Annotated in this window: 63 protein-coding genes, 1 tRNA gene and 1 pseudogene (1 of these 65 running past the window's edge); 48 read left to right on the top strand and 17 right to left on the bottom strand. The window is 39.4% G+C overall.

What is annotated here, in order from left to right:
- From ACYP5M_RS18765 to clpB, 5 genes are all read left to right on the top strand, one after another.
- Window positions 1-828, top strand: the 3' portion of a protein-coding gene (locus tag ACYP5M_RS18765; protein ID WP_459735391.1) for a fumarylacetoacetate hydrolase family protein. The gene continues 120 nt to the left of window position 1, outside the view; the window shows 828 of its 948 coding nt (coding positions 121-948); its start codon lies beyond the left edge, outside the window; its stop codon occupies window positions 826-828.
- 1 nt (window position 829) lies between these two features.
- A complete protein-coding gene (locus tag ACYP5M_RS18760; protein WP_101224123.1) occupies window positions 830-1321 on the top strand; it encodes a DinB family protein in 492 nt (163 codons plus the stop codon).
- Between the two features lie 30 nt (window positions 1322-1351).
- On the top strand, window positions 1352-2464 hold the full coding sequence (locus ACYP5M_RS18755; RefSeq protein WP_452444724.1) for a cupin domain-containing protein: 1113 nt from the start codon (window positions 1352-1354) through the stop codon (window positions 2462-2464).
- Window positions 2465-2590: 126 nt separating this feature from the next.
- Window positions 2591-3790 carry an FAD-dependent monooxygenase gene (locus ACYP5M_RS18750; protein WP_101224121.1) on the top strand — a complete coding sequence of 400 codons (1200 nt, stop codon included), beginning with the start codon at window positions 2591-2593 and terminating at the stop codon, window positions 3788-3790.
- Window positions 3791-4121: 331 nt separating this feature from the next.
- On the top strand, window positions 4122-6710 hold the full coding sequence (gene clpB / locus ACYP5M_RS18745) for an ATP-dependent chaperone ClpB (protein WP_452444723.1): 2589 nt from the start codon (window positions 4122-4124) through the stop codon (window positions 6708-6710).
- Between the two features lie 82 nt (window positions 6711-6792).
- On the opposite strand, the gene ACYP5M_RS18740 is transcribed toward clpB, so the two are convergent.
- Window positions 6793-6984, bottom strand: coding sequence for a YjzD family protein (locus ACYP5M_RS18740; protein ID WP_048686917.1), 192 nt, complete (start codon window positions 6982-6984; stop codon window positions 6793-6795).
- A 295-nt stretch (window positions 6985-7279) separates the two neighbouring features.
- Here ACYP5M_RS18740 and ACYP5M_RS18735 point away from each other — a divergent pair, with 295 nt between their 5' ends.
- The 3 genes from ACYP5M_RS18735 to ACYP5M_RS18725 all read left to right on the top strand — a co-directional run bounded on the left by ACYP5M_RS18735 (window position 7280) and on the right by ACYP5M_RS18725 (window position 9338).
- Complete coding sequence (locus tag ACYP5M_RS18735) at window positions 7280-8002, top strand: hydrolase (RefSeq protein WP_434168872.1); 723 nt, start codon at window positions 7280-7282, stop codon at window positions 8000-8002.
- 102 nt (window positions 8003-8104) lie between these two features.
- Entirely contained in the window at window positions 8105-8938 is an 834-nt protein-coding gene (locus tag ACYP5M_RS18730; protein WP_452444722.1) for a Rossmann-fold NAD(P)-binding domain-containing protein, read from the top strand.
- A 217-nt stretch (window positions 8939-9155) separates the two neighbouring features.
- The gene (locus tag ACYP5M_RS18725; RefSeq protein ID WP_034314525.1) at window positions 9156-9338 is read left to right on the top strand and encodes a ComZ family protein; all 183 of its coding nucleotides are present in this window, start codon (window positions 9156-9158) and stop codon (window positions 9336-9338) included.
- A gap of 43 nt (window positions 9339-9381) precedes the next feature.
- Here the strand turns inward: ACYP5M_RS18725 and ACYP5M_RS18720 are convergent, their stop codons facing one another.
- The gene (locus ACYP5M_RS18720; RefSeq protein WP_101224117.1) at window positions 9382-9606 is read right to left on the bottom strand and encodes a hypothetical protein; all 225 of its coding nucleotides are present in this window, start codon (window positions 9604-9606) and stop codon (window positions 9382-9384) included.
- A 202-nt stretch (window positions 9607-9808) separates the two neighbouring features.
- Between ACYP5M_RS18720 and ACYP5M_RS18715 the strand changes: the two genes are divergently transcribed.
- From ACYP5M_RS18715 to ACYP5M_RS18700, 4 genes are all read left to right on the top strand, one after another.
- On the top strand, window positions 9809-10744 hold the full coding sequence (locus ACYP5M_RS18715) for a beta-ketoacyl-ACP synthase III (protein ID WP_101224116.1): 936 nt from the start codon (window positions 9809-9811) through the stop codon (window positions 10742-10744).
- Window positions 10745-10795: 51 nt separating this feature from the next.
- On the top strand, window positions 10796-12034 hold the full coding sequence (gene fabF, locus ACYP5M_RS18710) for a beta-ketoacyl-ACP synthase II (protein ID WP_101224115.1): 1239 nt from the start codon (window positions 10796-10798) through the stop codon (window positions 12032-12034).
- A gap of 137 nt (window positions 12035-12171) precedes the next feature.
- A complete protein-coding gene (locus tag ACYP5M_RS18705; RefSeq protein ID WP_260356932.1) occupies window positions 12172-12942 on the top strand; it encodes a DUF2268 domain-containing putative Zn-dependent protease in 771 nt (256 codons plus the stop codon).
- 108 nt (window positions 12943-13050) lie between these two features.
- Entirely contained in the window at window positions 13051-13806 is a 756-nt protein-coding gene (locus tag ACYP5M_RS18700) for a YjbA family protein (protein WP_034314514.1), read from the top strand.
- Between the two features lie 33 nt (window positions 13807-13839).
- Here ACYP5M_RS18700 and trpS read toward each other — a convergent pair whose 3' ends face one another.
- Window positions 13840-14826 (bottom strand): tryptophan--tRNA ligase, encoded by a 987-nt coding sequence (gene trpS, locus ACYP5M_RS18695; RefSeq protein WP_101224113.1) that lies wholly within the window; start codon window positions 14824-14826, stop codon window positions 13840-13842.
- A 565-nt stretch (window positions 14827-15391) separates the two neighbouring features.
- Between trpS and ACYP5M_RS18690 the strand changes: the two genes are divergently transcribed.
- The gene (locus ACYP5M_RS18690) at window positions 15392-16537 is read left to right on the top strand and encodes a putative glycoside hydrolase (protein ID WP_230177444.1); all 1146 of its coding nucleotides are present in this window, start codon (window positions 15392-15394) and stop codon (window positions 16535-16537) included.
- 50 nt (window positions 16538-16587) lie between these two features.
- Here the strand turns inward: ACYP5M_RS18690 and ACYP5M_RS18685 are convergent, their stop codons facing one another.
- Entirely contained in the window at window positions 16588-16776 is a 189-nt protein-coding gene (locus ACYP5M_RS18685) for a hypothetical protein (protein ID WP_101224111.1), read from the bottom strand.
- 96 nt (window positions 16777-16872) lie between these two features.
- On the opposite strand from ACYP5M_RS18685, the gene ACYP5M_RS18680 reads away from it, so the two are divergent.
- The 6 genes from ACYP5M_RS18680 (at window position 16873) to pepF (ending at window position 25101) form a co-directional block, all read left to right on the top strand.
- On the top strand, window positions 16873-17454 hold the full coding sequence (locus ACYP5M_RS18680; protein ID WP_434168875.1) for a GNAT family N-acetyltransferase: 582 nt from the start codon (window positions 16873-16875) through the stop codon (window positions 17452-17454).
- 1151 nt (window positions 17455-18605) lie between these two features.
- Complete coding sequence (gene spxA / locus ACYP5M_RS18675; protein ID WP_034314502.1) at window positions 18606-19001, top strand: transcriptional regulator SpxA; 396 nt, start codon at window positions 18606-18608, stop codon at window positions 18999-19001.
- A 494-nt stretch (window positions 19002-19495) separates the two neighbouring features.
- Window positions 19496-20164 (top strand): adaptor protein MecA, encoded by a 669-nt coding sequence (gene mecA, locus ACYP5M_RS18670; protein WP_034314498.1) that lies wholly within the window; start codon window positions 19496-19498, stop codon window positions 20162-20164.
- Window positions 20165-20277: 113 nt separating this feature from the next.
- Window positions 20278-21786: a cardiolipin synthase gene (gene cls / locus ACYP5M_RS18665; protein ID WP_459735390.1), complete on the top strand. Its 1509-nt coding sequence runs from the start codon at window positions 20278-20280 to the stop codon at window positions 21784-21786.
- Window positions 21787-21884: 98 nt separating this feature from the next.
- Window positions 21885-23096, top strand: coding sequence for a competence protein CoiA (locus ACYP5M_RS18660; protein ID WP_459735389.1), 1212 nt, complete (start codon window positions 21885-21887; stop codon window positions 23094-23096).
- A 187-nt stretch (window positions 23097-23283) separates the two neighbouring features.
- Window positions 23284-25101: an oligoendopeptidase F gene (gene pepF, locus ACYP5M_RS18655; protein ID WP_101224107.1), complete on the top strand. Its 1818-nt coding sequence runs from the start codon at window positions 23284-23286 to the stop codon at window positions 25099-25101.
- Between the two features lie 928 nt (window positions 25102-26029).
- Here pepF and ACYP5M_RS18650 read toward each other — a convergent pair.
- The 4 genes from ACYP5M_RS18650 to ACYP5M_RS18635 all read right to left on the bottom strand — a co-directional run bounded on the left by ACYP5M_RS18650 (window position 26030) and on the right by ACYP5M_RS18635 (window position 28824).
- Window positions 26030-26923, bottom strand: a complete 894-nt coding sequence (locus ACYP5M_RS18650; RefSeq protein WP_434168879.1) for a ClpXP adapter SpxH family protein — start codon at window positions 26921-26923, stop codon at window positions 26030-26032.
- Window positions 26920-27324, bottom strand: a complete 405-nt coding sequence (locus ACYP5M_RS18645; RefSeq protein WP_048686552.1) for a globin domain-containing protein — start codon at window positions 27322-27324, stop codon at window positions 26920-26922. The genes ACYP5M_RS18650 and ACYP5M_RS18645 overlap by 4 nt, the downstream gene beginning before the upstream one ends.
- Before the next feature lie 234 nt (window positions 27325-27558).
- Window positions 27559-28215: a lytic transglycosylase domain-containing protein gene (locus ACYP5M_RS18640; protein ID WP_311735920.1), complete on the bottom strand. Its 657-nt coding sequence runs from the start codon at window positions 28213-28215 to the stop codon at window positions 27559-27561.
- Between the two features lie 30 nt (window positions 28216-28245).
- Window positions 28246-28824, bottom strand: coding sequence for a CYTH domain-containing protein (locus tag ACYP5M_RS18635; RefSeq protein ID WP_101224105.1), 579 nt, complete (start codon window positions 28822-28824; stop codon window positions 28246-28248).
- A 318-nt stretch (window positions 28825-29142) separates the two neighbouring features.
- On the opposite strand from ACYP5M_RS18635, the gene ACYP5M_RS18630 reads away from it, so the two are divergent.
- The 3 genes from ACYP5M_RS18630 to ACYP5M_RS18620 are packed head-to-tail and all read left to right on the top strand — an operon-like array spanning window position 29143 to window position 31518.
- Window positions 29143-29763, top strand: coding sequence for a GTP pyrophosphokinase (locus ACYP5M_RS18630; RefSeq protein ID WP_034314484.1), 621 nt, complete (start codon window positions 29143-29145; stop codon window positions 29761-29763).
- Between the two features lie 49 nt (window positions 29764-29812).
- The gene (locus ACYP5M_RS18625; RefSeq protein ID WP_053534153.1) at window positions 29813-30607 is read left to right on the top strand and encodes an NAD kinase; all 795 of its coding nucleotides are present in this window, start codon (window positions 29813-29815) and stop codon (window positions 30605-30607) included.
- Window positions 30608-30624: 17 nt separating this feature from the next.
- Window positions 30625-31518: an RluA family pseudouridine synthase gene (locus ACYP5M_RS18620; RefSeq protein ID WP_452444720.1), complete on the top strand. Its 894-nt coding sequence runs from the start codon at window positions 30625-30627 to the stop codon at window positions 31516-31518.
- 95 nt (window positions 31519-31613) lie between these two features.
- Here the strand turns inward: ACYP5M_RS18620 and prpE are convergent, their stop codons facing one another.
- Entirely contained in the window at window positions 31614-32357 is a 744-nt protein-coding gene (gene prpE, locus ACYP5M_RS18615) for a bis(5'-nucleosyl)-tetraphosphatase PrpE (protein ID WP_137017228.1), read from the bottom strand.
- 122 nt (window positions 32358-32479) lie between these two features.
- Between prpE and mgtE the strand changes: the two genes are divergently transcribed.
- The 11 genes from mgtE to spoVIF all read left to right on the top strand — a co-directional run bounded on the left by mgtE (window position 32480) and on the right by spoVIF (window position 39644).
- Complete coding sequence (mgtE, locus tag ACYP5M_RS18610; protein ID WP_230177446.1) at window positions 32480-33850, top strand: magnesium transporter; 1371 nt, start codon at window positions 32480-32482, stop codon at window positions 33848-33850.
- Window positions 33851-33983: 133 nt separating this feature from the next.
- Entirely contained in the window at window positions 33984-34757 is a 774-nt protein-coding gene (gene fabI, locus ACYP5M_RS18605; protein WP_101224102.1) for an enoyl-ACP reductase FabI, read from the top strand.
- Between the two features lie 306 nt (window positions 34758-35063).
- Window positions 35064-35378, top strand: coding sequence for a hypothetical protein (locus tag ACYP5M_RS18600; protein WP_434168886.1), 315 nt, complete (start codon window positions 35064-35066; stop codon window positions 35376-35378).
- An 11-nt stretch (window positions 35379-35389) separates the two neighbouring features.
- Window positions 35390-35962 (top strand): hypothetical protein, encoded by a 573-nt coding sequence (locus ACYP5M_RS18595; protein WP_459735388.1) that lies wholly within the window; start codon window positions 35390-35392, stop codon window positions 35960-35962.
- Between the two features lie 14 nt (window positions 35963-35976).
- A complete protein-coding gene (locus tag ACYP5M_RS18590; RefSeq protein WP_459735387.1) occupies window positions 35977-36342 on the top strand; it encodes a DUF1360 domain-containing protein in 366 nt (121 codons plus the stop codon).
- A 290-nt stretch (window positions 36343-36632) separates the two neighbouring features.
- Complete coding sequence (locus ACYP5M_RS18585) at window positions 36633-37130, top strand: YhcN/YlaJ family sporulation lipoprotein (RefSeq protein WP_434168890.1); 498 nt, start codon at window positions 36633-36635, stop codon at window positions 37128-37130.
- Window positions 37131-37147: 17 nt separating this feature from the next.
- On the top strand, window positions 37148-37618 hold the full coding sequence (gene spoVAC / locus ACYP5M_RS18580; RefSeq protein WP_230177400.1) for a stage V sporulation protein AC: 471 nt from the start codon (window positions 37148-37150) through the stop codon (window positions 37616-37618).
- 3 nt (window positions 37619-37621) lie between these two features.
- Window positions 37622-38647, top strand: a complete 1026-nt coding sequence (gene spoVAD, locus ACYP5M_RS18575) for a stage V sporulation protein AD (protein WP_230177402.1) — start codon at window positions 37622-37624, stop codon at window positions 38645-38647.
- Window positions 38648-38663: 16 nt separating this feature from the next.
- Window positions 38664-39020 carry a stage V sporulation protein AE gene (gene spoVAE / locus ACYP5M_RS18570; RefSeq protein WP_063577046.1) on the top strand — a complete coding sequence of 119 codons (357 nt, stop codon included), beginning with the start codon at window positions 38664-38666 and terminating at the stop codon, window positions 39018-39020.
- Between the two features lie 102 nt (window positions 39021-39122).
- The gene (locus ACYP5M_RS18565) at window positions 39123-39275 is read left to right on the top strand and encodes a YjcZ family sporulation protein (RefSeq protein ID WP_072272578.1); all 153 of its coding nucleotides are present in this window, start codon (window positions 39123-39125) and stop codon (window positions 39273-39275) included.
- Window positions 39276-39389: 114 nt separating this feature from the next.
- A complete protein-coding gene (gene spoVIF / locus ACYP5M_RS18560) occupies window positions 39390-39644 on the top strand; it encodes a sporulation-specific transcription regulator SpoVIF (RefSeq protein ID WP_034314458.1) in 255 nt (84 codons plus the stop codon).
- 127 nt (window positions 39645-39771) lie between these two features.
- Here the strand turns inward: spoVIF and ACYP5M_RS18555 are convergent, their stop codons facing one another.
- Window positions 39772-42045 (bottom strand): ATP-dependent helicase, encoded by a 2274-nt coding sequence (locus tag ACYP5M_RS18555; RefSeq protein ID WP_459735386.1) that lies wholly within the window; start codon window positions 42043-42045, stop codon window positions 39772-39774.
- Between the two features lie 152 nt (window positions 42046-42197).
- On the opposite strand from ACYP5M_RS18555, the gene ACYP5M_RS18550 reads away from it, so the two are divergent.
- A complete protein-coding gene (locus ACYP5M_RS18550) occupies window positions 42198-42494 on the top strand; it encodes a hypothetical protein (RefSeq protein WP_101224095.1) in 297 nt (98 codons plus the stop codon).
- Between the two features lie 55 nt (window positions 42495-42549).
- Here ACYP5M_RS18550 and ACYP5M_RS18545 read toward each other — a convergent pair whose 3' ends face one another.
- The 5 genes from ACYP5M_RS18545 to ACYP5M_RS18525 all read right to left on the bottom strand — a co-directional run bounded on the left by ACYP5M_RS18545 (window position 42550) and on the right by ACYP5M_RS18525 (window position 45446).
- A complete protein-coding gene (locus tag ACYP5M_RS18545) occupies window positions 42550-43038 on the bottom strand; it encodes a spore coat protein (protein ID WP_101224094.1) in 489 nt (162 codons plus the stop codon).
- A gap of 233 nt (window positions 43039-43271) precedes the next feature.
- Window positions 43272-43535 (bottom strand): hypothetical protein, encoded by a 264-nt coding sequence (locus tag ACYP5M_RS18540; RefSeq protein ID WP_101224093.1) that lies wholly within the window; start codon window positions 43533-43535, stop codon window positions 43272-43274.
- 159 nt (window positions 43536-43694) lie between these two features.
- Complete coding sequence (locus ACYP5M_RS18535) at window positions 43695-44123, bottom strand: GNAT family N-acetyltransferase (RefSeq protein ID WP_101224092.1); 429 nt, start codon at window positions 44121-44123, stop codon at window positions 43695-43697.
- Window positions 44124-44127: 4 nt separating this feature from the next.
- Entirely contained in the window at window positions 44128-44643 is a 516-nt protein-coding gene (locus tag ACYP5M_RS18530) for a YjcG family protein (protein WP_101224091.1), read from the bottom strand.
- Window positions 44644-44723: 80 nt separating this feature from the next.
- A complete protein-coding gene (locus ACYP5M_RS18525; protein WP_101224090.1) occupies window positions 44724-45446 on the bottom strand; it encodes an alpha/beta hydrolase in 723 nt (240 codons plus the stop codon).
- A 191-nt stretch (window positions 45447-45637) separates the two neighbouring features.
- On the opposite strand from ACYP5M_RS18525, the gene ACYP5M_RS18520 reads away from it, so the two are divergent.
- A complete protein-coding gene (locus ACYP5M_RS18520; protein WP_101224089.1) occupies window positions 45638-46195 on the top strand; it encodes a phosphatidylglycerophosphatase A family protein in 558 nt (185 codons plus the stop codon).
- A 17-nt stretch (window positions 46196-46212) separates the two neighbouring features.
- Here ACYP5M_RS18520 and ACYP5M_RS18515 read toward each other — a convergent pair whose 3' ends face one another.
- Window positions 46213-46434 (bottom strand): hypothetical protein, encoded by a 222-nt coding sequence (locus tag ACYP5M_RS18515; protein WP_101224088.1) that lies wholly within the window; start codon window positions 46432-46434, stop codon window positions 46213-46215.
- A 211-nt stretch (window positions 46435-46645) separates the two neighbouring features.
- Here ACYP5M_RS18515 and ACYP5M_RS18510 point away from each other — a divergent pair.
- From ACYP5M_RS18510 to ACYP5M_RS18470, 9 genes are all read left to right on the top strand, one after another.
- Window positions 46646-46717: transfer RNA gene (locus tag ACYP5M_RS18510), tRNA-Val, on the top strand.
- A 213-nt stretch (window positions 46718-46930) separates the two neighbouring features.
- On the top strand, window positions 46931-47158 hold the full coding sequence (locus ACYP5M_RS18505; protein WP_459735385.1) for a hypothetical protein: 228 nt from the start codon (window positions 46931-46933) through the stop codon (window positions 47156-47158).
- A gap of 243 nt (window positions 47159-47401) precedes the next feature.
- Window positions 47402-47818, top strand: a complete 417-nt coding sequence (locus ACYP5M_RS18500; protein WP_054397148.1) for a hypothetical protein — start codon at window positions 47402-47404, stop codon at window positions 47816-47818.
- A 287-nt stretch (window positions 47819-48105) separates the two neighbouring features.
- Complete coding sequence (locus tag ACYP5M_RS18495; protein ID WP_459735383.1) at window positions 48106-48408, top strand: WXG100 family type VII secretion target; 303 nt, start codon at window positions 48106-48108, stop codon at window positions 48406-48408.
- 35 nt (window positions 48409-48443) lie between these two features.
- Entirely contained in the window at window positions 48444-48611 is a 168-nt protein-coding gene (locus tag ACYP5M_RS18490) for a hypothetical protein (protein ID WP_157831085.1), read from the top strand.
- Between the two features lie 260 nt (window positions 48612-48871).
- Window positions 48872-50119 (top strand): glycine zipper domain-containing protein, encoded by a 1248-nt coding sequence (locus tag ACYP5M_RS18485; protein WP_434168904.1) that lies wholly within the window; start codon window positions 48872-48874, stop codon window positions 50117-50119.
- 9 nt (window positions 50120-50128) lie between these two features.
- On the top strand, window positions 50129-50926 hold the full coding sequence (locus ACYP5M_RS18480; RefSeq protein WP_434168906.1) for a hypothetical protein: 798 nt from the start codon (window positions 50129-50131) through the stop codon (window positions 50924-50926).
- Between the two features lie 13 nt (window positions 50927-50939).
- A complete protein-coding gene (locus ACYP5M_RS18475) occupies window positions 50940-51497 on the top strand; it encodes a DUF5381 family protein (RefSeq protein ID WP_434168908.1) in 558 nt (185 codons plus the stop codon).
- Window positions 51498-52162: 665 nt separating this feature from the next.
- Window positions 52163-52990 (top strand): hypothetical protein, encoded by an 828-nt coding sequence (locus ACYP5M_RS18470; protein ID WP_434168910.1) that lies wholly within the window; start codon window positions 52163-52165, stop codon window positions 52988-52990.
- 473 nt (window positions 52991-53463) lie between these two features.
- On the opposite strand, the gene ACYP5M_RS18465 is transcribed toward ACYP5M_RS18470, so the two are convergent.
- Window positions 53464-54600, bottom strand: coding sequence for a site-2 protease family protein (locus tag ACYP5M_RS18465; protein ID WP_459735380.1), 1137 nt, complete (start codon window positions 54598-54600; stop codon window positions 53464-53466).
- Window positions 54601-54755: 155 nt separating this feature from the next.
- Between ACYP5M_RS18465 and ACYP5M_RS18460 the strand changes: the two are divergent.
- The 4 genes and pseudogenes from ACYP5M_RS18460 to ACYP5M_RS18445 all read left to right on the top strand — a co-directional run.
- Window positions 54756-54981, top strand: a pseudogene (locus ACYP5M_RS18460) (flavodoxin-dependent (E)-4-hydroxy-3-methylbut-2-enyl-diphosphate synthase); the annotation flags it as partial.
- Between the two features lie 972 nt (window positions 54982-55953).
- Window positions 55954-56283 (top strand): PadR family transcriptional regulator, encoded by a 330-nt coding sequence (locus ACYP5M_RS18455; protein WP_202315495.1) that lies wholly within the window; start codon window positions 55954-55956, stop codon window positions 56281-56283.
- Entirely contained in the window at window positions 56280-56696 is a 417-nt protein-coding gene (locus tag ACYP5M_RS18450) for a permease prefix domain 1-containing protein (protein ID WP_230177413.1), read from the top strand. The genes ACYP5M_RS18455 and ACYP5M_RS18450 overlap by 4 nt, the downstream gene beginning before the upstream one ends.
- A gap of 1 nt (window position 56697) precedes the next feature.
- Complete coding sequence (locus ACYP5M_RS18445) at window positions 56698-57330, top strand: hypothetical protein (RefSeq protein ID WP_230177415.1); 633 nt, start codon at window positions 56698-56700, stop codon at window positions 57328-57330.
- Window positions 57331-57671: the final 341 nt, after the last annotated feature.

The raw sequence follows: 57671 nt of genomic DNA, 5'->3' as shown, positions 1-57671 counted from the left end.
CGCAGTGAACAAATTGCTGACGCGTATGTCCCTGCAACAATGGAGGAGTTTTTACAGGGAGGGAATGAAAGCCTTTCCATAGCGCGAAAGGCTGCGGACTACGCTATTAACAATCGTGATTCCTTCAGACATAAATTGGTACATGAAATTGAAAATATAAAGCTTGAGGCCCCTGTCCAAAAGCCAAGCAAAATTATTTGTGTCGGACATAACTACCGTGAGCACATTGCCGAAATGGGGCGTGAACTGCCGCCATTCCCTGTGGTATTCGCAAAGTTCGCCAATACAGTAATCGGTCCCCAGGATGATATACCGTTTTTCCCAATCTCTGAACAACTGGATTATGAAGCGGAATTCGCTTTTGTAGTCGGACAAAGGGCACGTAATGTTTCTAAAGAAGATGCTCTTGATTATGTAGCTGGTTATACAATTGCGAATGATGTCACTTACCGTGATATCCAGCGGCGCACACTTGAGTGGCTACAAGGGAAAACGGTTGAAGGAAGCGCTCCGATGGGGCCTTGGTTAGTCACTTCCGATGAACTTTCCGATCCATCTGGCTTAAATGTCCGATTAACGGTAAATGGTGAAGAACGCCAAAAAACGAATACATCCAACTTCGTATTCGATGTGAAGTATCTAGTTGAATTCTTATCGAACTTAATGACTCTTGAACCAGGTGACATCGTCCTCACAGGAACACCGGGTGGGGTAGGAGTAGCACGTGATCCACAAGTGTTCTTAAAAGAAGGTGATGTTGTCAAAATCGAAATAGACAAAATAGGTTATCTTGAAAACCGTGTGCGACGTGTCGGGGAGGGAAAATAAAATGGCTTATCAGGAAATCGGGACATCAATCCAATCGGTTCAACAATCAATCGACCACATTCTTGAGACAGCGGCAAACCTACCGGAAGAAACGATTCGATTTAAACCAGCAGAGGATGAATGGTCAATCATGCAGATACTTTCCCATTTAGCTGAAGCCATTCCTTATTGGTTAGGTGAAGTGGAAACTGTAATAGCGATGCCAGGAGCCGAATGGGGGCGTGGATTGCAAGATCCAGCCCGTTTGGCAGCAGTCACCGATACAGACAAACTTGCTGTCGAAGATGTCATGAAGCAAGTGGAGGAGCTTAAATATAAAGTGGAGAGCAGTCTCGGGAATTTAGATGAAGAAACACTATCCAAAGAATCGCCACACCGGAATTTCGCTAAATTCGGAAACAAACCAGTTTCTTATATTGTCGATCACTTCATCGATGAGCATGTTTCAGGACACTATGATCAAATAAAGCGAAATCTTTCTAAAATCCAGTGAGGCAAGATAAAAAAGAAAGTAGGGATTAATATGGCTGAAAAATCGGAATACATGAATAGTACAATCGTAAAAGATTTTACAAAGGATATTCAGCAGTATAACCTTGGGCCGCTGTGGGAAGCCATTCCCGCTCTGATGGACCATGAACCTAAACCTCATGCGCATGCTTATTTATGGAAAGAAGAGCTTTTGACAAAAAAATTGATGGAAGCAGCTGAAATATTCACACCTGACCGAGGTGGGGAGCGCAGGGCCATTTATTTTCAGAATCCTGGACTCACTTATCGTCAGCCTTGGGGATGGGCTTCGACAACACAAACGCTATATGCAGCGGTCCAGCTATTGCTGCCAGGTGAAGTGGCCCCTTCCCACCGTCACTCCCAAAGTGCACTTCGTTTCATCACGAATGGTGAAGGTGCCTACTCCATCGTGCAGGGAGAAAGGATCTTCATGGAAGAAGGAGATTTCTTGATCACGCCTAAAAACCTATGGCATGGTCATGGACATGTTGGCGATAAACCGATGATTTGGATGGATGCCCTTGATATCCCAACCATCTACTCCATAGGCGGCACTTTCTTTGAACCATATCCTGATCGGATTGAAACGCCTAAACGGCCCGATAATTTTTCAGAGCTCCGTTATCAAGGCGGAATGGTTCGTCCAGTATCCGACCGTTATTCACAAGTGGCACCGCTTGCCAACTACAAGTGGAAAGGGACCAAAGCAGCGATAGAAGGATTAATGAATTTCGAACCGGACCCATATGATGGTTTCGCCGTTGAATATATCAATCCATCAAATGGCCAAACGGCCAATCCGACGATGGGGGCATGGATGCAGAAGCTTCCGAAAGGTTTCCATACGAAAGCACATCGCCATACCCATTCCACAATATATCAAGTGCACCAAGGATCAGGCTATACGGTCATTAATGGAGTGCGCTTTGACTGGTCCAAGGGAGATTATTTCGTCGTTCCAAATTGGGCATGGCATGAGCACGTTGCAGAAGCGGATTCTTACTTATTCTCGGTAAACGACCTACCAATAATGGAGAGATTCGATTTGGAGCAGCAACAGGCATTAGACGCAAACGATGGTTACCAAAAGGTTGAAAGTGAATTCAAGCCTGTTTTGGTTTGAAAATAATCTGTTTGGAATCTTCAGCTTAGGTCCTGATGAATATATGGAATGCCAGTCGAATGAAAACGCTTACTGTGTGTGGTCCGCAACATTGGCTAATAGCAACTAATATAGGGGGAATTTATGATGTACACAGAAAATAAACCATTCATCGTTATCGGTGGGGGAATTGGCGGATTGGCAACTGCTTTAGGAATCGCAGAAACAAAACAGTATGTAAAAGTCCTTGAACAAGCTCCCGAGTTTGGCGAAATCGGTGCAGGCATTCAGCTCGCAGCAAATGCCACCAACGTCTTGCAGCGTTTAGGCGTCATGGATAAAATCAATGAAATTGCAGTATTTCCAAAAAGGTTGGTGCTGATGGATGCATTTTCCGGAAAAGAACTTTCCGCTTTGGATTTAGGTGATGTTTATAAAGAAAGATATGGAGCTCCATATGTTGTTTTGCATCGGTCCGATTTGCATAAAGTACTGGCTGAAGCATGTGAAAAGAACCCGTATATCGAACTGGTTACGAATCAAACCATTATTGAGACAGTAGAAAATGAAGGTGAAGTGACGGTTACTTCTGCCAACGGGTCCCAACATTCAGGAACTGCTGTCATTGGAGCCGATGGATTATGGTCCAAGGCACGGAAACTTTTTGTGGAAGATCAGCCGGTCTGCTCACAATATGTTGCATACAGGGGAGCGATCCCGATGGAAGAGGTTACGAGCCATGGAGATTTAGATGATGTTTATATGTGGATTGGCCCAGACCTTCATCTTGTTCAATATCCGGTTAGAAGGGGAGAACTGTACAACCAAGTAGTGGTCTTCAAAAGTTCTCAATATACGGAAGAAAACGAAAAAACAGATCAATGGGGAACCCCGGAAGAAATGGACCGTGTGTTTGCCGGAACTTGTGAGCTTGTTCAGAATGCGATTTCATTCATTCAAAGGCAACGCCGTTGGCCAATGTATGACCGTTTACCAATTGATAATTGGACAAAAGGAAGAATTACGCTTATGGGAGATGCGGCACATCCGATGCTTCAATACTTGGCACAAGGAGCTTGCCAGGCTTTAGAAGATGCAGCTTATTTGTCGGATATGCTTCATAAGCATGGGAATGACATTGAACAGGCATTTTTGGAATATCAAGAGGAACGCATACCGCGCACGGCTAATGTTCAATCGAGCGCAAGAATGTGGGGGGAAATCATCCACAACACGACCGATGCAGGCATTCTGCTCCGAGATACGATCCTTGCAGGTCGGACGGATAAGGATTTCCAATTCATCGATGAATTTCATGGTTATAATAAAACGGCCGTGAAAGCATAATCCGTTTTGTTTCATCCATGCATCTAAAAGTTAAAACAAAGATGATTGGAGCGGGTGTACGAGACCCCGCAGGCGTAAAGGCGCCGAGGGGGCTCCCGGACCGCCCGCGGAAAGCGAGTGCCTGGATAGGAAATCAACCAAATTGTACAAACGGAAAAAGCCTTTCTTCTATATGAAGAAAGGCTTTTTCCGTTTATCTTCCATACTCCTGCATTTTTAGTAACTTTTCTTTACATGGGGAAAATTAGAAGTATAATGAAAATATAAAGGTCAAATTTGGTCAAACCGAGTGGGAATTCGTTCATGATATAGATGAATGGGAGGTTTTAAGATGGATATTAATAAAATGACGGAGAGAACCCAACAGGCGTTCATCGGCGGCCAGGAGCTAGCCAAAGATAGAGGGAATCCCGAGCTGACGGAGCTTCATTTATTAAAAACATTAATGGAACAGGATGAAAGTTTATTAATCAGGATTTTATCGGAATCTGGTAAACCGATGAATCTATTTGATATAGAGCTAAATAAGGAACTGGATCGATTACCGGAAGTGAGCGGGAGTGTTTCCCAGGTTTACATGTCATCCTCCCTGCAGCAAATGTTGACGGCTGCCGAAAAGGAAATGCAGATGTGGGAGGATGAATACTTATCTGTCGAACATATACTCCTTGCGTCGCTGCAGGACAATAAAACGAATGTGAACAGGCTTTTTTCATCATATGGAATTGATTATGATAAAGCAAAACAGGTAATAAACGATATAAGGGGGAATCAGCGAGTGACTAGTCAAAATCCTGAAAGCACTTATGAAGTACTGAAAAAATACGGGAGAGATCTCGTTGCTGAGGTTAAATCGGGGAATGTCGACCCCGTAATCGGCCGTGATACGGAAATCCGTAACGTCATCAGGATCCTTTCACGTAAAACGAAAAATAATCCTGTATTAATAGGAGAACCCGGAGTAGGTAAAACAGCCATCGTCGAGGGGCTGGCACAAAGGATCGTCAGGAAGGATGTGCCTGAGGGATTAAAGGACAAGACCGTTTTTTCACTGGATATGAGTGCGCTTGTCGCTGGCGCCAAATTCCGCGGTGAATTTGAGGAACGCCTAAAAGCGGTCTTGAATGAGATCAAGAAGAGTGACGGTAAAATTCTATTATTCATTGATGAATTGCACACAATTGTCGGTGCAGGAAGAACGGATGGCGCCCTTGATGCCGGAAATATGTTAAAGCCGATGCTTGCACGCGGTGAGCTGCATTGTATCGGTGCAACGACCCTTGATGAATATCGGCAATATATTGAAAAGGATCCGGCTCTGGAACGCCGTTTCCAACAGGTTCTGGTTCCCGAACCGGATGTTGAAGATACGATTTCAATTTTGCGGGGATTAAAGGAACGGTTTGAAATTCACCATGGCGTCAGGATACACGATCGGGCGATCGTTGCGGCCTCTGTCCTTTCGAACCGATATATAACGGAGCGATTTTTACCGGATAAAGCAATAGATCTTGTGGATGAAGCATGTGCGATGATCCGAATGGAAATCGACTCAATGCCATCCGAGTTGGATGAAATCACGAGAAAAGTCATGCAACTTGAAATTGAAGAGGCCGCCTTGAAGAATGAGGAGGACCCTCAAAGCAGGGCGAGACTGGAAGTGCTTCAAAAAGAACTATCAGAACTTCAGGATCAAGCGAATAGCATGAAATCGAAGTGGCAAATGGAGAAATCAGTGCTTCAAAAGGTGCAGGATCAACGTGAAGAGCTTGAGAAATTGCGTCATGAACTGGAACAAGCAGAGAATGACTATGACCTTAACCGGGCAGCTGAACTTCGGCATGGAAGGATTCCGCAGCTTCAAAAAGAATTGGACGCAATGGAAGACGAATTGGAAAAGGAAAAACAGGAATCACGATTGCTTCGCCAGGAAGTGACGGAGGAGGAAATTGCCTCGATTGTTGCAAGGTGGACGGGGATTCCGATTAGCAAGCTGGTGGAAAGTGAAAGGGAGAAGCTGCTTCGCCTATCTGATATCCTTCATGAACGCGTAATAGGTCAAGGAGAAGCGGTGGAACTCGTATCCGATGCTGTTTTAAGAGCAAGGGCTGGAATTAAAGATCCAAACAGACCAATCGGCTCATTCATTTTTCTTGGGCCAACGGGTGTAGGTAAAACCGAATTGGTAAAAGCTTTGGCAGAAACGTTATTCGATAGTGAGGAACATATGATTCGAATCGATATGTCGGAATATATGGAGAAACATTCCGTGTCCCGCCTTGTTGGTGCACCTCCTGGATATGTTGGATTTGAGGAAGGCGGCCAACTTACGGAGGCTGTTAGGAGAAACCCATATTCAGTCATATTATTGGATGAGATTGAAAAGGCGCATCCGGAAGTCTTCAATATTTTGCTGCAAATGCTGGATGATGGAAGGATAACAGACTCCCAAGGAAGAACAATCAACTGTAAAAATACGGTTATCATCATGACTTCCAATATCGGATCCCATTTCTTATTGCAGTCCAACCGGGTGGATGGCGGCATTGAAGAAGAAATAAAAGATCAGGTCTTTAAAGAGTTAAGAGGGCATTTCCGTCCGGAATTTTTGAATCGCGTTGATGACATTGTTTTATTCAAACCTCTGACGAAACAAGAAATCGTGGAAATCGTAGATAAAATGGTTCATCAATTACAAGTAAGGTTAACTGAACAAAATATAGACCTGAATGTTACTGAAGCGGCTAAGGAATTCATTGCGGAACAAGGATATGATCCGGTATATGGGGCAAGACCGCTGAAGCGATTCATCCAAAAGCATCTGGAAACGAAAATCGCCCGTAAAATCATTGCCGGGACTGTTGAGATTAAAGAAGGAATAACGATTGATTATGATCATGATGAATTGGTTCTCATATAAAAACGTTGAAATGTAGTTTACCCGTAAGCGAAGTACGGTATAACAAAAAGGACATCCTATAAAGGATGTCCTCTTTTGCTTCTTAATGTTGATGAGAGTCTTTAGCTGGCCCAGCAGGCATGATAGCAGGGATGATGCAAATCAGGATAGCAGCAGCTAATCCTAAAATCGTTCCCTGCGCAGCATCGTATGAAACTCCGATCATGGAAGAAACAACATATACAGTCATATGCACTAATAAGAATGTCCAAAAAATTGTCCAAGCATAACGCATCGAATTTCACCTCATTCCACTACATTCATTTTTATCTTACCATAATTAATATACAGTTAAAACGTGTTTTTAATAATAACCTTTAAATAATTCAATACATTAAATCATAAGAGAACTTTTTCAGGCAGACTAGTTGGTTTCAAACTTCAAAGGGGAAATCATAAGGAAAAAATAAAAGCAAAACCTCCGTGCTTGGTTAATTTAAGATAAGAAGTTAGGCGTTTCCACTGACCCTTTCTATTTTTCGTCATAAATTAATATAGTAGTAGTAATATTCCTTAAAGGAGTTTGAACGATGGAACAACGAACTTTTCAAATTGATGACCAATGGAATATCATCTATTATCCAGAGCGGCCCAGTGGTTTTTCCGTAATGGTAATTGGAGACCGTAGTCATTTTGTCGAAAAAGACAGCAGCTTTTGGCTGCAGCATCCTGGCAGGCTGCAGATATTGGAATATTTAAAGGAATACGGATACACCCTATTTTCATCCAATTTTTATGGAGCCAACTGGGGCAGTCCTAAAGCACTCGAGCTTTCCCTTAACCTATATATTCTGTTCATGAAAAAAGAAATAGTCAATCAAAGGGTTCATATATTGGCAGAGGGGACAGGCGCACTCCTTGCCTTAAAGTTAATGAATCAACTTGGTAATAAAATACGGTCCGTCGTTTTGATAGATCCGGTTTTTTCCTTGAAAGCACAACTGGAGAAAGAAAAGGAAAATAAGTTCTTCTATAAAAAGTGGCTGTCCGAGGTCGCTGCTGCATATGAGCTCGATCCGGCAGAATGTGAACAGCATATACTGGATACTGAAGATTCAATGATCGCAGAGAATATCCCCATGAAAGTGATTCAGGTTTTTGGAAGCTTACGGAAAGAGCAAGCCTCCCTTTATCGGCAAATCCAGCTGGCTAGAAAAGCAGACTTGCAGCTGACGTATATATTGCCCGAAAAACGTTATAAAATCCCCTATCAAATACAGAAGTTTTTCAATGAGAATGAAGAGACTTTATGAGAAGAGATATATTTTTACAATGGTTTGCATACGATACAGCATCTAAAAAAACTAGACGTGCCGGGTAAAGTGGGCTTGATGGCATACGAGGAGGCTGTATTTATGCAAACAAACATTGTCATTGGCACTTATCGATTCGTGGGATTCTATGTGACTCAATTCTTTTTGAACCAAGGTGAAGAAGTAATCGGAATCGATTGGGATGATTCCGAAGCAAGTCAATATATTAAGGAAGAAAAGGAACTTGAAATAGGCAGGAATTCAAATTATTTATACTTTCCGATAAATAAACTTAAATTATTGGATATTTCACAGCAGGACACGGTGTTCATATCTTGTTACGATATTAAAAGCGGAAAAATGGACCAAATCGATTTTGTAATAGGAGAAATCGTTTCCTTCATCGAGAAATGCAAAAAAAATGGCAAGAATGAAACGCCAAATTTCGTTCTTTTCATGCCCATTGAAAAAGAGGTCGGTATATTTCAGTCGATATTAAGCTCGATTCGTGAAATGGATTCTGCAAAAATCATATTTTTACCGACGATTTATGGACCTTGGCAATCGGAAGGCATGAGTTTTGAAGCTGGAATCAATCAGCTTGGACAGTCTGATATCAAAGCGGCAATTGCTGCCGAATATAACGGAGATGCTCTCTACATCACTGATTTTGTAAATGCTTTGGAAGCGGTGCTTGCCACAAGTTCCGATAGGGACATCCAATTGTGCAGCAGTATCGACGATCATTGGGATAAATGTGCCAAGTTAATATTTGGTGAAAGTATGGATTCATTCACTTCCCAATCAACAACGAAAATCAATAAAGGAACATTATTTGAAGTGCAATGCAAAATGGAACCGGAAGAAGGCATTGCATTACAGAGAAAACATAATAAACGATTAAACTTACTTAAAACGTGGAGAAAGCGTGATTGACATTTTTGTTATTCGGGAAGGACAAAACTGTATATTTGCCTCTAATCTATATGTCTTGTACTATAATGTTCAAGGATAGGAATTACATCAAAAGATATTCATGATTTTATATGTACGCCCTTTACGAAAGGGTTCAGTGGAATTATGATAATATTGAGCTTATTTTGGCATCAAAATGATCAATTGATGAATATTCAAAAGATAGGGGGAAATGCGAATGAGTTCAGATAAAACTCTTGAATTTATGGGAATCGCCATGAAATACTTCCCAGAGGCTAAAGCGAAGCTTGAAGCAAGCGGGATTCCATTCTCAATGGAGATGGCAGAGCCATTCATGGAGCTCTTTAAAAGCGTTATGCAAGAAGCTTATGAGCTTGGTAAACAAGATGCTCAGCGTTAATTAAAGGCAGGCTGTCCGTTAAAAGGGCAGCCTTTGAATTTTTTTATTCTTTTTTCAAGAACTTGGCGATCAAGGGGCTCAGATTGATTTTATCAATGGTCGGTTTGTATTGACTGTATAAGCCCATCAATGTTTCAACGCTCGCCATCAATTGCATGTAATCAACCTGCGCTTCCTCCTCTTGCTCCGGTTCATTTTTCCTGCCAAACATCAAATTAGAAAAATGATCATCCGTGTTTCTCTCCCGGTTGCGATTGAAGATGTCCAAAATGAATTCCTCCTATTCTCCTTTTATTTATAATGTATGTCCCAAATTTCCCTTGGCATAGGCGCTTGTCCGACTTCCGAAAGAGATTTCTTTAGCTTTTCAAATTGTTAACTCTTGCAAGGAAGTCTTTTTTTATATAAAATTAGTACCAGGTAATAATAGATGATTATAATAACTCATTAAAATATAAGGGGATGGCAAGATGAATGCTGGAATACTAGGGCTTGGCCGCTACTTACCCGACAAAATCGTTACAAATGCGGACCTAGAGAAAATTATGGACACTTCCGATGAGTGGATTCGGACTAGGACGGGTATTGAGGAAAGAAGAATTGCCAAAGATGATATTGATACATCAGATATGGCCTATGAAGCCGCAAAAGCTGCATTGAAAAATGCGGAAATTTTGGCTGAAGAGATAGATTTAATTCTTGTAGCCACTGTTACACCGGATCAGTCGTTTCCTTCAGTCGCTTGCATGATTCAGGAGAAATTGGGAGCGATGAAGGCAGCAGCAATGGATGTAAGTGCTGCATGCGCCGGTTTTATGTATGCAATGATCACGGCACAGCAATTTATTAAGACAGGTGCATATAAGCATGTGCTGATTGTCGGTGTTGAAAAACTTTCGAAAGTAACCAATTGGGAAGACCGCAATACTGCTGTACTTTTTGGTGACGGAGCTGGTGCAGTTGTACTTGGACCTGTATCTGAAGGCAAAGGAGTCCTTTCCTTTGAATTAGGCGCAGATGGAACCGGTGGGAAGCACTTATTACAAGAAGGAGATTTCATTCATATGAATGGCCGTGAAGTATTTAAATTTGCTGTCCGTCAGATGGGTGAATCCAGCCTGGGTGTCTTGGACAAAGCTGGTTTGACTAAAGAAGATGTGGATCTGCTTGTCCCGCATCAAGCTAATATACGAATTATGGAAGCCTCTAGGGAACGCTTGGATCTCCCGCTTGAAAAAATGACAAAAACGATTCATAAATATGGAAATACTTCTTCAGCGTCCATTCCAATGGCCCTTGTGGAAGAAATGGAAGCAGGAAGAATCAAGGACAATGACTTAATCGTCATGGTCGGTTTTGGTGGTGGCCTTACATGGGGAGCGATCGCTCTTAGGTGGGGTAAATAAAAGAAGAAGCAAAACGTAAGAGCTTTAAAAATAGGAAGGAGCCATTTTTAAATGACTAATCGCCGTGTAGTTGTAACTGGTATTGGAGCAATCTCTCCAGTTGGTAATGATGCAGAAACTGGATGGAAAAATATAATCGAGGGGAAATCGGGGATAGGACCTTTAACTCGTTTGAATGCTGAAGAATATCCCGTTAAAGTGGCTGCTGAAATCAAGGATTTTGATATAGAAACATATATAAATCGTAAAGAAGCACGCAAAATGGACCGTTTTACCCATTATGCAATTGCAGCTTCCGTTATGGCATATAATGATAGCAAGCTGGAAATAACCGATGAAAATGCTGCACGTGTCGGGGTCTGGATCGGTTCGGGTATTGGCGGGCTGGAGACACTTGAGACACAGCATGAAAACTTTTTAAACAGAGGATACAAACGGGTAAGCCCATTTTTCGTACCAATGATGATTCCGGATATGGCAGCTGGCCAGGTTTCTATCTTACTGGGTGCAAAAGGAATCAATTCATGTACGGTAACAGCCTGTGCTACAGGAACTAATTCAATTGGTGATGCGTTTAAAGCCATTCAGCGGGGCGATGCCGATGTGATGATTACAGGCGGGGCCGAAGCGCCAATCACAAAAATGTCGGTTGCAGGCTTCTGTGCAAATACGGCTTTATCGACAAACCCTGATCCACAAACGGCTAGCCGTCCTTTTGATCTTAACCGTGATGGTTTCGTAATAGGCGAAGGAGCTGGAATCATCGTTCTGGAAGATCTTGAACATGCATTGAATAGAGGAGCCAAGATTTATGCTGAAATAGCTGGCTATGGCTCAACTGGAGATGCCTTCCATATTACCGCTCCGGCACCAGGTGGAGAAGGCGGGGCAAGAGCGATGAAAATTGCAATCGAGGATGCAGGTTTGAATCCGGAAGACATCCAATATGTGAATGCCCACGGAACGAGTACGCCTTACAATGACAAATACGAAACGATGGCAGTCAAAGAAGTCTTTGGCGACCATGCTAATAAACTTGCAATAAGTTCCACTAAATCGATGACGGGCCATATGTTAGGGGCAGCAGGCGGTGTGGAAGCGATTTTCACGATTCAGGCAATCAGGGACAGCATTTTGCCTCCAACCATCAATATTGAAACACCAGACCCTGAGTGTGATTTGGACTATGTCCCGAATCAAGCAAGGAAGGGCGAAATCAGTGCAGCCATCAGTAATTCACTTGGATTCGGTGGGCATAACGCAACTATCCTTTTCAAAAAATATCAATAAGTTTGAAGGAAGAGCAGATCTTTAGGGATTTGCTCTTTTTATGTTGAAGGGAAAATTGCCAATACAAGGGATATAAAATGTGTCAACCGCCTTCTTTAAATCATACGATAGTCAATAGAAGCGGAGGTGTATGGGAAATGGGAGTCATTTCAACCAATGAATGGATGAAGAAGGATTTCAACCGCCCGGTCCAGATGATGGAAAGAGTTAAAAGTACATTCAACAATACCCTTGATGCGGACATGATTTATCATCATTTATTGAAGCATGGCATGTATTCGCCGAATCAAAAAACAAAACAAACATGGGAAGACTTAAACGAAAATAATGTCTGGGAAAAAACACAAAGCTTGTTTACAGCTTATAAGAAGCTATGGGGTGGGCCTGATGTTCCCATATATATTTTTCCGCTGATGTCTTCAGGGATATGGAATAAAAAAGTTGAAACGAAGTCAGGGCTGGCATTTAAAGATAAACTATTCCTTTTTTACGGAAAGGGGATAGCCGAAAAGGAAATGGAGGCGCTGTTGATTCATGAATATCATCATGTTTGCCGTCTGCATCATTTGAAAAAGGACCAAAAAGAATTCACTCTCCTGGATACGATGATCATGGAAGGACTGGCGGAAAGAACGGTGGGGAAATATTTAGGAACAAAATTTTTAGCAAATTGGACTAAGTTATATCAGGAAGATAAACTAAGAGAATTTTGGAGCAAGCATTTAGAGGAAAAGCACACGATAAAACGTACAGATCCTCTTCATGATACACTTCTGCTCGGGATGAAAGGATATCCATATATGCTTGGATACTGTAGTGGCTATTACCTGGTGAAAAATTCTGAGAAACTCTCTGTGAAAAAATCGTTCATTATTCAATCTGAAGAATTCCTATCTAAAAAGAGTTAATATATACGTTCTTTTTTTCTTAATCTGTTTTCTAGAATAGGAATAAATTGTATGGTTCCTGCCTATACTGATTGACAAACAGAAATTTGTTTAAGTGAGGGATGAATGATGCTATATCTTCATGATGTATGGGTTAACTGGTTTGAAGGAGAAGAAAACGGCTATAATATTTGTCATTTTCATGAATGGAGGAAGGATGACGGGATCGAACTACTAGATCAAGTTCCTTTGTTGAAAGTGTCATCAACATTGTTCCACTACATAGAAAACGACTTGTCAGAATTACCTAAGCCACTGCTGAATGATGTATATCAAAAAGCATATGCAAGGAAAAATCATGAACGAATTCAGCTCGACTATTGTTTTATCGTGACTGACGGAAATGGAATCTTAGCTGTTGATACGATAGGGTATCATATTCCGATTAGGAAAAGCAGAATAATTCCTCGGCAGGAACAAATTGTTTATGACATGATAGAAAACCATGATGAGATGGATTACACCTTTACTGAAAAACCTACATCTGAGAAAGAATATCATATTTTGTCGCCGTCTCCCTTATTCATGAACGGTTTGACAAGAAAAGAAAGACAGCTTAAGCAATTGCTATTCATGGCCATGGACCAATTATTCACGGCGAAAAACACTGCTGAAATCCGCTATTGGTATACAGAATGGGCTCCTGAGAAATATGAAAGCATTCAAGAAATGGATTTTCAGATAGCTTGGCTTGAATTATATGAAGAAATGAAGGAAGGCTGGTCAGAGAAGCATCTTCAACTTTGTGAAAACCTTGTGAAGGGGCAGCCTTTTTTTGAAAAGCTGTGGCAAGTGGAGGCTGGCGATAGCCCATCGATATTATGAAAAAAAGACGATCCGTTGAGGATCGTCTTTTTTTTATCTCTTTCTGCCAAGTCCCATGCCATTATACATTTTTCTGATCATTTTATTGGCTTCAATGTTCGCCTTTTCTGCACCGCGGTCCAGAATTTCATCCAATTCAGGCGAATCGATCAATTCATTATAGCGTTCCTGAATTGGCAGGATTTCTCCAAGAACCACCTCAGCCAAATCACTTTTAAAGTCACCATAACCTTTGCCCTCATACATCTCTTCAATTTCTGTATAGGTTTTTCCACTGAAGATGGAATATATGGACATAAGGTTGGAAACACCCGCTTTGTTTTCCTTATCGTAACGGACAATTCCTTCCGAATCGGTAACTGCGCTCTTGATGTTTTTTTCGATTTGCTTAGGATCATCCAATAAGGCTATCGTTGCCTTTTTATTAGGATCGGATTTGCTCATTTTCTTGGTTGGTTCTTGAAGGGACATGATACGGGCCCCTTCTGTAGGGAGGCTGATTTCCGGGATTTTAAATATATCATTATGCTTTTTATTGAACCGTTCAGCCAAATCGCGTGTCAATTCAAGATGCTGTCTTTGATCCTCCCCGACAGGAACCACATCTGTACCATAAAGGAGGATATCGGCAGCCATCAACGGCGGGTAAGTAAGCAGTGCTGCGGAAACCCCTTCTTTGCCAGTTGATTTGTCTTTAAATTGCGTCATTCTCTCAAGTTCCCCAATATAGGATATACTCTGTAAAATCCAGCCTGCCTGGGCATGTGCTGGTACTTCTGATTGAATGAAGATAGTATTCTTTTCAGGATCTAAGCCAATGGCCAAATATAAAGCGGCCAATGTTTTAATGTTCTTCCTTAACTTAATGCGATCCTGTGGAACTGTAATTGCATGCTGGTCAACAATACAAAAGAAACATTCATATTCATTTTGTAAGTTAACGAATTGTTTCATTGCTCCGATGTAATTTCCTAAAGTAACGGAACCGGATGGCTGAATGCCGGAGAAAATCCTTTTCAACTGCTAGTCACTCCTCTAAATGCGTTTATTGATAAATGGATATTCGCTCTTCATTATTGTAAGGATAAATAGAAAATGAATCCACTTTCTTTGAAAGAAATGTGCATATTCCTGTGATGGGGAAATGCTCATTTAAATCTTGTGGAGGGCCGTTTTGTCCTGTATCGATGCCATTTTTAAGAATACGAAATGTCCACTATACTGTATTTTAGCATTTATTCATATTAAATGTATAATCGAAACGGCAAACAAGCCAATAGAACGGATTTTCCGCTTCTTTTTTTAGATATGGAAGAAATGAAGGGTTCAAGGAAAATCAATCCGTTTAACATATTTCACAATGAGCGGACCATTTTAGGGAAGGATACTCACAAGGGAATAACCGCGTTGTTGAACGTATTCTCATTTTGTAAGTCAGTTTTTTTAATTATTTATAATATATAGGAGTAAAGTTTATTGTTTGTGGTATTAAAGAAAGGGGTTTATTATATTTGTTGAATATTGATGACTGATGGCGAATGAGGTGGAGAAAATGAAACCAATGTGTAAATGGTTGATGACAGGAATGTGCATATTCCTGATTCAACAGCCAGTTCATGCAGAAGGCATGAACGAAACCAGGCAGGTGGCATTAGAAAATAAAGAATTGCCTGCGAGCGTACCGCGTTTTGTTTTTGATTCGGGGTTGAAATTCGACTATCCGGATGCTGTGCGAGGAATATATGTTACAGGGCCTGCAGCGGGCGGCAATAAATTGAATGAACTTATTAGATATGTAGATGAAACCGACTTGAATGCAATGGTCATTGACATTAAGGATGACAAGGGGAACGTTACGTTTAAAACCGAAGATCCAGATTCTCCATATGCTGGGATTGGTAAAGACTACATAAAAAATCCAAGGGCAATGCTGAAAAAAATGGAGGATAAACAGATTTATCCGATTGCGAGGGTAGTCGTCTTTAAAGATTCACTTTTGGCCAAAGAGAAGCCTGAATTATCTTTTTTAGATGGCGAAAAGGTTTGGAGGAATGGTCGAGGGGAAGCCTTCGTTAACCCATTCTTAAAAGAGGTGTGGGATTATAATGTCGGTATTGCCATTGAAGCGGCAAAGATGGGGTTTAAAGAAATTCAATTTGACTATGTCCGTTTTCCCGAAGGATTCGAAAATAAAGAAGATGATTTGAAATATGATGTCGGTGAATATGATGAAGCGAAAGTGAGTCATACAGCCAAAAGGGTTCAGGCAGTGACAGATTTCGTAAGTTATGCGAGGAAACAACTGGAGCCATATGATGTGGAAGTATCTGTGGATATTTTTGGATATGCAGCTACATTGCCTGAAGCTCCCGGAATAGGGCAAAACTTCACAAAAATCTCTGAGAATGTCGATGTAATTTCCTCGATGATCTATCCGAGTCACTGGACATCTTATTTTGGTATCGATAAGCCTGATTTGGAGCCTTATAATCTCGTTAAGGAATATGCGAAATTGGAGAACGGGAAGCTGAAGGAATTAAAAACCCCACCTACTTCAAGACCTTGGCTACAAGATTTTACTGCCTCATATTTAGGTGAAGGGAATTACCAAAGGTACGGAAAGGAAGAAGTGGAAGCCCAAATAAAAGCATTGAACGATAATGGTATTGATGAATACTTATTATGGAATGCGGCAAATCGATATACAAAGGGAGTAGACTATACCCCATGAAAAAAAGGATGACCTTGGAAGAACTTCCGGTCATCCAATTTCTCTCTGAATTACCGCTTTTTATTCCCGCCAACTTTACTCCACCCTGACTGAATTCGTTTCGATTGATCGAAAATATGAGAGTGACGTTTCCCGCCAAACCATTTTTCGCCGATGCCATTCGTCACAACGCCATTCACAGCTGTAATGCCAATAACGCAAGCAGCGACTAAAAAAAAGTCCAAAAAGTAACTGATCATCAAAACCCTCCTAATATTTTCAAGCTATTCAAGTTCCATTGTAGTGGATAAGAAAAAATCTGGAAAGTATAATCTAGCAAATGAGGAGATTAATTTATGAATTGGTATGATAAGTTGAACCAGTATTTCCCTATTGAAGAAATGAAGTCCAAAGAACATATAGAAGTTCTTTTAGAAGATAAGCAGGAAATATATAAAAAGGATGAAGGTCCCGACCATGTTTTATTATATGTGGAAGGAGAAGAGTTTATATTCGTTGATTACCTTTTTGTATCAAAGAATTCAAGGGGTCAGGGACTAGGAAGGAAATTAATTCAAAAATTGCAAAAAAAGCAGAAAACGATCTTGCTGGAAGTAGAACCAGTACAAGAAAATGATGACGATACATTGAAAAGGCTGAAATTTTATAAAAGGGAAGGATTCCAGCATGCCTCTTCAATTACCTACAGCAGAAAATCCCTTGCCACCAAGGAGAATACGCCTATGGAAATCCTATATTGGCCAGCAAACCAATCGGTTGATGAAGAAGACGTATTTGATTTCATGAAAGAGATTTATTCTGAAATCCATACCTACAAAGATGATGACCTATATGGGAAATCTTATCAAGATGTAGAGGATGTACTAAGCTTGAATGCAAGTCAGGAAACGGATATTTTTAAAGAGATGGAAATTTAGAAAAAAGGGGCCGGGCGCTTAACCGGCCCTTTTTAGTTTGTCGGAAAAAGTACGGTATAGAGGTCGAATAAAGTACGGTGTAGGTCGAATAAAGTACGGGGAAGGTCGAATAAAGTACGGTGTAGGTCGAATAAAGTGCAGTGTAGGTCGAAAAAATTCGTGGAAGGTCGAATAAATTCGTGGAAGGTCGAATAAAGTGCGGTGTAGGTCGAATAAAGTATGGTGTAGGTCGAAAAAATTCGTGAACGGCTGAAAAAACAGCTCAGTACGTCGAAAAAGAACAGTAAGGGCCGAAAAAAGTGCTCCAGCAGAAACCATCTGGAAGTTTTTTAAAGAAAAATTGAGGCAAACTGTTCTTTCTTAAAATTTGTCCATAAAGGAGGTCGGAATAGGTCCCACCCCAACCTCGATTATAAAAGGTTATCGTTTAGGGCTTTTTACTATTCTATGAAAACCCCCAATAGATTGAAGAAAATTGCGACACTGCTGCCGAAAAACTGGCTAGCCGGGACCCCGGAGTCGCGTGCTTTGATGCGGCTTGCAGACAGTCGGCGGGAAAGGGAGCGGATTTCTGAAAACAACTGTTATGGTTTTTTCGAGTGCAGCCAAACTGTCTTTTCTTATTGTGCATTTTTTGCAGGCAAATGAATATCTATAACTTCTCGGATGGTAGATTACTCACTTATCGCCGATTTTTTCGAATTACTTTTTTACTTTTGGAAATATATGTGCTAAAAGAATGGTTTTTCTTGTAAAAGGAGGAATTTGCTTTTTGTTAAAGAAAATATATTAACATGTTCTTGTTTATTGACAAAGATAGGGGGGTAAATAAAAGTAACGAGTTAATAAAAAAATCATGAGGGCCGAATTGAGAGTTAACTGAGAATGGCAGGTAGGTATTTTCAATTAGAAAAAGCGGTTTTAATGTATTACATAAAAAACAGAAAAAGCTATAGTACAGGCTAAACTAGAAGTTTATAAGGATTTTTCCAAATATCAAAAAGGGTATTCATTTTAAATAATTTAGTGTATAATAAAGAAAATGAAATACTTAATTAAAATTATTTCAAATTAGAGTGGTACTTATGAATACTAATAGTAGATTTCCCCTCATAGATCACCGATTCTATATTTAGGGAGTGTGAGTAAACATGGTAACATTATATACATCACCTAGTTGTACTTCATGCAGGAAAGCAAAAGCATGGTTAGAGGAACATGAGATTGGATATAAAGAAAGAAACATTTTTTCAGAACCGTTAACGATTGATGAGATTAAAGAAATTCTTCGAATGACTGAAGATGGAACCGATGAAATCATTTCAACACGGTCAAAAACTTTCCAAAAGTTAAACGTAAATTTAGAGAGCCTGCCTCTTCAAGAACTATATAAATTGATCAAGGAAAATCCTGGTCTGTTGAGACGTCCAATTATCCTTGACGAGAAACGGCTTCAAGTTGGTTATAACGAAGATGAGATAAGACGCTTTTTACCACGTAAAGTTCGTACCTTCCAGTTACGGGAAGCACAACGTATGGTCAACTAATAAGGTCTTTCAAGCTCTGCCAGGAAATGTGCAGGGCTTTTTCTTTATACATAACCGATTTTCCGCTGATTTTTTTTACTTAATGACGGGTAACATAACAGGATTCATAGGGGACAGCATACGTTTCGGATTTGCAGCAGGTTCCTTGAACCGGTCATCATTTAAAGAAAAAATAAGAATGCACACCATCATGCCGTGTATATAATAAGGCATAAATGGCAGGAAGTTTAAAATTGAAGAAAGCATTATGATAGTTGCATGCGGATGAATTTTTTTATAGAATGAATGGAATATTAGGCAAACAATTGTTTTTTAGATAAGTAATGTTTTTTATTTCCCTTCTTCAAGGTTTTGTCATAAAATGATGTAAAATAGTCTGTTTTAATGGCTATCATGATTTACAGTATTCACTTACGGGTAAAGAGCTTTTAAGAGCAATTTTCGCTTGGGGGTTATTATCCCTTCAAAATGAGATAGGAAGGGAGAGGGGAATCATGGAAATCGAACGCATTAATGATGATACAGTTAAATTTTATATTTCCTATATAGATATTGAGGAAAGAGGCTTTGATCGCGAAGAAATTTGGTACAGCCGTGAGCGAAGTGAGGAACTTTTTTGGGAAATGATGGATGAAGTGCATCAAGAAGAAGAATTCATGATTGAAGGACCTTTATGGATTCAAGTTCAAGCCCTTGAAAAAGGCTTGGAAGTTTTGGTCACAAAAGCCCAGCTTGCCAAAGATGGTCAGAAACTCGAGCTGCCTCTTTCAGATGATAAGTTAAGGGATTTGAATGTATCAGACAAGATGGATACGCTTCTTGATCAACATTTTCATGGGAAAGATGAAGAAAGCGGTATGACATTCGAAGATGGTATGATTGAATTCATCACGACTTTCGAGGATTTTGAAGATGTCATTTCATTAAGCAAGCGTCATGGCTTGGATGACTGGACGACTAAACTTTATGTTTATCAGAATAAATATTATCTTTATATCGAATTTTCCGAGGCAGAAATTGATGAGGAAGAAATCGATAATGTTCTAAGTCTTTTATTGGAATATAGTCAGGAGTCACCTATAACGGTGCACATGCTTGAAGAGTACGGGAAGATAGTTATCGAAAATGATGTATTCACAACGGTCGATAAATATTTCGCATAGACTGTTGAGGCCGATTTCAGTAGAAATCGGCCTTTTCGTCCAAGAATGAGTGTTTTACCTCAGCAGGGAGGTATTTATCATGTGCCTGTGTTTGTTAATTGGAGGTAGTCTAGGTGAAGAATATAGTTGGCATCGGTCTGCTAATTCTCTTGTTGGTCGGCTCTTGGTATTTTCTAATAAATGGCGTCGATGGCAGGGTGATTTTTTATTCCAGCCTTATATTGACCCTTTTCTTGGTGATAATTGGATTCAACATTTTCCTGGAAAACAGAGATCCCATCGAGACCATAACATGGCTGGTTATTTTTTGCGCTTTCCCATTCATCGGTTTCATTTTTTACTTTTTGTTTGGCCGTCATTTTCGGAAAGAAAGGATATTTCGCAAGAAGTACTTTTTGGATAAACAGAGTTTCGTTAAAATAGGCGGCGAGGCGGAGTATAATGACCGAATTAAGGAAATGGGCGAGAACCCTCAGCAGTTAATCACTCTTGCAAATAGGCTGGGTAATAGCCCTATTTCATTTACGACTGAAACCCGGGTTTTAAGGAATGGTGATGAGACATTTTCCAATATCATCGAAGAATTAAAAAAAGCCACACATCATATTCATTTGGAATATTATATTGTTAGGGATGACCGCATTGGCGGTCTGCTAAAGGACATCTTGATACAGAAAGTAAAAGAAGGGGTAGAGGTCAGGTTTCTCTATGATGCGGTTGGTTCCTGGAAGTTAGCTCGTTCATATATCGATGAACTGAGGAGTGCGGGAGCTGAAATGGTTGCTTTTGGTCCGTTGCATCTCCCTTTATTAAATAATACATTCAACTTTCGCAACCATCGTAAAATAATTGTGATAGATGGCTCTGTCGGTTTCATCGGCGGTCTCAATATTGGGGATGAATATTTGGGACAAGATCAGAAATTCGGTTCTTGGCGGGATACGCATCTTATCATAAAGGGGGAAGCGGTCAGGACTTTACAGCTCATATTTCTGCAGGATTGGTATTATAGCACCAATAATAGTTTTTTAAGTGATGAATATCTCATGGTTGGCCTGCCGAACCATCATGGACATGGCGGAGTTCAATTGATTGGCGGCGGGCCGGATAGTGAGTGGACGATCATTAAAAGCATTTTTTTTAAAATGATCACTTCGGCAGAAAAGTCAGTTTGGATTGCCTCTCCGTATTTCGTTCCTGATGACGATATCTTTCAAGCGTTGAAGGTAGCTGCCTTAAGTGGTTTGGATGTCAGGCTGCTCGTACCGAAGAACCCCGATAAACGTATCGTATTTCATGCTTCGAGAACTTATTTTCCCGAATTGCTCGCTTCCGGAGTTCGTATATTCCAATATAATGATGGCTTCATGCATAGTAAAATCATCATCGTTGATGACCAATTGGCGTCAATTGGGACAACCAATATGGATATGAGAAGCTTTCACCTGAATTTCGAAGTCAATGCTTTTCTCTACAGGACGGAAAGTACTCGGCAGTTGGTGAATGATTTTTTGGAAGATATAAAGGTATCTCAAGAAGTGGAGATTGATGCGTTTTCCAAACGGAATTTCGGTTTGAAAGTATTGGAGTCCACATGCCGATTGCTTTCACCCCTTCTTTAGATAGCAACTTTACTTTATGCCGATGAGGCATTTTTTTTTTGCGGATTAAAAGGAATCCTAAGCGAAGCAGGCGAATGTAGTGGATGAGGAGGAGATGTATGCTAACCGCGATAAAGAAAGATGGAACTTGGATTACCCTCCCTGAAAAGATACCGGCAAACGAGATTGATGAATGGAGAAAATCGGCGGCAGATTATTACTGTCCATGCTGCAAGATGGAAATGACCATCAAAGCGGGAAACGTCAGGATTCCTCATTTCGCGCATAAAAATAATTCTTCATGCCGTGCTTCTTCAGAACCGGAATCCGCCTATCATTTAATGGGAAAAAGAAAATTGTTTCAGTGGTTATTATCACATGGTTACCAAGTGGATCTAGAAGCCTACCTTCCTGAAATTAAGAAAAGGGCTGATATTTTAGCTGTGATAGGAGGCAATCGCTATGCAATAGAATTTCAATGCTCAGTTATCCCCGAGGTGGAATTCATGGAAAGGACAAGAGCCTACCAAAGCATAGGCATCAAGCCAATCTGGATCCTCGCTGCAAAACGCTTAAAAAGGAAAAGCTTGTATGAATTCAGTTTAACCCGCTTCCAATGGCTCTTCGTCACCGGCAGCTTCCATCATCCGTTTCTTTGGATGTACTGTCCGGAAACTGATCATTTATCAGTATTGAAGAACCTCACTCCGTTTACCTCTAGAACCGTCTTAGCCGAATTGACAACAGCTTCTTTAAAGCTCCTTCCCCCTAGTCGGGCATTGCCCCGAAATTGCTTTGTTTTCCCTTTTCTGCCTGCTTGGAGATATAAACGAAATGGCTGGTCCCTGCATCGAGTGAAAACAGCACGCAGATGCGATCCTTTTTTCGAAGAGCTTTATTCACATCATATTACACCAGCGACACTTCCCGTTGAAGTGGGTGTTCCCGTCAGGGGGATGCTGTTGATCGATACTGCCTCGATCGAATGGCAGGCATGGTTATACATGGATGTGTTTCAAGAGAAAAGAACAGGGGAAAAGATTTCTATGGCTGATATTATCTGCATTTTTAGAAAGCGCTCAAAAAAAGGGGAAATAAAGCTCAGACCATTGCCATTGCTTCATGAAAAACCAATCGAGTATCCTGTAGGTCAATATATCATGATTTTGGAGCAATTGGGTTATCTATCAAAGCTGGAAAAAGGGGTTTTTAAAGTTGAAAGGGAATTTACCCTGCCCTTCACCAGTGATCAAGCTCAAATTTTGGAAAAAAATTTTTATGATAAGCATAAATTGATGATGGAAAAGGGGAATATCCAGTATAATCAGTGATAACATCTCTATTTATCTTGAATTCAGATGAAATGGCAGGATTATTTTTGTTAATGGAGAAATAGTAATAAGAACTGGGAATTAAAAGCTTTAAAAAGAATGAACGCCGAATGAAGCATTGCGGCGTCTATCCGGTTTACGAGTAAGCCCAATGGCAAGTTTCTATAGAATGAGGAGGAATTTTTTTATGGCACAGGAAACAAAAACGAATACATTACCCTCAAGAAGTGAAATAGCTCCTGAAGATACTTGGAGACTGGAAGATATCTTCGCAACCGAGGAAGATTGGGAAGCTGCCTTCAAAGCGGTAAAGGAAGACCTCAAGAAGGCGGAGGCACATAAAGGCACGTTGGGTGAAAGCGCAGAGAAATTATTCGCGGCGCTTCAACTCCAAGATGAAGTATTCGAGAAGCTAGGGAAAGTTTATTCTTATTCACATATGCGCAATGATCAAGATACAACCAATCCTTTTTATCAAGGGATGGAGGATCGGGCAAAAGCTTTATATGCCCAGGCAGCGGCTGCGTTTTCATTTATGGTTCCTGAACTATTGAGTATTGACGAAAGCAAAGTGGAAGGGTTTTTGGAAGAAAAAGAAGAATTGAAATTGTACAAGCATTCTTTAGAGGAAATCAATCTTCAGAGACCACATATCTTATCTGCAGAGCAGGAAGAATTATTGGCGCAGGCATCAGAAGTACTCGATGCATCGGGCAATACTTTCGGTATGCTTAACAATGCCGATTTGAAATTCCCGACCATCAAGGATGAAAAGGGAGATGAAGTGGAAATAACTCACGGAAGATATATCAGTTTTCTTGAGAGTGAAGATCGCCGTGTACGTGAGGAGGCATTTAAGGGGGTATACAGCAAGTATGGGGAGTTCCGCAATACATTTGCTTCAACCCTGTCTGGTGAGGTGAAAAACCATAACTTCAATGCCACTGTTCGAAAATATGATTCAGCACGCCAAGCGGCATTAAGTAATAACAACATTCCGGAGACTGTATACGATAATCTCGTTAAAACGGTCAATGACAATTTGCCTTTACTTCACCGTTATCTTGACTTACGTAAAAAAGTACTGCAATTAGATGAACTTCATATGTATGATCTATTCACTCCTCTTGTTAAAGAAGTGAAGATGGAAGTGACTTATGACGAGGCCAAGGATTATGTCCTTAAAGGACTTGCTCCGCTTGGGGAGGATTATTTGAATGTTTTGAAAGAGGGGTTTGAAAACCGGTGGGTCGATGTGCATGAAAACAAAGGGAAACGAAGCGGTGCCTATTCTTCTGGTACATACGGGACGAATCCTTATATTTTAATGAACTGGCAAAATAACGTCAATAACTTATTCACGCTCGTTCATGAGTTTGGACATTCGGTCCATAGCTACTATACACGTAAATATCAGCCATATCCATACGGAAATTATTCAATATTTGTAGCGGAAGTTGCATCGACTTGTAATGAAAACCTGTTGAATGATTATTTACTGAATTCAATCGAAGATGAAAAGAAACGCATTTATTTATTGAATCATTACCTGGAAGGTTTCCGTGGCACATTGTTCCGGCAAACGATGTTTGCAGAGTTTGAACATACCATACATTTAAAGGCTCAAAATGGGGAAGCGTTGACAGCGGATATGCTTACTAAGGAATATTATGAGCTGAACAAGAAATACTTTGGCGAGAACGTGACCATCGATGAAGAAATCGGTTTGGAATGGGCGCGTATTCCACACTTCTACTATAATTACTATGTTTATCAATATGCGACTGGAATCAGTGCAGCAACAGCATTGAGCAAGCAAATCCTTGAAGAAGGAGAGCCTGCTGTCAAAAGGTATCTGGAGTTCTTGAAGTCAGGAAGTTCCGATTATCCGATTGAAGTACTCAAAAAGGCTGGTGTCGATATGACAAAAGCCGAGCCTGTACAAGAAGCCATGAATGTATTCGAAGAAAAATTAAATGAGTTGGAAGAGCTTTTGAATAAATAGGATGTGAAAAGGGACCCGAGCACTGCCGGGTCCTTTTCATCATATATGATGTCCGTCATAATCCTTTAAAACGATTTCTCTGATTTAAGCTATGAAGAATTATAAAGAAAACAAAAAATAAAATAGGGGAGGTAAAATACAGAGGAATGAGGTTCATGATACCGAGTAGCTGGACAAATAGCGACCCTATCAAGAGTATGAGAAGAATAAAGACTTTCAATTTGGTCACCTCCAACCTGGTAGCAGAAAAAGCTCATCTGCTCTTTATTAGATAGTATGTTTTAGAATAAGCAGTATTCTAAGAATATGACAATAATGTGAAGTTGCGCACAAAGTTCTTGCAATTAAGGTATGAAATCTGCTATAGTACAGATATAGAAGTTATCACATCCCAAACATATACCCCTTTGTTTGTTCGTCGTGAAATTTCTCCCATCCCCTTATTCGTATAAATAGATGAAACCCCCAGCAAATTTAGCGGTTTGCCGGGGTTTTTCATTTGCATGAAAAGTAAAAAGAATTAAATGATCGGCTTTAACGGAAGTTAAAAAAGGCTTAGGCAATACAAAAAGGATAATGTGATTCGTTTCACAAATAGATATATTCCATTTTAAATTAGATATTAAGAGGATATCTAAAACTCTTATAGCTTTAAATAAAAAGGGCTCATATTGAGCTATATATCGGAATGGATAATAAAAAATGACCAAAATATATATTGTGAACAATTTGTGAAAAGTTACACATATAGTTGAAACGCAAATGGGTTATCTGTTATATTATTTATTGTGAAGTGAATCACAAACAAACTTATACCCCTTTGTTTGATCGTGAAAAATTTCTCCCATCCCCTTATTTTCTTATAAAAAGCCATGCAATCTTTTGATTGCATGGTTTTTCCTTTAAAATAACAAAGAAGCAGTCAAATTCATGACTGCTTCTTTGTATATCTCCAAAACGTTCCGTATTTAGCAGGTATCTTCTCTGCAACCTGTTTTAAAACAAGCTTTTTCATTTCCAACTCGACGTTATTCTTATTCATATTATAAACGGTTTCAATTTCCTTCGTGGCCACTAGTTTGAAACAGCTTAAAAACTCTTCGAGAGAGGGGGGGGTTGCAGGGGCTGGAAGACCATTCAGCATATCTTCTAAAATTTGAACATATACCTCGTAAGAATAGACACCTGAAACTTTTATTCCCTCTTCTTCAATATTTTGATTGAAAAAGACAAGGGAAGGTATTTCAGTCACTTCCATTTCGCTCGTGATTTTCATGTCACATTGAAAGCCTTTGGCTGCACTGGAGGAATTGATGTCATAAAGGAATTCTTCCACATCCAATCCAACCATCTTGGCACATTCGGTCAAGACATCGATATTGGATATATCCTTTTTTCCTATGAATACATATTCTTGAAGCTGCCTTAAAAAGCGAATGGCCAATTTACGGCCCTGCAATTCCGCTGCTTTTATTGCGATGGAAGCTGTATATGGAGAAGAGATTGGGTTTTCAGACCAAAGGCTTCCGTCGCAGGACATTCCCGAGCGGCTGGCTGTCTTTTCCCAAACTTGAGCAATGTTTTCATAATTTTTATTTTTCCCCATATTAAGAGAATCGATTTTACCGCTTAAAACATGGCGTAAACTGAACAATTGGCCATATTCTATCTGTAATTTCCTAATAATTGGTTCTAAGCCCCAGCATTCGGGACAAAGCGGATCAACAAAAACATAAATTTCAATTGGCTTTTTTCCTATATCATAGCAATGCTGCGTCTTGATCCAATCGGAAATATTGAAAACTGGTTTTTGTGCGCTCAACTGCCTTCTCCTTTCCCGTCAGTTCCGGATGTATTGATCATATGCTGCGCCGTCAAATAGAGGCGGTGATAGAAAAACTCCCTAATCTCACCCTCAAGGCCAACTTCGTCCATAGCTTGATACATGCATGAGAGCCATGCTTTCGCACGTTCTGGTGTAATTTCGAAAGGTATATGTCGAGCCCGCAACATAGGATGGCCATGCTCTTCTGTATATAAAGAGGGACCGCCTAAATATTGAGTCATAAATTGTTTTTGTTTACGGACCGTTTCTGTTAAATCGTCAGGGAATATTGGCTGCAGATCCGGGTGTTGACTAACGTTGGAGTAAAACACATCAATTAACTTGTGTAATTGCCCTTCTCCAATTAATTCATATGGTGTAGGGTTCCCTTGCATCATGTTGATTACTCCTTTTAAAGAAAGATGGTTGATATTTATTCATATTTTATCAATGACGTCATGATATAACAAATATATAGCTTAAAGAAAATTTTACATCTGTAGTATGACACATGCGAATGATCCGGAAATGACAGGTTTTGGGGAGCTTTACGATTTGTTAACAATTCGTGGAAAAAGAATATATAGACATGAAAAAACTGACCCTTCACAAATAAACAGGGTCAGCTTGCTTTAGCTTGAAAATGTGCCATAAACTTTCTGAACATAGTTCTGAGTTTCTTTAAAGGGAGGGATGCCGTTATATTTATCTACATTTCCAGGCCCTGCATTATAAGCAGCAAGGGCAATCTGGATGTCCCCGTCATAACGTGCCATCATTTGACTTAAATATTTACTCCCGCCCATGATGTTTTGTTGCGGATCGGTTGCATCATCCACCCCAAGGCTTTTTGCAGTTGCTGGCATTAACTGCATAAGGCCAGTTGCACCCGCATAACTGGTGGCTTCAGGGTTAAAGTTCGATTCTTGTTTAATGACGGACTTAATCAGTTTTTCCGGGAGATTATATAAGCTGGCCGCCTGGCTGATGATATGATCATAGTTTGGTGCTGTTTCACTGCTCTCATTGTCAGCAGGGGCAATGGATACCGGGTTGATGTTCATGGGTGTCATGCCGCCGGGTTGAAGGAAGGACTTCGTTTCCGCTTCCACGCGTGATAAAAGGGAACCCAATGTCTGTGAAGCGCCTTCAAGAGCATCAACCGAAACCAGTTCCGAGAGCATGTCCTGGAAAATGGATCGAGATGAATTTGCATTTGTGTTGTTGCCATTTGTGAATTGCTGGATTGCCTGCAATTCCATGAACGTTTTGAAATCTTGGATCTTCAACTCTCCACCTCCGAATGGGTTCAAACAGGATTATTTTTGGAATTTGGCGCGATAAAACCTCTTCACTTTATTTTCGGTTTCCCTTACTGGAATTTGAAGGGTTTCAAGGAGGGTCAGGAAATTTTTTTTCCCGGCGTTTGCATCCGTCACTTCATATTCAAGCTCAAAGTCTTCCTGATTCAAATACGAACTATGATCTAAAACAAGTAAGCCCTCTTTGTAAGGAAATTCAAAACGGTCCGTCTTTAATGTCCCAAAGCAGGTAAAGTCTTTTGGATCAATTCCGCATTCAAGGATAAGAAGTTGGATCTCGCCATCAGGGAATGTGTTATGATTCAGAAACGCATATGCGGTTTCTTCAGAGATATCTTGATTCGTTTCCAATAATCCTTCTGTAGCGGGCTGTTTTAAAGTCAGCTCGTAACGCCCGTTTTTCTCGCGGATCCTAAGGGCAGAGTCTTGATTTTTTAAAGTGAATCCGAGTGTATCGAAGTAATGATTTTTCTGTGTTTTAAAGTTCGATGCCCCGACATGAAAGTGTTCGATCAGTTGATGAAATTCTTTTTCGCTTAAGAGGTTTTTAAATTCAATTTCAATATGCTGGTTCATGTGTTCCATCCTTTCTGGCTGATTCTTAGGTTAATCATATAAGAACCATTCGAGCTGTCAAATTGAATGCAATAATTTTTTGCTATTGTACTTGAATATTTAGGAATCAATTGCAGGATATGATAAAATATAAACGTTGAGCATGAGAAATTGGTATATCGTATATATAGGAATTTAATACATACTTTTTGCTAGAAAGATTTAATAGGATCCAGTGGTGAATTGGCATAAGGTCATGTGACTGCTGGATTTAGGAGAGCGTTCTGCCCATACCAGAGTTGAACAGGCGCTTTTTAGATAGATATAGGTGGTGTGGCAATGGAGAGTTGGGACGATTTCTTGGCGCCTTATACTCAGGCTGTCGAAGAATTAAAGGTTAAGCTTAAAGGATTAAGGAAACAGTTTGAGAGAGAGAATATTCACTCACCGATCGAATTTGTAACAGGCAGGGTAAAGCCGATTGTCAGCATTTTGGATAAGGCGAGCCTGAAGGATATTCCCATTGATAAATTGGGAACGGAAATACAGGATATTGCAGGGCTTCGGATGATGTGCCAGTTCGTGGATGATATCGAACAGGTAGTTGAACTATTACGAGGCCGCAATGACTTCGAGATAGTCGAGGAGAGAAATTATATTTCCCATAAAAAAGCAAGCGGCTACCGTTCTTATCATGTTGTAATCCGCTATCCGGTCCAGACGATCCATGGCGAAAAAAATATCCTTGCCGAAATTCAAATCAGGACCCTTGCGATGAATTTTTGGGCGACGATCGAACATTCTTTAAATTATAAATATAAAGGCATTTTCCCGGAAGATATACAACTGCGACTCAAACGTGCAGCTGAAGCTGCCTTCCTGCTTGATGCTGAGATGTCGCAAATCCGTACGGAAATCCAGGAAGCACAGCGTCTTTTTTCCCGGAAGAAAGATTCTTGAAAGCATAAATGGGTAAACGAGAAGAAATCTATATTGAAGGTGGGATTACATGAAATTTGCGATTACGTCAAAAGGAGATGCGAAATCGAATACTTTAATGCAAAGGATGCGAACGTATCTTCAGGACTTTCATTTGGAATATGACGAAGATCAGCCGGATATTGTCATTTCTGTCGGTGGTGATGGCACTTTATTATATGCTTTTCACCGTTATAAGAATCGATTGGATAAAACCGCCTTTGTTGGTGTACATACAGGACATCTTGGTTTCTATGCAGATTGGACCCCTGATGAAATTGAAAAATTGGTGATTGCTTTAGCAAAAACACCATTTCAAATTGTGGAATATCCACTGCTCGAAACGATTGTCCGTTATCAGCATGGTGGACGGGAAGCCAGATTTTTGGCTTTGAATGAATCGACAGTCAAAAGTGTTGAAGGGACGCTCGTCATGGACGTTGAAATTCGCGGCCAGCATTTCGAGACGTTCCGTGGAGATGGTTTATGCATTGCGACGCCATCTGGAAGCACGGCGTATAATAAGGCGCTTGGAGGGGCCATCGTCCATCCATCAATCGATGCCATCCAGATTACCGAATTGGCATCCATTAATAACCGGGTGTTTAGGACGGTAGGATCCCCACTTCTGCTGCCGGCACATCATACTTGTATGTTCAGGCCGGTCAATGCGGTCAATTTTCAAATTACCGTCGACCATTTGTCCTTGCTTCAGGAAAATGTAAAGTCAATACAGTGCCGAGTGGCAGATGAGAAGATCCGATTTGCCAGATTCCGCCCTTTTCCTTTCTGGAAAAGAGTGCATGATTCATTTATTGCTAATTAAGGAGATAGACTCACCTCATGTCAAATCAAAACTTTTCTTTGACCTGGTCGGTTTTTGAAGAGGATTCTGGCTCTTTATTGCGAGAGTTTCTCAACAAATGCGATATTTCAAAACGAGCATTAACGGATATTAAGTTTAAAGGTGGATATATCCAGTTGAACGGCGAAGAAGTAACCGTAAGGGAACGGATAGAGACAGGCGACATCGTCACCGTCATATTTCCGCCGGAGCAGGCAAGCGAAGGCCTTTTGCCGGAACCCATCCCCCTGAATATCAGGTATGAAGATGAGTTTGTATTGGTTGTGGCAAAGCCCCCTTCCATGAATACCATTCCTTCCCGCGAGCATCCCCACGGCAGTTTGGCGAATGGCTTGGCGGGCTATTATAGGAAGACGGGAATACAGGCAACGATCCATATAGTTACACGTCTTGATCGGGACACATCCGGTCTGGTTTTAATTGCCAAGCACCGGCATATCCATCACCTTTTGAGTGAACAGCAAAAATCAGGACAGGTTAAACGGAGATATCAAGCCATAGCTGAAGGAATCGTTGAAGGTCCTGTAGGAGAGATAGTGGCGCCAATCGGACGAAAATCGACCAGCATCATTGAACGGGAAGTCAGGGAGGATGGCCGGTATGCCAGTACCCTATTTAAGGTATTGGCACACACAGAGTCCCATACATTCCTTAATTTGGAACTCCAAACAGGGCGTACACATCAAATCAGGGTCCATATGGCGCATATAGGTCACCCGCTGGCTGGTGATGATTTATATGGTGGGAACAGGAAAGGAATCCCTCGCCAAGCCCTTCATTGTTTTGAATTGAAATTTTTACATCCTTTCACCAAGAAGATGATGTTGTTTCAAGAAGGGTTACCAGAAGATATGGCCCGTCTGCTCGAGTGAAGTTGAGCCTTTTAACCGGTGCATTGTAACGAATTCAAACTTATGAAAAAATCCATAGACGCAAAAAAACTCACCAAGATGGCGAGTTTTTTTGGTTAATCAAAAGATGTCCTGAATTTTTCCGCAATATATGGCATGGTTGAAGGCACCTCTTGAAGCTCCATTTCGGGATAACGGACAGCGGTCAGTTTTCCACCAAAGACGCAGCCTGTATCAATATTGTATGTATGATTGACTCGTCTAGCTTCAGGAACTGGTGTATGTCCATATACGATCCATGTTTCCCCTTTATATGTTTGGGCCCAATCCTTCCTGACGGGAGACCCATCGGGATGTTTGGAGCCATTGATATCACCATAGAGGACAAAGGTTTTTACTTTACTGCTATATTGACCAATATAGTCACTGCGAATTCCTGCATGGGCAATGATCAATCTCCCTTCATCAATCAGGTGGTAAAGTGGGGATCGTTCATACAGATCCATGAATTTTTTTCGGATCTTCTTCTGTTCCCGGATGTTCAGTGATTCATATTCAGCTACAGTAGTCTCTAAACCGTGTGATATTTGAACTTTATTTCCTGAAAAGTAACGATATAATTTATTGCAGTGGTTACCTGGGGCATACCTTGCTATATTTTGGTTAATGACTAATTCATGGACAATCTCGATTACTTGAAGGGAATTTGGGCCGCGATCGGTTAAATCACCTACAAAGCCGAGAATCCTTCCAGAGGGATGTACAGGAAACCCAGTCTCCCACGTATAGCCCATTTTTTCGGTCAGTTGCCTGAATTCAGCGAAACATCCATGAATGTCCCCGATGATATCGATGTTCATTTGACACATCCTTTGTTTGTTTTGTCTATGGTTATGGTATTAGTATAGTATTATTAAAAAAAATAAAATATAAACGAGGAAATGAAAAAATATGTTTTAGGAGGTGTATGGTTATGGAGGAGATGAAGGACCGGGAGCGGGAGAGCAGTCAAATGAATAACGAGCTTTTGCTTGAAGCACTTAAAACGGAAAATTTGGATCAGTTTCGTACGGAGTTCCTTGAAATGCATCCATATGATCAGGCTCAATTTTATACAAGCTTGTCAGATGAAATCAGATCCGTCGTTTACACATATTTGTCACCGGAAGAAATGGCGGACCTTTTTGAAAATATAGAAATAGATGAAGAGGATTACGAAAGCCTGCTGGCTGAAATGAATCCCTCTTATGCAGCCGATATGCTTTCCAATATGTATGCGGATGATGCGGCTGACGTCCTGAATGAAATCAACGATGAGCAGGCCGTCAGCTATTTGACCATCATGGATGATGAAGCGGCAAGTGAAATCCAGGAGCTTCTGAACTATGAGGAATCTACGGCAGGAAGCATCATGACGACAGAGTTCATTGCCATTGAAGCAAACGAAACGGCTCGATCAGCCATGCAGATCTTAAAAAGGGAAGCTCCGGAAGCGGAAACGATATATTATGTGTTCGTTACCGATCAGGATAAGAAGCTGCTTGGTGTATTATCGCTCAGGACATTGATCATAGCTGATGAAGATGCTTTAATCGGTGATTTAATGGATGACAGGGTAGTTTCCGTACCTGTATCTGAAGACCAGGAAGAGGTGGCACGAAAAATAAGGGACTATAACTTCCTTGCCGTGCCTGTCGTCGATTTCCAAAACCATTTGTTAGGGATTATAACCGTTGATGATATCATTGATGTCATGGATGAAGAGGCATCTGATGATTATTCCAAATTGGCGGGTGTATCAAATTTGGACAATGTTGATAAGAGTCCCTTTTCTGCTGCCAAGAAACGGCTGCCTTGGTTGATCATCCTTTTGTTTTTAGGTTTATTGACCGCCAGCCTGATTGGCCGTTTTGAGGAGACACTTAGCCAAAAAGCGATTCTTGCTGTATTTATTCCATTGATAGGCGGAATGGCTGGCAACACAGGAACTCAAGCATTGGCTGTTGCAGTACGGGGAATTGCAACAGGGGACTTGGAGCAGGATAGCAAGTGGAAGCTAGTTTTGCGAGAGGCTGGGACAGGCCTCATCACCGGCCTGACATGTGGAATAGCCATCAGTTTAATCGTATATATTTGGCAGGGGGATTTAATGCTCGGTTTATTGGTCGGCATATCTATTTTCATTACATTGATAGTCGCCACACTCGCGGGATCGCTTGTACCGCTACTCATGCATAAAATGAAGATCGACCCGGCAGTAGCTTCCGGACCATTCATCACAACCATCAATGACATTATCAGTATCCTGATTTACTTCGGATTAGCTACTTTATTCATGGGTTATTTACTATAAGCTAAAGAAGGCTTTTTTGAAGTGTTATTCCCTAGCGGCTTCAGAAAACGGTGTTTTTATCATAGGAAATTTGATATACTGTCATTAGTAGCAGGTACTAATAACTTGTATTAAAAATAGGAGGTCACATACGATGACTTTTTCATTAGAAGGAAAAACGTTTGTCTTAATGGGTGTTGCGAATAAAAGAAGTATTGCATGGGGAGTTGCCCGTTCCTTACATAAAGCAGGTGCAAAGCTGATCTTCACTTACGGAAAAGACCGTACGGAAAAAAGCGTTAGGGAACTATCTTCTACATTGGAAGGGGAGCCCTCCATCATTTTACAATGTGATGTAACGAAGGATGAAAGCATTGAAAAATGTTTTGCGGCGATTAAGGAAGAAACAGGTATCATTCATGGCGTGGTACACAGTGTCGCATTCGCTAATAAGGAAGAGTTGGACGGTGAATTCGTCAACACGAGCCGTGAAGGGTTTTTGCTTGCCCATAATATCAGTTCATTTTCTTTAACGGCTGTAGCTAAAGCGGCGAAGGAAATCATGTCGGAAGGTGGCAGCATTGTCACAATGACGTATCTTGGCGGTGAACGGGTCATGCCTAATTATAATGTAATGGGAGTGGCCAAGGCCTCACTTGAAGCCAATGTCCGTTACCTGTCAAGTGATCTTGGCAAAGATAACATTCGAGTGAATGCAATTTCAGCTGGACCTATCCGTACCTTATCCGCTAAAGGTGTTCGTGACTTCAATACAATTTTAAAGAAGATTGAGGAAGAAGCACCGCTTCGTCGTACAACGACTCCTGAAGAAGTAGGGGATACGGCAGTATTTTTATTAAGTGACATGTCCCGCGGGATTACCGGGGAAAATATCCATGTGGATTCGGGTTATCATATAATTGGATGACAATAGGAGGGGGGGGCCGATATCGGTCCCCTTTTTTTGTTGATTCTCCACTCTGCAGGTATTTTTAGTAACTGCATCCTCAATTGAAATCTTTCCGATTTTTTCATCTTCGAATGTTTTAGTTTTTTCAGCTAATCCCCAAAATCCTTAAGCTTGGTTGATGTCCTTTTTTTGGGGAGTGTCACATCTCCAGCATAAAGAAGGGTGAATTTCATATAAATGATACATAGAGCGGATATTCATTGTTTGCGTGAATCAGCATAAACCTGCTTTCAACCCTATTCGTGAAAAAGAAGGAGGGGCATCATGGACGTGAAGAAAGTTGGTCTGCCTTGTGCTGATGGAAAACAAACCATACAAAATTCGCTGAAGAGACATATCAATTTACATGAAAAAAATATCAGCACTTCATATACCGCTGAGGAATTGGTGGAGCTATTGTCCCGACTTCCAGCCTTTGCACCTAAGCCTGTTTGTAAGTTCATCATCAATGACCGTACACTATTCGGGAAATTGGAACAAAAAAAAGAATCCAGTTTGTTCATAAGGCATAAATTCGGGAAAAAAGTTGTCCAATACCAAATGGAACAGCTGCAGTCCGTGGATATTCTGAAATATTAAGGAGGGTTTTCATGTCAGGGGAAAATGACGATAAAGAATCGAAACCACTTATATATGTCGATCAAGCAAAAATATCAGATCTGCGTGGGAATATGCAAAGTGATTTTCGAACGAAAAAAGCTAAACCTCAAGACAGCGTTGAGCCGGAACTTCAGGAAGAAGACGAGAATAAAGAAGAAAAAATCGAACAGGTCAAACGCGAATTTGGTGTTTATGATGCCATGAAGGAAATTGAAAAGGAGATTACGGGTTTAAGGAAAATCACCGAACAATATGTCCCTGAGCAAAAGCCGGTTGAAGAAATGAAACATCCTGACCAAATAATACAGGAAAATGAAAAGCCAGTTAAGAGAAAAAGGAAAAAGGTGGAGAAGAAAGATTCTTCCCGGGACATCATTTCCCGCCTATCCAATCATCAAGGTTTTCCAAAGCCACTATGTGAGGCTGTTATTAACGGAGAAACGCTTCAATTTCATGTGTTGGGAATGAAGGGGGAATCAGTGAAGATTAAAAGAGGGAACCAGATCCGTTTCGTGGGTCTGCCTGATATTATCGATGCCAAAATAATTGAAGAATCCAAGTGAAGGAGCAATATTAAATGTTTCCCCCACAAAATGAATTTACTTTATTTATCATATTAGGCTTGGCTTCCTTCAGGCTGACACGTTTGATCGTCTTCGATAAAATTATGGAGCCGTTGCGCCGCCCCTTTTTTAAAGAGATAGAGGAAAAAAATGAAGCAGGAGAAGTGGAAATATTTTTAATTCCCAAGGAAAAGGGCCTGCTTGGCTGGTTTGGCCAATTGCTAAGCTGTTTTTGGTGCGTGGGTGTCTGGGTCAGCCTTTTTCTGGTTTTTATTTATATCCAACATTGGTTTATAGGTGATGTACTGATATTAATCCTTGCCGTAGCAGCAGTAGGAGCGATTATTGAAGTCATAATCAGCAAAGTTATGGACATTTGATTGGAAACAACTTGTCTCTTCGTTCATATAGTATGGTATAGATGTTAAAGGAGGAGTCATAAAGTGAATCAGAAACAAAATCCATGGGCTTATGCCAAACCGATCAAAAAAGATCAAACGGTCAAAATCAAGAAAGACTGTGGCTGTAATAATAACAATAAAAATAAAGGATATTGAGTAAAAAAAACCTTTCCATTCGGAAAGGTTTTTTTATTTCCTAATCCTACCATTCATAAAAAAACAGTTAAATAAGAAAATAAAAAGAGAACGATAAATTAGGATGTGATTCTATGTTCAGACAAGGAAGGTATTTTAAGGCAAGCTTTCTGGTTTTTATAGTTGTTTTGTGTGTGCTTACTGCATGCAGCAATAAGAATGATGGAAAAACAGAGAATTTAGCAATGATTAAACGTACGAATCCTGAACCGATGGATATCATTAATGGGATGGATGAGAAGGATGAAAAAGGACTGATCTCAAAGGTCAAGGAAACAGTTGCTAATGAAGACACCATCTATGACGTGATCGTCGTGAAAAACGACAAAAAGATTATCGTCGCTTATAAAGTTAAGCACTTACAACGTTTTCATATGAAGAAAATTGAAAAGACTGTGACTGAACATCTGGAAGAGAAGTTTCCCAAAAATGATTTTATCGTATCTAGCGATTATAAAATCTTTTTGGAATCGGTAAGATTGAACGAGTTACTTAAGGAAAAGGATGTACCCGAAAAAAAGGCAAGGAAGAAGTTCAAGGAAATTGAAGAACTTCAAAAAGAATTAATTTAGAAGAGAGGTTCAGCACTATGAGCGGCAAGGAGAAAACGACCCCACAGCAGGATGCGTATCAGGAACTCCAAGGGAAGCATGAAATTAAAAGACCGATAGTGAAGAATTGTTTGAAGGCCTTTTTAGTAGGTGGCATTTTCTGCATAGTGGGACAAGCCATTTCCTACTTCTATATTTATTTTTTCAACTTTACGGAACAGACAGCCGGAGGCCCGACCACTGCTACCATGGTGTTCCTGGCTCTTTTGATGACCGGTTTCGGATTTTACGATCGTATTGGCCAGTTTGCTGGGGCAGGAAGTGCCGTCCCTGTCACTGGGTTCGGTAACGCAGTAATTTCGGCAGCGATCGAACATCGGACGGAAGGTTTTGTACTTGGAGTTGGATCCAATATGTTTAAATTGGCCGGATCGGTCATTTTATTTGGAGTATTTTCAGCCTTTGTCGTGGCGTTGATAAAAACGATTTACCTAATGATTGGGGGCTAAGCGGTGTTAAAGGGAAAACAAACATGGATCTTCACAAATAAACCGGTCATCTTGGAAACGGGGGTAACAGGCGGGCCATTTGAAGCTAATGGAGAAATCGCTGGTGATTTCGATATTCTATACGACGATTTGTGGATGGAGCAGGATTCATATGAAAAAGCTCATCGGCATTTGATGGAAAAAGCGGTTGAGCTTGCATTGGAAAAAGGTAAGATCGACAAGGAGCAGGTGCAATTTTTCTTGGCGGGTGATTTAATCAATCAGATTACACCTACAAGCTTTGCAGCCAGAACCAATGGAATTCCATATTTCGGCTTGTTTGGAGCCTGTTCCACATCGATGGAAGGGCTTGCTCTAGCTGCGTTCATCACTAATTATGGCGGGGCTGATTATGTGTTGACAGGCGCCTCGAGCCACAATGCAGCTGTTGAAAAACAATTTCGCTATCCAACTGAATATGGCGGGCAAAAACCACCTACAGCTCAATGGACGATAACGGGAGCGGGAGTGGCGCTTGTTGCTCCTGATGGAAGCAAGCAAGGGGAATTTCCTCATATTGTCTCCGCCACTATCGGTAAAGTCATTGATATGGGATTGAAAGATCCCTTCAATATGGGGGGAGCGATGGCCCCGGCGGCAGTCGATACGATACTTGCCCATTTCAAAGATACTGGTTTGACCCCGGATGATTATGATTTCATCATAACGGGTGATTTAGGTCAAATAGGGAATGAGACAGCTCTTGACTTATTAAAGCAAAAGGGCTGTGACATCAATCAGGAAAAATTCAAGGATTGCGGATTGATGATTTTCAAAAAGGACCAGCCTGTTTTGGCTGGCGGGAGCGGTGCGGGATGTTCGGCAGTGGTATTATACGGTCATATACTGAATGAAATGATTTCCGGCAAATATAAAAAAATCCTGCTAGTCGCAACAGGAGCATTATTGTCACCACTTTCCGTCCAGCAAAAAGATACGATTCCGTGCATTGCCCATGCTGTAGCCATTGAATATGGGATGAATTCATGAAAAAGGAGAGATTTCGATGTTAGCAATGTTTTTTTGGGCGTTTGTCATCGGTGGCTTGATCTGTGTAGTCGGCCAGCTTCTTTTCGATGTTGCTAAGCTGACACCGGCACATACGTTAAGCTTATTCGTTGTAATAGGAGCTGTTCTAGGCGGATTTGATTTATATGAGCCGCTTGTTGACTTTGCCGGTGCCGGAGCAACCATACCGATCGTTTCGTTCGGGAACTCACTGGTGAACGGGGCGATGATGGAATCGGAAAAACATGGTCTCGTCGGCGTACTGACAGGCATGTTTGAAATTACAAGTTCCGGTATCTCTGCAGCAATCGTCTTTGGCTTCATCGGAGCTTTGGTTTTCAGGCCAAAAGGATGAAAAAAGCGGAAATAGGCAGCCTGGACTAGGACATGGCCTATACATATTTGTCCAGACCTACATATGTTATCAGTAAGCTTTAGCGAGAGCGAGGTGATATGTATGTTTGGTTTTGGTGGCTACGGTTGTTGTGGCGGCAGCGGTTATGGATACGGCGGCGGTTATGGCGGAGGCTACGGTGGCGGCGGTTCCACTTTCGCGATAATCGTTGTATTGTTTATCCTATTGATCATTGTAGGGGCTTCTTTCTGCTAAGGAAAATGGAATAGGCAGAAGAAGCCTATTCCATTTTTTTTTTATTTGTATGGGCCTAGCACCATTTTTCTGATAATGCCATAGGATAGGTACAGAAAAGGGAGGGGCTTAGGTATGGATAATAACTTTTTTAAAAACATAGAAGGTAAAACCGGCGTAAATATGAAAGATGTATTAGAATTGGCAAACTCGCTCCAAGGAGCCAATTTCAAAGATGAAACGACTGTTAGAAATGTCATTAAGCGCGTTTCAAAAATCGCGAATAAACCGGTCAATAAAGAAACGGAAGATAAAATCGTTCATTCCATCGTAGCTGAAGGGAATAAACTCGATTTCGGGACGATATCCAATATGATAAATAAAAAGTGAAAAAAGGCCTGCTATCATGCAGGCCTTCAGACTGCAGACAAACTCGAGGAAAGCGGGTTTGCCGGCAGTTTTTTTATTTTAAAAAAGTTGCAGCTTGATTTCCATATATGGTTAGCATCAGCTTTGGTCAAAGCTTCAAGAAACGTGATGGATGAGCGGTCCGTCCGCGTCTAGTTTGCAGGATGGAAAGGTAAAGATCCTTTTTGGCCCTGGTTGCCGCTACATAGAGCAATCGTCTTTCCTCTTCAAGAGGGGTTAGTTCCCCTTTTCGGTAAGATTCAAGTGCGAAATCATGAGGGATGCTGCCATCAACAGCAGCAAGGACATAAACGGTTGGGTATTCAAGCCCTTTGGAACGGTGTATGGTGGTAAGCTGTATGGCATCCTTAAAATGTTTCGATAGCTGTTTGATCTCTTGGATCATCGCAGTCATATGATCTACATGTTCTAGGAAAGCGGCGACGGTGGGAAAACGATTTGCCGCCACCTTTAAGTCACGGATGTCATCGGACCCTTTTTCCAGGTTCGCATCATTTCCGCGTTTTTTTACATATTCCTGGTATCCTAAATCTTTTTCGATGATTTCTAAAGCTACGAGAGGCGACATTATTTTTAAAGAGCGGATCTGTCCTGGAATCGTTTTTAATCTTCGTTCCTGAAAAGCATGTCCTGTCTTAACAAAAGCAAATGCATCAATAAAATCACAATCCTGCAATATTGTCATTGCTTTTAATTCCTGTAATATACTTTGCTTTAAGAATAAGGAGGAAAGGACATCAGCTGCTGCCTTGCTGTCATGCGGGAACAAACTCAAACGCATAAAGGCAAGCATGCCGCGAATGACCTTGCGCTGATAAAACGAATCCGCATCCTTTTCAATGACGAATGGCAGGTTGGAAGCGGCTAGCCGTTCAAAAATGGCCCTGGACATCGTGTGTGTCCTGTACAATACCGCAAAATCCCCAGGGTTTGCTCCCTTGGATATTTTCTCTTGGATATCGGATACGATCATCGTTGCTTCCAATTCCTCATCATAAGGATAAAATAAAACAGGGGGATTTCCTGAATCATGCTGTGCCCTCATCTTTTTCTCCATCCGGTTCTGGTTGCGCTTGATCAATCGGTTCGCTGTAGCGACAATTTCATGGGAAGATCGGTAATTCTCCGTCAGCTTCACAACTTGGGAACGAGGGAAATCATGATTGAAATTCAAAATATATTTCGGATCGCTTCCCCGGAATGAATAGATCGATTGATCATCATCGCCAACTGCACATACATTTTTTGATTCAGCAGAGAGGAGTTTTATCAATTCATATTGAACTTTATTGATATCCTGAAACTCATCTACCAAAAAATAATTAAACCTTTGCTGATATTTCTTTAAAAAATCGGGGTGGTTTTTTAAAAATACATAACAGCCTACAAGCATATCATCAAAATCATACTTCCCTGTTTGCTGTTTATATTCTTCATATTTCTTATATAAAAATAAACACGATTTCTCCCAATCGTCCTTAGGTTGGATATCCTCTGGAAAAGCCAATGAGTTTTTCCAAAGCCCAATTTGTTGAAGGGCTTGATCATATGCAAATTCCTTTTCATCAAGTTCCAATTCCCTGCCAGCCTGTTTCAATACCTTTTCTTTTTCCCACTCCCACTTCAATAGGAAATCACGCTGCCATTTGGATGGTTCATGGAAAATGAGGATTTTATAAAAGATGCTATGAAAGGTCCCGCTCACGATTTGAGAAACAAGGGAAGGAGTCATATATGGATAACCGAGCAGACGCTGCTGCATTTCCTTTGCTGATTTCGCCGTAAATGTTACAAGCATGATACTTTTAGGATCAATCTTTTTCACTGTAAGCATGTAGGCTGTACGTACCGTCAATACGCGGGTTTTCCCGCTGCCTGCTCCGGATAGGACAAGAATTGGTCCATCGATTGTCGTTACCGCCTTGAGTTGCTCTGCATCGAGAACAACCCCTGATGAGGATAATTCTTGAAAGTATGGTTCCTCTGATTGTGCCAGACAGGATGGTTTATCTGAATATTTCGGGTTGCCGGTTATGGGCCGGCTTTTAAGGAAAGGTTCTGTAATGGTTTTCGTTTCCGTAATGGTTCGTGATGTAGGAATCCTAAATCCATTCTGTTCCATATATTCTAATGGCTTTTCCTCATTTATTGTTTCTGAAATTGGCAAGTCACAGGGTACCTGCGATGGATCACTATGATAAAAATAAGGCGTTTCATGGATTCCAATAAATAATTTCACTGGTTTATGACAAATGATACAAGAAAGCTGATCACGTTTTCCTTTTTCAAAAAGTGTCTGCAGCTCACCAGCTGAAACGGTATGTAAATGTACGATTTCAGTGCCAGATTTTGCTTGATTCATATAAATGGATACCTCTAATCTATTAAAAATATCGGCAATACTCATCATACCAGAAGATTAGGAAAAAAGAATGCGGAAAATCGTGATTAAATATTGTTTCGGACGGGTAATTAAATGACAATACAACTATGTAAATATAAGGAGGGAAAACTATGGGGTACATAGCACCTGTCACACAATTTGATTATATTCAATATGCCAACCGGACGATCGAAGCTGCAGAGAATGTAAGAATTGTTAAAGGGACGACACCCATTCAACCTGTCCGTTTTGATCAGGTGCTTAAAAGTGAAAGGGGAAGCTTTGAAGGATTACATCAAATTAAAGATAATAATCGGGAAAGTACATATGGGGCAGGCACATATAAATATCAAATGGGCATGAGGGTCAGTGAAGAAATAACGGCGGAAATGACAGGGAAAGGAAGGTTCTTCAACGAAGTTGTCTAGATATGCCACCAAAAACAAAAGAGGACACGCGAAGTGTCCTTTTTGTGTTGATTCCTTAGAGAATGTCAATTTCTACGATTAGAGCTAACAATAGTTGCAATAATAATTGGATGTTTAGAGCGATTTGTGCATCAGTTGTTGTAATGTCGATATCACGGCTGTTTTCAACAATTGTTTTTTGGCGCGTGATTTGTTTAACATTAGAAGATTGGATTAATTCTTGAGTGATCTTTTCAGCATTATCAGAATCTGCGATTGAAATGCTTACGATGACCGCAATTGCAGCTTGTAGAGCAGCTTGAAGAGAAAGGGCCGCTTTAACATCCGTTGAAGTGACATTTACATTACAAGAATCTTTAATGTAAATAAGTTCTTCAGAAAGCTGAACTTGATTATTATCCTGTCTTGCCTCTTGGTCAATGCGTGTGTCATCGTCGTTACAGAACCCTGACAGGGGATGTCTGGAAGCGGAATCTAGAGCCGACCATGATCTTTCAGAGTCTTCATGTGTGTTACAGTTGCTACGATATACATTTTGGTTCATGTTGTTTTTTCCTCCTTAGGTTTTATTCCCTATTAAAATATGCTTTGATGGGTAATCGGGTTGGACGAATAAATCAGTTAATTCGTCTATTTTTTAATACTTAGAGAAAGTATTAGTGTGTGGGGATGAATAATAAAGAAGCTGGAGCTTTAGGAATGAAATGTAAGTGCTGCTATGACTCGGTTTACTTAATTCTCGCCAGCAAGTAAGGTTTGATTAGGTGATATGGTGTGTCATTTATCTTTGGAATCCGTGAATTTGTTGTGAATGGAATTTGTAACTGGATTAACATCATGTTCAGTGATGTTCTTTTCTTGGTTTATGATTTTTTGTGATTGCTCTTGTAAATGGCGAATGGTTTCTTTAAGGTTGTTTTTCTCTCTTTCAGTCAGATCGACTTTTTCCTTTTTGAAACCATGTTTTCTCATAGTCCTCGAAACCAGCAGTTCCATCAGTCTTTTTTGAGACTCCTCCAGGTTAAAATCATTGTTACCCATAAAATTTTCCCTCCTTCTTGCTTTCTATATATAGACTATGTATTTTTGCTGAGATTGCCATTGAACGGAAATGGTTTTTTTTATTAAACGATAATTTAAGTTCATGAACGAACAAAAAAAGCTGTCCAATCAGAGAACTGAAAGGACAGCTTTTGTATATTATAAAACGGTTTTCTTCATCGTTTTATGAGGAATGCCGGCATCCATGAATTCGTCGGAAACGACCTCATACCCTAATTTCGAATAAAAAGGGATGGCATGGACCTGGGAATCAAGCTTCAATTGAGGTACTTCCTGCTGGATGGCGTATTCCTCAATTGCATTCATGATCATGGCACCGGCACCATTCTTACGGCCAGATGATAGTACACAAATGCGCTGGACTTTACCGATGTTGTCGATGACCCTGAAACGGCCGGCACCGATTGGCTGATGCTGATCATCATATAAAACGAAATGTGTAGACTCTTGTTCATATTCATCGATCTCTTCTTCAAGAGGGACGTTTTGTTCTTGGACGAATACTTTTTTTCTGATCATATAAGCATTTTCAAGCTCTTGGCTGTTTTCTGCGATTTTTACAAACACGAAATCATTCAGCTCCTAATCTAAATGTTTCATAAACGGTCCATGCCCCATCTTCAAGTTGATACAGCAAGTGAACTCGTTTCACCTCTTCTTCATGGCTGATGTCAAGCATGCTTAATTGGCCTAAAACATCAGAGTGCTCATTATCGGATAAATCTTGAGCGATGGTAATATGCGGGACAAATGCATGTTCACTTTCACTTTTCATGAAGTCCTCATTGTTAAGTGCATCATGCAGCTCTTGAAGCCCTTCGGATAATTCCACTTTGAAATAAATGGTATTGCTTACAGGTTGGAAAGACTTCGTTTTCGTAACGCTTATCGTAAAAGGCCTGCACTTACGAGCAATGTCTTTTAATTGATCGGCGATTGTTGAAATTTCCATATCCGTCGCTTCGAACGTTGGTTTAAGCGTCAGATGCGGTGGTATGAAAGCATATTTCGTATCATACCGTTTGCGATAGGAGTTAGCTAAATCTTGAAGTTTTTTTGAAGGGAAAATTGCAACACCATATTTCATAAATAATACCTCCTGATATTTTTTTATTGTTGTATTATAGTTGGCCATGCTTTTCTTTAACCCTTCACAAAAGGAGAGGGTTAGAACATTTCCAATAGTGCTCGTTTTAAATCTGCCTGCCAGTATTTCCAGGTATGATTACCTTCAAATTCTTCATAGAAGTAAGGAAATCCTTTTTGATTTATTAATTTATGCAATTCCCTGTTGGGCTCTATGAAGTTTGCCTTCTTGCCATCCGTCGTCGGAACATCCGTTTCCCCAGTCCCGATCACATGGTAAAGTTCGAGAAGATGCGGATCCTCAAAATTACGTACAGCATCCATTACTGCCTCATTGGCAAGTGGCGACTGCATGATGCATTTCCCAAATGTATGCGGATACTTTAGTGCGGCCAATAAAGAAACTGTACCGCCAAGAGAGTCACCGATCAAAGTTCGACCATGTCCCATTTGATAGGTAGGGAATTCATCATCTAAAAACGGGACAAGTTCATGGGCAAGAAAACGTATGTATGCAATGTGCTGTTCCCCGTCGGGATGATATTTGCGCCTGCGGTCAAAGCGGTCTTTATAGGGAATGCCGACAATGATGATATTCTCAATCTCATCGTTCCCTAACAGTTCATCTGCTACCCGACCAATTCGACCCATTTGAAAATAATCACGGCCATCCTGAGCAATCACAAGCGAATATTTATACAGTGGCGAAAAATTAGCAGGTAAGTAAACAAGCAGTTCCAATTCTTCTGCTAAAGCTTCGCTTTTAAACATGTACTCTTTAATTGTGCCTTTGCGTAAACTCATTCTCCCGCACCTCATGATAAATAATAATGAAAAACAACTTACTTGATTATTTTAGCATAGCCTAGCGACTTTTTCCCGTGACAAGATTTTAGAATAGAAAATTTTCATTGTATTTTCTAAAAATTTGAATAATAAGGTGCTATAATAAAAGGATATAGAAAAATAATACAATAAAAAAGGTGGCGAATAAAATGGCAGATGTACAAGTACACAGCAGGGAAGTAACGAAGGCGGCTAAACGAACATTATTAGAGCGTGGTGTCAGTGTGGAGGCAATTGCAAAAATCGTTTATGAATTGCAGTTCCCGTATAAAGCTGATCTAAAGCTGGAGGAATGCATCCACAGCGTTGAGCGTGTCCTGTTGAAAAGGGAAATTCAACATGCCATTTTAGTCGGTGTGGAGCTGGATAAACTGGCCGAGCAAAAAAAACTATCAGAACCCCTGCAATCGATTGTTGAGTCTGATGAAGGGCTATTCGGAGTGGATGAAACGATTGCCTTTGGTGCAGTGCTCGGTTACGGAAGCATTGCTGTAACGACCTTTGGCCATTTGGATAAAAATAAAATAGGCGTCATACACGAACTTGATAAGAAGCAAGAAGGAATCGTGCATACCTTCCTGGATGATATCGTTGCTAGCATTGCCGCGAGTGCCGCCTCAAGGTTAGCTCACCGTCTGAGAGATGAAGAAGAATCGTTAACCGAACAGGAAAAGGACATCCAGGAAGAAGAAGAGTTAATCGGTTGAACCTTGATTAACAATCTTCAGCCAGACCTATCAAACCTAGCCTTAATGAGGCGGGCAGAAAGGATATTGGCCACTTTAAATGTCCGTTTTGTCTGCCTTAGAAAACAGAATGCGTGAATATGGCCTGGATAAATTTCAAGCACCTGTATTTTCCGCTGCGTGATCTTACCTTGTTCGGAGAGATAAATTATCTCCAATGGAGCATTTCCTTCCATATGTTTACGAAGTATATATTTCATTCCCTGTCACTCCTTTGCTGACTTGCTTGCTATCATTATATGCGAACGTACGTTTTATATGCAAGTGAAAAGGGAATGTTCGTTCGTGTTTTGCGGAGTGGGGAAATAAAATAAGAAAAAATTAAAACTTTTTTAATATAATGCGTTGACTTTTTAACAAAAAAACTTATAATAAATTATGTACTTAAGTAACCAGTCAGTCATTACATACGACTTGTTAGCTCAGTGGGAGAGCACTTCCTTGACAGGGAAGGGGTCGTGGGTTCGAATCCCTCACAGGTCATCAACTACCAAAGGCTCAAATCCTTGATATAACAGGGATTTGGGCCTTTTTTTATTTTTAAATATAGTTCATTTTGTATTATTTACTCAATTGGTGGCGGATAGAGAAGGATTAAAACGCATTACAGGACAATTATTTGTAATAATTAATATTTCAAGGAACTGTAGGTAAAGCCTTTTGCTTATTCAGCTCACGATGGATGTTAAAAATAAGATGACGCATGAAGACTATGCAAAATATCGGCAAACGATGAAAGACTTCAGAGATAAATTTTCATCTCACAGAAAGTGTGGTTACAACGAACCTGTCCCCTACTTTGATATTGCGCTTAATGTAGCACTTCATTACGTTTCTTGGCTTGAAAAGTATAATACAATCCCTTCACTTGAAATGATGGTAGAAGAATTACAACCAATGATAGAAAGTTTTAAAGTGAAATAAATAGAAGGAGGAAGGTATAGAAGAGTAATTAAAAGTAAAATTCCTTTCCAATTAAGGGTTCTATTAGGGGATTAATCATACTTCTCGTATGACTTACCCTCCACTTTAGTATTATATGGTAAATATTTCCTGGTTTTAACTGTGTGATTTTAATATCTCAACAGTTTATCATATTGATAAATGAAGAATAACTTAATCTACTACTATAATGAAGTAAGTCTTTAAAAGGGAAGTGATAGTTAAATGCTTTATATAAGCGATATCGAAAAGATAATTAATAACACATTAAATGAGCACAATTTGGATATTATTTATGAATTTGACAATAATCTAAGTGCACCTATGAGTTATAACGTATCGACCAATACTATAAAATTCAATTACCTTCAAGTTAACGGTTATAAAGGGAAAATTAGAATTAAAGAGACAGAGGAAGACTTTGTTAAAATTATTCTTTATCGTATGATTGGTTATTATTTAGATTTTAAGAAAAACAAACATGATTTAAGGATTTTAATGTATGGTCACGAAGAAGAAAAAGAAAAGCTAAAATCTGAAATAGAAACTAATGCTTGGGATTATGGGAGAACATTAATACCTGAACAACTATTGGAGTCATATGATAAAGTTCGTGAATTAGATAAAATGCTAATAAATTAATGTACTCTAAGAAAATGGTGCAGAAATGGATAAACCTTCTTCCTCTGAATGAGGAAAATTGCAGTTTTCCTCGTTATATCATGGCATACTTTTCAACTACACTCGTTATGTTAATAAAATAAAACATTCCTCCTATATCTATTTCTTATTTCAATACTGGGGGCCTATGGAAGTGACTTAGTAATTATAGTAACATTTACTTATCTAAAATAGGGAATTGTTGTATTAAAATGGTATTTGAGAATAAATAGAGAAAAAGTACGTTGACTCAATAATGAGGTGAAAAGATGAATTCGGATAAAGTCAGAGCATTAACAAAAGTGTTTCAGGAATCTTCTGAGGAGTTAAAATTAGATGAATCAAAATTAATGCAGAGTATACATACAAATACGGAGACATGGGCTGGCGAAGCCCGGAAAAAATTTGATTCAATACTAGATGAAGCAGCTGTCCTATTTCAAAGACATTCAGACAATCTTTATCAAATAAGTAGAGAATTAGAAAGCTCAGCAAATGAAGTTGACAGAGTGAGAGAAGAGATTGAAAGACAAAGAGAATTAGAGCGCCTAGCTTGTATGAAGGATGAGTAGAAACAAAATGAATGAAGGATATAAAGAGGTGTCATATGAAACCGAAGAATAGGGATCGTAAAAGTTTGGAAGAGGAAGGCTGGATCCTCCCGGATAAGAATAAGCAAAATAAAGATGGTAGTTTACTCCCCGGCTGCGGCGGTTTTTTTATTTTGTTCATTCAATTTGGTGTTTTGGCACATCAAATAATCACTCTTTTTTAAGTCTACCTTATGTCCGCTAAAGTTTTACAACTTTACTTGCCAATATGATAATCGTTTTGAAAGGTTTAAAATGGCTCGTAATAAGTAGAGACAAGGAAAGAAAAAAGAAGATGGCGGTAAGCAAGGAATGGATAAAAATTGGGTACCGGGTTGTGTCGACCCATTTATCCTGCCTTTACAGATTATTCTATTAGGACATCACTTTTTTCATAGTATATAGATGAAATAGTTCATAAAGGAAAAGAAAAGAGGATGATACAGTGGGGAATAAAATTTCCGTAGACCCAGATCGTTTAGAATATTTAGCAAATGAGTTTGTCTCGCACTTGTCAAAAATTGAAGAAGAATACAAGAGTCTTCATTTGGAACTAGTGAACCTAATTAGCAGTGCTCCAGCAGAGTATAGTCATTGTTTTTATCAAGTAGGAGATCCGTGGGGAACAGGAAATCAAATAGTTGACCTTCTCAGTGAAATGGAGATCGACCTTCGAATGACCGCCAATAAATTTTCCGATGCTGATAACTTAGTCGGTCAACTTTATAAACTGCATGAGAAATATGGAGCGCTCACTGCGATGGGTGCTTTAGTATCAAAGCAGCTGGCATTTTATGGGTTGGGTTTTACACAATTTATCAAAAATAGTGATGATGTCTATATGTATAAACATATGAATGCCCTAAATAAACTAACAGATGTAGTCGATAATTCCAAATTTCGTAATGTAGCAAGAGCCTATTTAAATCCAACCTTTTTATTGAAAAAATATAGAGATGTTCCATTTGCTGATTTAGTTCACAAAAAGGTTGCCAAATATCTTCCTGGTGATGTTGTTAAGTATACAGATAGTTCAAAGGCATTATTTGAAGGGATTAATCATCGAGCATTGGACTCTACAACGTTTAAATCATTTCTACAGTCGGGAGCGAAATTTGCCAAAACCAACGCTGTTAGTGCAGTACTGGTAACAGGAGTAATGGAAGCAGGCGGAATGGGACTGAAAATTTCCGAAAACTATGCGAAATATGGAAATAATCCAGAGGTCTTAAAGCGAGAAAATGCAAAAGCGGTAGGAAATGCAGTGAATAATACCGTAGCGATTTCTGGAGGTTCCATTGCGGGAGCATTCGTAGGAGGGGCTCTAGGAAGTTTAGTAGGCCCAGTCGGTACGGTTGTAGGAGCCGCTGCAGGTTCATTTGTAGGAGGACTTGTTGGAGAGCAAGCGGCTAAGCTTACGGCAGGTATAGCAGAGAAAGCAGCGATTATCATTAAAGAACCTATACATGATGGGCTTGAACTGATTAAAGGTGGTTTGGAGAAAGCTGGGAAAGTTGTTGAAGGTGTTAATAAAGGTGTTGATTTCTTAAATGATCAAATTAAGGATACTATTGCTGACCCAATAGGGAAGGTGGGGGAAATTGGTAAGGGATTATCTAAAGCAAAAGAAACAGCGAGTTCCCTTGCCGATGGAGCAAAAGATTTTTTTGAGGATAAATTTTCATTTTTTTAAGGAGGATATATGAATACCGTTCAATTAAGTATTGAAGAGTTACTTTTTTCATTTTATAGTGAAGGTTTATTTGAACAAGGAATGTCGATTAAGGAAACCTATTTTCAAACGCTTCAAGATGCCGAGTTGAAATTAATGCTAGAAATTGCCTCTCGCTCTTTGTTAGCAAAAGATATGTTAAAGGAAGTAAATAATCAATATAAGTTAAAAGATGAATTTGCTGCCTATATTCATACATTGAATAATGCAGAAAGTACCGTAACGGCTTCTAAACATCAGCCAGACTTAAATGGAGAAGATAGTATTTCCTTTCATTTTAAAAAAGGAGAGGTTTATTTACATAAAGTATTGTACGATCATCAAGTTCACTCTATTTCTAAGCTGCCGAAAGAAGAAATCCTTTCAGTTATAAGCGGTTTTTTCCATTTCCATACGTTAGAAAAGCAAGGTGAAGTTATTCTTCAGTTAAAAAGTGAAGAATTTGAAGAACTTTTAGAAGATGTAAGTCAATCTCATTCTTTACCGGAGTCAATTGTTCAGAAATGGGTAAGTAAAAAGGGAGAGTCTACTAGTATCTTAGAGTTTTTAAATGATATTTCGAATAGAAACGGTAAAATGGATAGTTTAGTAAGCTTAACGTATGATTCAGAGAATAACCCTGACCTAAAAGATCTTTATTTTATGATTCCAGGAAAGAATGAATGTTGGCTAGCTACAAGGGACAACAACCTTGAACTGAGTATTCAGAGAGCAAATGAGGCATCTATTAATCAACTATTATTAACCAACAAGATTCTTCCAGATTAAGGAGGTGCATTATTTGGTAAACGTTAAGAAAGAAAATAACGCCATTCAGATAAAAGGGTCAAAGTTCATGTACGGGTGGATGTTTCTTGCGACTGTAGGTTTTTTTATTGCTTGTTTTTTCTTAATCATACACGGTTTGAAATTTGAGTCCAAGTATTCTTTATTTTACCTTGGTGGTGGTCTCATCTTTACTCCTTTTTACCTTTACCTAACGCTTTGGTCACTTCCAGGTCTTATTCCAGGAAAGGTCCTGTTAACGATTGTCCAAGGTGAAAATGGTACGATTAAGTCGAAGAAAGGTACAGTTTATATTAAGAATATCCGGAATATCGATTTAGTAAGAAATCCACTGAATTTAATCAATGATATAGTCATTGACACCCTTGATGACAAAACCATAAAAATTCGTACGTATAATTTACTTGATGACCTGGATTATCAGGTGGTCGTTGATCAATATCTTTATCCCTATATTACAGAAAATGCAAAAAAAGTATGGGATCGCAAGGTGGATTTAGATAAATTGCAAAGAGTAGCCAAATACGAGCGGCAAGAGCAGAAAATTGATTAACGATCATACAAATTAAAAGATCTCAGTCCAAAGCTGGTGATTCGCGTCCAATTGTCTTTTTCATTATAAATCTGTTATAATCCGATTACTTTCACTTCCTGACAGGGAAGGGGTCGTGGGTTCGAATCCCTCACAGGTCATCAACTGACAAAGGCTCAAATTCTTGATATCACAAGGATTTGGGCCTTTTTTGTTTATAAAATATAGTTCATTTTGTATTATTTACTCAATTGGTGGCGTAACGGTGGCGGATTGAGAAGGATTTAAACGTACTACAGGTCAATTATTTTTAATAATTAATATTTCAAGGAACTGTAGGTAAAGCTTATTGCTTATTCAGCTAATGATGGAGGTTAAAAATAAGACCATCACCGATTCGGTGTTTCGGCTGTTTAACGAAGAGATAGTCCCTTCAACATACATTCAATAAATGCAATCCATTTGTCTTCCTTTTTTGAACGAAACATAGGTGAATTTGTGAATTTGTTAAATCAGTATATGTTTATTCGTGTTCAATATTATCAGCTGTACCGAGTGAAATTAATGTTTGATGAAATCAGCCGAATTAGGGTCGATAATACTTACGATGGTTTAATATTGTAAAAATTTAACAGATGAGTTATTCTTAAATCACCTAACAAGGCACAATATTAAAGGAGAAAATAGTGAGTTATCTCGGAAAGTATTTGAAAATGCCACCAACAATTGAAAAGCTCCATAAATTTGAGAAGGAAATTGAAAAAGAAGGCCACTCCTTAAGTGATTTATCCCTTTATTTGGAATTTGACTTCTCCCCTTATGAAAATACTCCCTATGATGTCATTACATTTGCTAGTACAGGCGTTGACGGCATACATTTCGGATTTCTAACTGACTTCGGAACAGTATCTGATTTAGAGAATGCTTTTGTTGTATGTATTAGTCCAATGGATTTTGATTCACATATAAAGATTGTAGCAAGGAATATAAGGGAGTTTCTTAACTTGGTTTGTACGATGAAAGATGCCTTAACTATTTCTAACTTTAATATCCTGGAAGAAGAGCGACAGTATATTCGTTTGCTCAAAGAACTAAAACAAGTAGAACCTGAAGATGAGGAATTTGAAGAGGACGCAAACTATGTAGTGGAAAAGATAATAGCCACATTCAATAGCGAACGAATAGAAGATGTCTATCATTATGTGGAAGGAAAAGTAAGGACAGAAAGAGAGAAACAAACTATTTTATCAACTCTTGATGGGTTAGGCATTATACCTGTAGAGAACATTACAAGCAATTTTCTCCCATACAAACTTGAAAAAGATATGAAGATTGACATGGAAGAAGTGAAGGCCTTTTTTAATTCTGCAACAACAGAAAGTAAAATAGCTTTTTTCAGAGATGTCCAATTTACTTACTTAATTGCAGATGAGATAGGGTTAAAAGAATTGGTCATACATGAAATGATAAAATTAGGTTTACAGGATGAAGTCGATAGATTATACGTGTTTTAGGTCCTCTTTTTCTTGTCTAATTAACACCATAACCCTTAACAGAACCAAAAATTATTAGAAGGTTACTTGTAGGGGTATTTACTTAATCATAAATGATCCAAACGAGGGCTTATTTGGAACATTAATTAAGGAGGCTTTCACCAAGTCGTAAATGAAGATGAAGTCAATGGAAGCCTCCATTTTACGAACCAAATGGTTCGCCGGCACCGGTTGATCTCACTGAATAGAATTATGTTTCGAAAGCATCCTCATCACCTCAAGTTTTAATAGATCTATTTTAAAACAAAAAAGACTGTAGGAAAAAGGAGTTCTATCTAAATTTTTAAACATAGTTGATTGGAGCGAGTGCATGAAATGGAAATCAACGTCCAAATTTGTACAAGCAAAAAAACTGTAGACAAACTCGATGAAAATCGAGTTTGTCTACAGTTTGAGGGGACCTTCATAAATTGAGTTCCCTTTTTCATAATGTATTACGGTAATGAAGTTTTATATTGTTCCATTAAATCACCTGCATATAAGCTTGTTATCATTAAGAAAATGGCAAGCCCAATGTATAATGAGAACCAGATGACTTTTGTTTTGAGACTCGATGAGTAATAGGATTTCTCTTTATCCCTAATTTTAGTTTGTTCTTGCACTTCTTTAAAGAACGTTGCTACTATTCGTTCATACGTGCCTATATTTTCAAAATCGGTCGGTCCGTTCTGGTATTCATTCGAATTAGCAGCATCCATTAAGGATCTATAAATATTTAATTTTACCTCGGTCAGCTGTTTTTCTTTTAGCTTATTATCATCAAATAGCGGGATATGCCAACTCTTCATGTTGTTAAACTTTTCATATAGTTGGCTTAATTCCATATTCCAAATATTAACCAGGCGAATTTTTTCTTCATCTGTTGCACCTGCATATTGTTCGAGTTGCCCTAACCCAAATTGATTCAGTTCGATGATGATGTCTCTTTGATTTCTGGTTGTCTCGCTACGAAATTCTTTCCACCACTTAGAAATACCCAATAATAAGAAAAGAATTAAAAATGGATTTGGATGGAGAAACAAATATACAACCATTCCGATAATCCCTAATACCCAAAGCTTTGTGGAGATGACTCCCACTATACGTCCTCCATCAAGAGGATGCACAGGCATTAGATTTAATAGGTTAATCATGGCTCCAAGTGTAATAACTAAAAGCCAAAATGGATTTTCCGTCATCATAAATAGGGGGATGGCTGGTAGAAATGCTAATGTACCTAATAAAGGACCTCCGAAGGCAAGATAAGCTTCTTGGTTAGCATTCTTGGGCTCTTCTTTAAGGGCAATTAATGCTCCAACAAAAGGGATGAAAATGGCATTGGATGTTTTGATGCCTTTTCTCTTAGCAGCAAGTAAATGCCCCATTTCATGGATGTAAATTAGATAGACTAGGGCCACGGCAAATTTCCAACCGTAAACCAAGGCATACGCTCCTAATGAAACGAAAATAGAAATCAGGGAACCTACTTTTGCTATTTTCAATAGCGCAAACAACCATTTTATTTTTCCTAGAAAAAATAACCCGATTGCCCCCAAACTTAACCATCCTTTATTCAATTTAGATTCTTTCAAAATGTACCTCCTAGAGTAAATGGGAAAACAGATGACCCCAGTGACACTATGTCAATCTGAGCGTCTTCTTGATTTATCATTTTGCTAATATCCTTATTATATCGTATTTGATAATCCATTTCTTATCATTTTAGTAATGTTTTTCTAGAATATTAACTTCGCATTTTTCTTTAAGTGCTGACCCAGTAGTAGAAGTGAAGGTAGCAAGAGAATCATTGAAGTCGTTTGGATTATCATCGAATGCGACTACGCTGATTTCGTGTCCAAACTTGTGGGCGCATAGAAGTTGACCTCATTAGTATTACGAATGAAAAAGAAGAGTATATTCAAACGATTAAAGTTCCGATAAAAGTAGCTGTGCTAGGTTCTACTTTAGCAGGGACTTAGCCAATTTCTTAATCTCACCATCATCCCTTGTATTGCCCCATACAATACATACACATGGAGTGCTGTGCGTTGGTAGAATAAATTAAATAATAAGCAGTTGGGTTCGAGGATCGGTAAAAGATTCTCGGACTTTCATCTCCTGTTATTTCAATTAAGCAATGAAAATATAAGGTGTAAGTAAAAAGATAGACTTCTACTTTTTTATATTAATTAGTTGATTTTCCGCCCTAAAGTACTTGAACTTTAAATTAATTTTCTACTTATATGTGCAATAAAAGTTAATAGCATAGCTTTTACGGTCAAAATATATTATTCAAATTTATTATTTAGAAAATGTAAGTTCAGTCTCTTAAGATATACATGGGATTAAGTGATTAGTACAATATACCTGTATTTGTTTTTATGTAAAAATGTACCGATAATATGAAGGTGAGTCATTAAACAGTAACAGGGTTAAAAAAATCTTGACTATTTCTGAAAGAATAAGCATGAGACCGAATTGGCTGGACTTAAAATAAAAACACATCAAGACTGCGGACAAAAACCATTGATGAATTTTTTAATGATCCTACTATTGTACTTAAGTAAAAAGAAACAGTGCAGCAAATGACTTAATAGTACAAATGAATTTAGATTCTAAAGTACTAATCGTGTTACAAATTTTCGCTGTCTACAGTAAATGTTAGTAAATCCGTGAACCAAGAATTAGAAAGTATTCCATTTGAAGATTTAAAAAAGAAAATTGTATAATAACCATTTTCTGACCTACCCGACAAAAGTTGAAGATGACTCAAAATACTTACCTATCGCGAACATGATTGGACAGCCATTTTATCTTTATAATGGATAAATTACCTATTTTTTCTGTTTTCCTAAAAAAGCTGAAAAATTACTTTGACAGATAGAGTACATTTCGTTATGATTACTCTATGAGATGGAATAGTTTACAGGCAAGGGAGTGACAATTTGATTAGAAGTGATATTATACGCGGACATTTGGATGCGATTATCCTACGCTTAATTCTGGAAAAGGACCGCTACGGTTATGAAATATCGCAAGAGATTAGTTTGCGTACTGAAAATAGCTTTCAAATCAAAGAGGCAACATTATATGCCGTATTTCAAAGGCTGGAGAAAAAGGAATTAATTGAGTCTTATTACGGGAGTGTTTCAAGGGGAGGAAAAAGAAAGTATTACCGAATAACTACGCTGGGGAAGGCATTTTTTAAAGAAACAGTTGAAGAATGGAAAGAAACAAAGAAAATTATTAATCTATTTATGGAGGAATTCAATTGAAGCAATTAATGAAGCGTGTGAACGAGTTATTTAAAGACGTTCCGGAAAGTGAGCAAAAAGAAACGGTTATACAGGAAGTGCTGCAAAACCTCGAGGAAAAGGTGTGGGACTTAATGGAGCAGGGGAAAGGCGAAGAAGATGCGATTAATAAAGCAATTATTGAATTTGGCGATGCAGAGGATTTAAAAAATGAGCTTGGAGTCAAACAGCTAGGTAAGCCAACCAAGAAAAATAATACGAAATTAAACCTAGAGTATTCAATCTGGGGAAGTGTATTAATTATTTCCTTGCTCGTCTTCATCAATTTCTATTATTCACCCCATGTGATTTGGTTTGTCTATCCTACCTTTGCAGTGCTTTGGTGGCCGTTAACAATGTATTTCAGGTGGAAGAAAGTGAAAAAGGGAGAGTAATATGAAGAAATATGAAATTGGTTTTGTTGTTACAGGCAGTGTCATGACGATTGTCTTTTTAATCCTGATTAATTTTTTAACAAGCGCTCAATATCCTTGGTTTATTTATCCAGTCTTGGCTGTATTACTGTTTTCTCTGGGGCTATACTGCGTACGCGCAAAGAAATACACACTATTCTCCGTGCTGGGAAGTTTCCTGCTTTTGCTTTGTCTTATTATAGTGAACTATATCAATACACCTGGTTATCCGTGGTTTTCCTATACGGTGGCCCCCATCGTCATGTGGCCGGCTCTTGTGATACAAGGACAGAGGGCTAAAACCATGACTACAGCTCTCATTGGAAGTATTTCATTTATTTTATACTACATACTATTAAATATCTTTTTAGCCCCTCAAGTTCCGTGGATTATTTTTCCTGCTTTCGTTATTCTTTGGTGGCCGCTTTCACTTTACCACGTACAACAAAAATCCTATTTTGGATTCTCTATCTACGCATCTTTGTTTATCAGTGTCTTTTTTATCAGCGTCAATGCTATCTTTTCACCACAGGAAGTCTGGGCTGTTTATCCAATCTTCGCGGTGCTTTGGTGGCCGTTAAGCATGTATTATTTTAGCTACAGGCAAAAAAAATAAATCATTTAATGTATTTTGAAAGACTAAATATTCCAAAACGCCAAGGCTATAAATAGAAAACTCATGACAAGTTTTTCGGTTCAAGCACACTAATATTCATTTTAGTATGAAAATACTGAGGTACTCGTTTTAATGGTCCTTCTCATAATCGAGGGAGGAATTTATTCGCTTGATTATAAATAATCAAGTATAAATTAATCATGTCTATCGAAGTATTAGAAGATAAACCTGGTAATAAAGTATTGGGAAATTCGAATTTACAGTTAGTTTAATAACCATATAATAAACGTCATTCTACTATTTTTAAGGGGAACAGTAATCATGTGGAAGAAGAAAATTAG

This window comes from Peribacillus sp. N1 (assembly GCF_054600815.1).
The sequence above is the reverse complement of the archived record's forward strand: the minus strand, read 5'-3'. Positions and strand labels throughout refer to the sequence as shown.

What these genes read in the sequence shown, in the direction of transcription:
- ACYP5M_RS18480 (WP_434168906.1), top strand. Translation starts at nt 50,129, where the DNA reads ATGAATACCGTTCAATTAAGTATTGAAGAGTTACTTTTTTCATTTTAT.
- ACYP5M_RS18545 (WP_101224094.1), bottom strand. Translation starts at nt 43,038, where the DNA reads ATGAACCAAAATGTATATCGTAGCAACTGTAACACACATGAAGACTCT.
- ACYP5M_RS18740 (WP_048686917.1), bottom strand. Translation starts at nt 6,984, where the DNA reads ATGCGTTATGCTTGGACAATTTTTTGGACATTCTTATTAGTGCATATG.
- ACYP5M_RS18660 (WP_459735389.1), top strand. Translation starts at nt 21,885, where the DNA reads ATGCTAACCGCGATAAAGAAAGATGGAACTTGGATTACCCTCCCTGAA.
- ACYP5M_RS18750 (WP_101224121.1), top strand. Translation starts at nt 2,591, where the DNA reads ATGTACACAGAAAATAAACCATTCATCGTTATCGGTGGGGGAATTGGC.
- ACYP5M_RS18735 (WP_434168872.1), top strand. Translation starts at nt 7,280, where the DNA reads ATGGAACAACGAACTTTTCAAATTGATGACCAATGGAATATCATCTAT.
- ACYP5M_RS18705 (WP_260356932.1), top strand. Translation starts at nt 12,172, where the DNA reads ATGGGAGTCATTTCAACCAATGAATGGATGAAGAAGGATTTCAACCGC.
- spoVIF (WP_034314458.1), top strand. Translation starts at nt 39,390, where the DNA reads ATGGATAATAACTTTTTTAAAAACATAGAAGGTAAAACCGGCGTAAAT.
- ACYP5M_RS18595 (WP_459735388.1), top strand. Translation starts at nt 35,390, where the DNA reads ATGTCAGGGGAAAATGACGATAAAGAATCGAAACCACTTATATATGTC.
- ACYP5M_RS18620 (WP_452444720.1), top strand. Translation starts at nt 30,625, where the DNA reads ATGTCAAATCAAAACTTTTCTTTGACCTGGTCGGTTTTTGAAGAGGAT.
- fabI (WP_101224102.1), top strand. Translation starts at nt 33,984, where the DNA reads ATGACTTTTTCATTAGAAGGAAAAACGTTTGTCTTAATGGGTGTTGCG.
- ACYP5M_RS18725 (WP_034314525.1), top strand. Translation starts at nt 9,156, where the DNA reads ATGAGTTCAGATAAAACTCTTGAATTTATGGGAATCGCCATGAAATAC.
- fabF (WP_101224115.1), top strand. Translation starts at nt 10,796, where the DNA reads ATGACTAATCGCCGTGTAGTTGTAACTGGTATTGGAGCAATCTCTCCA.
- ACYP5M_RS18685 (WP_101224111.1), bottom strand. Translation starts at nt 16,776, where the DNA reads ATGATCAGTTACTTTTTGGACTTTTTTTTAGTCGCTGCTTGCGTTATT.
- ACYP5M_RS18755 (WP_452444724.1), top strand. Translation starts at nt 1,352, where the DNA reads ATGGCTGAAAAATCGGAATACATGAATAGTACAATCGTAAAAGATTTT.
- ACYP5M_RS18520 (WP_101224089.1), top strand. Translation starts at nt 45,638, where the DNA reads ATGGCAGATGTACAAGTACACAGCAGGGAAGTAACGAAGGCGGCTAAA.
- ACYP5M_RS18635 (WP_101224105.1), bottom strand. Translation starts at nt 28,824, where the DNA reads ATGAACCAGCATATTGAAATTGAATTTAAAAACCTCTTAAGCGAAAAA.
- ACYP5M_RS18525 (WP_101224090.1), bottom strand. Translation starts at nt 45,446, where the DNA reads ATGAGTTTACGCAAAGGCACAATTAAAGAGTACATGTTTAAAAGCGAA.
- ACYP5M_RS18700 (WP_034314514.1), top strand. Translation starts at nt 13,051, where the DNA reads ATGCTATATCTTCATGATGTATGGGTTAACTGGTTTGAAGGAGAAGAA.
- ACYP5M_RS18715 (WP_101224116.1), top strand. Translation starts at nt 9,809, where the DNA reads ATGAATGCTGGAATACTAGGGCTTGGCCGCTACTTACCCGACAAAATC.
- spxA (WP_034314502.1), top strand. Translation starts at nt 18,606, where the DNA reads ATGGTAACATTATATACATCACCTAGTTGTACTTCATGCAGGAAAGCA.
- ACYP5M_RS18680 (WP_434168875.1), top strand. Translation starts at nt 16,873, where the DNA reads ATGAATTGGTATGATAAGTTGAACCAGTATTTCCCTATTGAAGAAATG.
- mecA (WP_034314498.1), top strand. Translation starts at nt 19,496, where the DNA reads ATGGAAATCGAACGCATTAATGATGATACAGTTAAATTTTATATTTCC.
- prpE (WP_137017228.1), bottom strand. Translation starts at nt 32,357, where the DNA reads ATGAACATCGATATCATCGGGGACATTCATGGATGTTTCGCTGAATTC.
- ACYP5M_RS18625 (WP_053534153.1), top strand. Translation starts at nt 29,813, where the DNA reads ATGAAATTTGCGATTACGTCAAAAGGAGATGCGAAATCGAATACTTTA.
- ACYP5M_RS18530 (WP_101224091.1), bottom strand. Translation starts at nt 44,643, where the DNA reads ATGAAATATGGTGTTGCAATTTTCCCTTCAAAAAAACTTCAAGATTTA.
- ACYP5M_RS18565 (WP_072272578.1), top strand. Translation starts at nt 39,123, where the DNA reads ATGTTTGGTTTTGGTGGCTACGGTTGTTGTGGCGGCAGCGGTTATGGA.
- ACYP5M_RS18505 (WP_459735385.1), top strand. Translation starts at nt 46,931, where the DNA reads ATGACGCATGAAGACTATGCAAAATATCGGCAAACGATGAAAGACTTC.
- spoVAC (WP_230177400.1), top strand. Translation starts at nt 37,148, where the DNA reads ATGAGCGGCAAGGAGAAAACGACCCCACAGCAGGATGCGTATCAGGAA.
- ACYP5M_RS18600 (WP_434168886.1), top strand. Translation starts at nt 35,064, where the DNA reads ATGGACGTGAAGAAAGTTGGTCTGCCTTGTGCTGATGGAAAACAAACC.
- pepF (WP_101224107.1), top strand. Translation starts at nt 23,284, where the DNA reads ATGGCACAGGAAACAAAAACGAATACATTACCCTCAAGAAGTGAAATA.
- ACYP5M_RS18445 (WP_230177415.1), top strand. Translation starts at nt 56,698, where the DNA reads ATGAAGAAATATGAAATTGGTTTTGTTGTTACAGGCAGTGTCATGACG.
- ACYP5M_RS18500 (WP_054397148.1), top strand. Translation starts at nt 47,402, where the DNA reads ATGCTTTATATAAGCGATATCGAAAAGATAATTAATAACACATTAAAT.
- mgtE (WP_230177446.1), top strand. Translation starts at nt 32,480, where the DNA reads ATGAAGGACCGGGAGCGGGAGAGCAGTCAAATGAATAACGAGCTTTTG.
- ACYP5M_RS18585 (WP_434168890.1), top strand. Translation starts at nt 36,633, where the DNA reads ATGTTCAGACAAGGAAGGTATTTTAAGGCAAGCTTTCTGGTTTTTATA.
- ACYP5M_RS18690 (WP_230177444.1), top strand. Translation starts at nt 15,392, where the DNA reads ATGTGCATATTCCTGATTCAACAGCCAGTTCATGCAGAAGGCATGAAC.
- spoVAE (WP_063577046.1), top strand. Translation starts at nt 38,664, where the DNA reads ATGTTAGCAATGTTTTTTTGGGCGTTTGTCATCGGTGGCTTGATCTGT.
- ACYP5M_RS18540 (WP_101224093.1), bottom strand. Translation starts at nt 43,535, where the DNA reads ATGGGTAACAATGATTTTAACCTGGAGGAGTCTCAAAAAAGACTGATG.
- ACYP5M_RS18515 (WP_101224088.1), bottom strand. Translation starts at nt 46,434, where the DNA reads ATGAAATATATACTTCGTAAACATATGGAAGGAAATGCTCCATTGGAG.
- ACYP5M_RS18550 (WP_101224095.1), top strand. Translation starts at nt 42,198, where the DNA reads ATGGGGTACATAGCACCTGTCACACAATTTGATTATATTCAATATGCC.
- ACYP5M_RS18760 (WP_101224123.1), top strand. Translation starts at nt 830, where the DNA reads ATGGCTTATCAGGAAATCGGGACATCAATCCAATCGGTTCAACAATCA.
- ACYP5M_RS18645 (WP_048686552.1), bottom strand. Translation starts at nt 27,324, where the DNA reads ATGATGCAAGGGAACCCTACACCATATGAATTAATTGGAGAAGGGCAA.
- clpB (WP_452444723.1), top strand. Translation starts at nt 4,122, where the DNA reads ATGGATATTAATAAAATGACGGAGAGAACCCAACAGGCGTTCATCGGC.
- ACYP5M_RS18495 (WP_459735383.1), top strand. Translation starts at nt 48,106, where the DNA reads ATGAATTCGGATAAAGTCAGAGCATTAACAAAAGTGTTTCAGGAATCT.
- ACYP5M_RS18555 (WP_459735386.1), bottom strand. Translation starts at nt 42,045, where the DNA reads ATGAATCAAGCAAAATCTGGCACTGAAATCGTACATTTACATACCGTT.
- ACYP5M_RS18730 (WP_452444722.1), top strand. Translation starts at nt 8,105, where the DNA reads ATGCAAACAAACATTGTCATTGGCACTTATCGATTCGTGGGATTCTAT.
- ACYP5M_RS18490 (WP_157831085.1), top strand. Translation starts at nt 48,444, where the DNA reads ATGAAACCGAAGAATAGGGATCGTAAAAGTTTGGAAGAGGAAGGCTGG.
- ACYP5M_RS18630 (WP_034314484.1), top strand. Translation starts at nt 29,143, where the DNA reads ATGGAGAGTTGGGACGATTTCTTGGCGCCTTATACTCAGGCTGTCGAA.
- ACYP5M_RS18590 (WP_459735387.1), top strand. Translation starts at nt 35,977, where the DNA reads ATGTTTCCCCCACAAAATGAATTTACTTTATTTATCATATTAGGCTTG.